The 57,671-nt window shown below is 66.2% G+C and carries 45 protein-coding genes, 3 tRNA genes and 1 pseudogene (2 of these 49 cut by a window edge); 28 read left to right on the forward strand and 21 right to left on the reverse strand.

Annotation, left to right across the window (positions count from 1 at the left end):
• The 8 genes from AC59JP_RS10910 to AC59JP_RS10945 form a co-directional block, all read left to right on the forward strand.
• Window positions 1-24, forward strand: the end of a protein-coding gene (locus tag AC59JP_RS10910) for an NUDIX hydrolase (protein WP_497325803.1). The gene continues 528 nt to the left of window position 1, outside the view; 24 of the gene's 552 nt are visible here — the last part of the coding sequence; its start codon lies off the left edge, out of view; the stop codon is at window positions 22-24.
• Window positions 21-2,339, forward strand: a complete 2,319-nt coding sequence (locus tag AC59JP_RS10915) for a DUF6049 family protein (protein ID WP_497325804.1) — start codon at window positions 21-23, stop codon at window positions 2,337-2,339. Before AC59JP_RS10910 ends, AC59JP_RS10915 begins: the two co-directional genes overlap by 4 nt.
• An 11-nt stretch (window positions 2,340-2,350) precedes the next feature.
• The gene (locus AC59JP_RS10920; protein WP_497325805.1) at window positions 2,351-6,436 is read left to right on the forward strand and encodes a murein biosynthesis integral membrane protein MurJ; all 4,086 of its coding nucleotides are present in this window, start codon (window positions 2,351-2,353) and stop codon (window positions 6,434-6,436) included.
• Window positions 6,437-6,515: 79 nt separating this feature from the next.
• On the forward strand, window positions 6,516-7,094 hold the full coding sequence (gene sigM / locus AC59JP_RS10925) for an RNA polymerase sigma factor SigM (protein ID WP_497325806.1): 579 nt from the start codon (window positions 6,516-6,518) through the stop codon (window positions 7,092-7,094).
• A 72-nt stretch (window positions 7,095-7,166) separates the two neighbouring features.
• Window positions 7,167-7,847, forward strand: a complete 681-nt coding sequence (locus tag AC59JP_RS10930; protein ID WP_497325807.1) for an RsmA family anti-sigma factor — start codon at window positions 7,167-7,169, stop codon at window positions 7,845-7,847.
• Window positions 7,848-7,964: 117 nt separating this feature from the next.
• Window positions 7,965-8,954, forward strand: coding sequence for a thioredoxin-disulfide reductase (gene trxB, locus AC59JP_RS10935; RefSeq protein WP_497325808.1), 990 nt, complete (start codon window positions 7,965-7,967; stop codon window positions 8,952-8,954).
• Window positions 8,955-8,980: 26 nt separating this feature from the next.
• A complete protein-coding gene (gene trxA, locus AC59JP_RS10940; protein WP_497325809.1) occupies window positions 8,981-9,316 on the forward strand; it encodes a thioredoxin in 336 nt (111 codons plus the stop codon).
• Window positions 9,317-9,436: 120 nt separating this feature from the next.
• Entirely contained in the window at window positions 9,437-10,624 is a 1,188-nt protein-coding gene (locus AC59JP_RS10945; protein ID WP_497325810.1) for an N-acetylmuramoyl-L-alanine amidase, read from the forward strand.
• 45 nt (window positions 10,625-10,669) lie between these two features.
• On the opposite strand, the gene AC59JP_RS10950 is transcribed toward AC59JP_RS10945, so the two are convergent.
• The 9 genes from AC59JP_RS10950 to rpmH all read right to left on the reverse strand — a co-directional run bounded on the left by AC59JP_RS10950 (window position 10,670) and on the right by rpmH (window position 17,120).
• Window positions 10,670-11,362 (reverse strand): GNAT family N-acetyltransferase, encoded by a 693-nt coding sequence (locus AC59JP_RS10950; protein ID WP_497325811.1) that lies wholly within the window; start codon window positions 11,360-11,362, stop codon window positions 10,670-10,672.
• Window positions 11,363-11,606: 244 nt separating this feature from the next.
• Window positions 11,607-12,587 carry a ParB/RepB/Spo0J family partition protein gene (locus AC59JP_RS10955; RefSeq protein WP_497325812.1) on the reverse strand — a complete coding sequence of 327 codons (981 nt, stop codon included), beginning with the start codon at window positions 12,585-12,587 and terminating at the stop codon, window positions 11,607-11,609.
• 7 nt (window positions 12,588-12,594) lie between these two features.
• Window positions 12,595-13,578: a ParA family protein gene (locus tag AC59JP_RS10960; protein WP_497325813.1), complete on the reverse strand. Its 984-nt coding sequence runs from the start codon at window positions 13,576-13,578 to the stop codon at window positions 12,595-12,597.
• Window positions 13,579-13,618: 40 nt separating this feature from the next.
• Window positions 13,619-14,332, reverse strand: a complete 714-nt coding sequence (gene rsmG, locus AC59JP_RS10965; RefSeq protein ID WP_497325814.1) for a 16S rRNA (guanine(527)-N(7))-methyltransferase RsmG — start codon at window positions 14,330-14,332, stop codon at window positions 13,619-13,621.
• A 129-nt stretch (window positions 14,333-14,461) separates the two neighbouring features.
• Window positions 14,462-14,977, reverse strand: a complete 516-nt coding sequence (locus tag AC59JP_RS10970; RefSeq protein WP_497326471.1) for a Jag family protein — start codon at window positions 14,975-14,977, stop codon at window positions 14,462-14,464.
• Window positions 14,978-15,066: 89 nt separating this feature from the next.
• On the reverse strand, window positions 15,067-16,242 hold the full coding sequence (gene yidC / locus AC59JP_RS10975) for a membrane protein insertase YidC (RefSeq protein WP_497325815.1): 1,176 nt from the start codon (window positions 16,240-16,242) through the stop codon (window positions 15,067-15,069).
• 4 nt (window positions 16,243-16,246) lie between these two features.
• Entirely contained in the window at window positions 16,247-16,567 is a 321-nt protein-coding gene (gene yidD / locus AC59JP_RS10980; RefSeq protein WP_497325816.1) for a membrane protein insertion efficiency factor YidD, read from the reverse strand.
• The gene (gene rnpA / locus AC59JP_RS10985) at window positions 16,564-16,953 is read right to left on the reverse strand and encodes a ribonuclease P protein component (protein WP_497325817.1); all 390 of its coding nucleotides are present in this window, start codon (window positions 16,951-16,953) and stop codon (window positions 16,564-16,566) included. The genes yidD and rnpA overlap by 4 nt, the downstream gene beginning before the upstream one ends.
• A 23-nt stretch (window positions 16,954-16,976) precedes the next feature.
• Complete coding sequence (gene rpmH, locus AC59JP_RS10990) at window positions 16,977-17,120, reverse strand: 50S ribosomal protein L34 (RefSeq protein ID WP_188542816.1); 144 nt, start codon at window positions 17,118-17,120, stop codon at window positions 16,977-16,979.
• 675 nt (window positions 17,121-17,795) lie between these two features.
• Between rpmH and dnaA the strand changes: the two genes are divergently transcribed.
• From dnaA to AC59JP_RS11060, 14 genes are all read left to right on the forward strand, one after another.
• Window positions 17,796-19,385: a chromosomal replication initiator protein DnaA gene (gene dnaA, locus AC59JP_RS10995; protein ID WP_497325818.1), complete on the forward strand. Its 1,590-nt coding sequence runs from the start codon at window positions 17,796-17,798 to the stop codon at window positions 19,383-19,385.
• Window positions 19,386-19,904: 519 nt separating this feature from the next.
• Window positions 19,905-21,089 (forward strand): DNA polymerase III subunit beta, encoded by a 1,185-nt coding sequence (gene dnaN, locus AC59JP_RS11000; RefSeq protein WP_497325819.1) that lies wholly within the window; start codon window positions 19,905-19,907, stop codon window positions 21,087-21,089.
• Window positions 21,090-21,128: 39 nt separating this feature from the next.
• Window positions 21,129-22,034: a phosphogluconate dehydrogenase (NAD(+)-dependent, decarboxylating) gene (gnd, locus tag AC59JP_RS11005; protein WP_497325820.1), complete on the forward strand. Its 906-nt coding sequence runs from the start codon at window positions 21,129-21,131 to the stop codon at window positions 22,032-22,034.
• Window positions 22,035-23,252, forward strand: coding sequence for a DNA replication/repair protein RecF (gene recF / locus AC59JP_RS11010; protein ID WP_497325821.1), 1,218 nt, complete (start codon window positions 22,035-22,037; stop codon window positions 23,250-23,252). It begins immediately after the preceding gene.
• The gene (locus AC59JP_RS11015) at window positions 23,249-23,812 is read left to right on the forward strand and encodes a DUF721 family protein (RefSeq protein ID WP_497325822.1); all 564 of its coding nucleotides are present in this window, start codon (window positions 23,249-23,251) and stop codon (window positions 23,810-23,812) included. The genes recF and AC59JP_RS11015 overlap by 4 nt, the downstream gene beginning before the upstream one ends.
• A 206-nt stretch (window positions 23,813-24,018) precedes the next feature.
• Window positions 24,019-24,963: a metal-dependent hydrolase gene (locus AC59JP_RS11020; RefSeq protein WP_497325823.1), complete on the forward strand. Its 945-nt coding sequence runs from the start codon at window positions 24,019-24,021 to the stop codon at window positions 24,961-24,963.
• Window positions 24,963-26,078 (forward strand): PDR/VanB family oxidoreductase, encoded by a 1,116-nt coding sequence (locus tag AC59JP_RS11025; RefSeq protein WP_497325824.1) that lies wholly within the window; start codon window positions 24,963-24,965, stop codon window positions 26,076-26,078. The genes AC59JP_RS11020 and AC59JP_RS11025 overlap by 1 nt, the downstream gene beginning before the upstream one ends.
• 259 nt (window positions 26,079-26,337) lie before the next feature.
• Window positions 26,338-28,389 carry a DNA topoisomerase (ATP-hydrolyzing) subunit B gene (gene gyrB / locus AC59JP_RS11030; RefSeq protein WP_497325825.1) on the forward strand — a complete coding sequence of 684 codons (2,052 nt, stop codon included), beginning with the start codon at window positions 26,338-26,340 and terminating at the stop codon, window positions 28,387-28,389.
• Window positions 28,390-28,473: 84 nt separating this feature from the next.
• Window positions 28,474-30,975 carry a DNA gyrase subunit A gene (gene gyrA, locus AC59JP_RS11035; RefSeq protein ID WP_497325826.1) on the forward strand — a complete coding sequence of 834 codons (2,502 nt, stop codon included), beginning with the start codon at window positions 28,474-28,476 and terminating at the stop codon, window positions 30,973-30,975.
• A complete protein-coding gene (locus tag AC59JP_RS11040) occupies window positions 30,976-32,016 on the forward strand; it encodes a DUF3566 domain-containing protein (protein WP_497325827.1) in 1,041 nt (346 codons plus the stop codon).
• Window positions 32,017-32,091: 75 nt separating this feature from the next.
• Window positions 32,092-32,165 (forward strand) — tRNA-Ile (locus AC59JP_RS11045).
• 148 nt (window positions 32,166-32,313) lie between these two features.
• Window positions 32,314-32,386: transfer RNA gene (locus AC59JP_RS11050), tRNA-Ala, on the forward strand.
• A 90-nt stretch (window positions 32,387-32,476) separates the two neighbouring features.
• A complete protein-coding gene (locus AC59JP_RS11055) occupies window positions 32,477-33,427 on the forward strand; it encodes a GGDEF domain-containing protein (RefSeq protein ID WP_497325828.1) in 951 nt (316 codons plus the stop codon).
• 78 nt (window positions 33,428-33,505) lie between these two features.
• Entirely contained in the window at window positions 33,506-34,792 is a 1,287-nt protein-coding gene (locus AC59JP_RS11060) for an alpha/beta hydrolase (protein WP_497325829.1), read from the forward strand.
• Here the strand turns inward: AC59JP_RS11060 and AC59JP_RS11065 are convergent.
• A complete protein-coding gene (locus AC59JP_RS11065) occupies window positions 34,789-35,157 on the reverse strand; it encodes a hypothetical protein (protein ID WP_497325830.1) in 369 nt (122 codons plus the stop codon). The genes AC59JP_RS11060 and AC59JP_RS11065 overlap by 4 nt on opposite strands.
• A 66-nt stretch (window positions 35,158-35,223) precedes the next feature.
• On the opposite strand from AC59JP_RS11065, the gene AC59JP_RS11070 reads away from it, so the two are divergent.
• Together AC59JP_RS11070 and AC59JP_RS11075 are read left to right on the forward strand one after the other, a co-directional pair.
• Window positions 35,224-35,760, forward strand: a complete 537-nt coding sequence (locus AC59JP_RS11070; protein ID WP_497325831.1) for a peptidylprolyl isomerase — start codon at window positions 35,224-35,226, stop codon at window positions 35,758-35,760.
• A gap of 29 nt (window positions 35,761-35,789) precedes the next feature.
• Window positions 35,790-36,677, forward strand: a complete 888-nt coding sequence (locus tag AC59JP_RS11075; RefSeq protein ID WP_497325832.1) for a rhomboid family intramembrane serine protease — start codon at window positions 35,790-35,792, stop codon at window positions 36,675-36,677.
• Window positions 36,678-36,716: 39 nt separating this feature from the next.
• Here the strand turns inward: AC59JP_RS11075 and AC59JP_RS11080 are convergent, their stop codons facing one another.
• Together AC59JP_RS11080 and crgA are read right to left on the reverse strand one after the other, a co-directional pair.
• The gene (locus AC59JP_RS11080) at window positions 36,717-37,154 is read right to left on the reverse strand and encodes a PH domain-containing protein (RefSeq protein WP_497325833.1); all 438 of its coding nucleotides are present in this window, start codon (window positions 37,152-37,154) and stop codon (window positions 36,717-36,719) included.
• 42 nt (window positions 37,155-37,196) lie between these two features.
• Window positions 37,197-37,460: a cell division protein CrgA gene (gene crgA / locus AC59JP_RS11085; protein ID WP_497325834.1), complete on the reverse strand. Its 264-nt coding sequence runs from the start codon at window positions 37,458-37,460 to the stop codon at window positions 37,197-37,199.
• Between the two features lie 42 nt (window positions 37,461-37,502).
• Between crgA and AC59JP_RS11090 the strand changes: the two genes are divergently transcribed.
• Window positions 37,503-38,138 carry an aminodeoxychorismate/anthranilate synthase component II gene (locus tag AC59JP_RS11090; protein ID WP_497325835.1) on the forward strand — a complete coding sequence of 212 codons (636 nt, stop codon included), beginning with the start codon at window positions 37,503-37,505 and terminating at the stop codon, window positions 38,136-38,138.
• A 29-nt stretch (window positions 38,139-38,167) separates the two neighbouring features.
• Here AC59JP_RS11090 and pknB read toward each other — a convergent pair whose 3' ends face one another.
• From pknB to AC59JP_RS11130, 8 genes and pseudogenes are all read right to left on the reverse strand, one after another.
• On the reverse strand, window positions 38,168-40,093 hold the full coding sequence (gene pknB / locus AC59JP_RS11095) for a Stk1 family PASTA domain-containing Ser/Thr kinase (RefSeq protein WP_497325837.1): 1,926 nt from the start codon (window positions 40,091-40,093) through the stop codon (window positions 38,168-38,170).
• The gene (locus tag AC59JP_RS11100) at window positions 40,090-41,448 is read right to left on the reverse strand and encodes a serine/threonine-protein kinase (RefSeq protein WP_497325838.1); all 1,359 of its coding nucleotides are present in this window, start codon (window positions 41,446-41,448) and stop codon (window positions 40,090-40,092) included. Before AC59JP_RS11100 ends, pknB begins: the two co-directional genes overlap by 4 nt.
• Before the next feature lie 4 nt (window positions 41,449-41,452).
• Window positions 41,453-42,940, reverse strand: coding sequence for a peptidoglycan D,D-transpeptidase FtsI family protein (locus AC59JP_RS11105; RefSeq protein ID WP_497325839.1), 1,488 nt, complete (start codon window positions 42,938-42,940; stop codon window positions 41,453-41,455).
• On the reverse strand, window positions 42,937-44,415 hold the full coding sequence (locus AC59JP_RS11110; protein ID WP_497325840.1) for an FtsW/RodA/SpoVE family cell cycle protein: 1,479 nt from the start codon (window positions 44,413-44,415) through the stop codon (window positions 42,937-42,939). The genes AC59JP_RS11105 and AC59JP_RS11110 overlap by 4 nt, the downstream gene beginning before the upstream one ends.
• Window positions 44,415-45,887 (reverse strand): PP2C family protein-serine/threonine phosphatase, encoded by a 1,473-nt coding sequence (locus tag AC59JP_RS11115; RefSeq protein WP_497325841.1) that lies wholly within the window; start codon window positions 45,885-45,887, stop codon window positions 44,415-44,417. The genes AC59JP_RS11110 and AC59JP_RS11115 overlap by 1 nt, the downstream gene beginning before the upstream one ends.
• Window positions 45,884-46,351: an FHA domain-containing protein FhaB/FipA gene (locus AC59JP_RS11120; protein WP_497325842.1), complete on the reverse strand. Its 468-nt coding sequence runs from the start codon at window positions 46,349-46,351 to the stop codon at window positions 45,884-45,886. The genes AC59JP_RS11115 and AC59JP_RS11120 overlap by 4 nt, the downstream gene beginning before the upstream one ends.
• Before the next feature lie 104 nt (window positions 46,352-46,455).
• Window positions 46,456-47,664 (reverse strand): FHA domain-containing protein, encoded by a 1,209-nt coding sequence (locus AC59JP_RS11125; protein ID WP_497326472.1) that lies wholly within the window; start codon window positions 47,662-47,664, stop codon window positions 46,456-46,458.
• A 591-nt stretch (window positions 47,665-48,255) separates the two neighbouring features.
• Window positions 48,256-48,591 (reverse strand): annotated as a pseudogene (locus AC59JP_RS11130) (DUF3662 domain-containing protein); the annotation flags it as partial.
• Between the two features lie 158 nt (window positions 48,592-48,749).
• On the opposite strand from AC59JP_RS11130, the gene AC59JP_RS11135 reads away from it, so the two are divergent.
• The 3 genes from AC59JP_RS11135 (at window position 48,750) to AC59JP_RS11145 (ending at window position 55,213) form a co-directional block, all read left to right on the forward strand.
• Window positions 48,750-48,832: transfer RNA gene (locus AC59JP_RS11135), tRNA-Leu, on the forward strand.
• 323 nt (window positions 48,833-49,155) lie between these two features.
• A complete protein-coding gene (gltB, locus tag AC59JP_RS11140; RefSeq protein ID WP_497325843.1) occupies window positions 49,156-53,754 on the forward strand; it encodes a glutamate synthase large subunit in 4,599 nt (1,532 codons plus the stop codon).
• Window positions 53,747-55,213 carry a glutamate synthase subunit beta gene (locus AC59JP_RS11145; protein WP_497325844.1) on the forward strand — a complete coding sequence of 489 codons (1,467 nt, stop codon included), beginning with the start codon at window positions 53,747-53,749 and terminating at the stop codon, window positions 55,211-55,213. Before gltB ends, AC59JP_RS11145 begins: the two co-directional genes overlap by 8 nt.
• A 55-nt stretch (window positions 55,214-55,268) precedes the next feature.
• Here AC59JP_RS11145 and opgC read toward each other — a convergent pair whose 3' ends face one another.
• A protein-coding gene (gene opgC / locus AC59JP_RS11150) for an OpgC domain-containing protein (RefSeq protein ID WP_497325845.1) crosses the window boundary here: on the reverse strand, window positions 55,269-57,671 show its 3' portion. Its footprint extends 39 nt past the window's final position; 2,403 of the gene's 2,442 nt are visible here — the last part of the coding sequence; its start codon lies beyond the right edge, outside the window — the gene reads right to left on this strand; its stop codon occupies window positions 55,269-55,271.

Raw genomic sequence — 57,671 nt, forward strand, 5'->3', positions numbered from 1 at the left:
CCAGACCGTCCCACGGCCGAATGAGTCCGGGGTTCTCCTGCCGCAGAACGCTGTCGGCCGTCGTCGTCGCGCTCGTGTTCGTTCTCTTCGCCGCCGCACCCGCCGACGCGCAGCCGGCTTCCGCCGAATCGGAGAACGCGCAATTCCTCGCGCTGTCGATCGACACGGTCGGCCCGACCACCGTCACCACCAGCAGCCCGTCGACCGTCACGGTCGCGGGCACCGTTCGCAACGTCGGTGACCGAGCGGTGGACGAGGTGGCGGTTCGCCTGCAACGCGCCGCACCCGTGTCCTCCGCCGAACAACTGCGCACGTCCCTGACCTTCGAGCAGAACGTGTTCGACACCGTCGGCGACTTCGAGACCCTCACCGACAAGCTCGACGTCGGGCAATCGGTGCCCTTCACGCTGTCCATGCCGCTGCGCGGACCGTCCGGGCCGTCCCTCGACATCAACGCGCCCGGTGTCTACCCCATGCTGGTGAACGTCAACGGCGCCCCGGACTACGGACAGCAGGCCCGACTCGACGACGCCCGCTTCCTTCTGCCCGTGGTCGGTGTCCCGCGTGATCCCCTCGCTCCTGATCCGGCCGCGCCGACGGCCACACCCGTTGCCCCGGACATCGCGAACCCCCTCGCCGTGTCGGTCATGTGGCCGCTCGCAGATCGTCCTCGCCTCGCCGCGGGCAACCCCGGATCGCTCGACGAAAAGGTGCGGCTGGTCGACGACGACCTCGCCACGTCTCTCGCGTCGGGGGGTCGGCTCGACGGGTTGGTCTCGGCTCTCGAATTCGCGACGGGCAGCGCCGTCGATCCCGGCGGCGCGCTGGCGAACAGCGTCTGCCTCGCCGTCGACCCGGATCTGCTCGTCACCGTCTCCAACATGACGCGCGGCTACCTCGTCGTCGACAACCCGGCCGACCCGACCGGTCCGTCGCACGACGGCACCGGCGCCGACGCCGCATCCGCGTGGCTCGAGCGCGTTCGCGCACTGGCGTCGAAGCTGTGCGTGACGGCGGTTCCGTTCGCCGGTACCGACCTGTCCGCCGTCGCGGAGATCGGCGACAGCCTGCTCTCCACCAGCGCCGTGACGACACCGTCGGACGTCGTGGACACGATTCTCGGGGTGACCTCGCGCCGAGGCCTCACCTGGCCGGATGCCGGCGCGGTCGACACCGCCACCGCGTCGCTGCTGGCCGGGCAGGGTCAGAACACTGCACTCGTCGCAGCCAACACCGTCGCCGGGGACCAGCCACAGGATCTCGTGGACGTCGCCGTGCCCGGCTCGTCGACCGGGTCGATACGGGCAGCCTTGTTCGATCCGGCGTCGGCCACCGCGCTCGCGGCGATCGGTGACCAGCCGCAGACACCGTCGTTCACACCCGTCAACCAAGTGTACGACCTCGCGAAGGATTCGCGCACCGCCCGTCTGCAGGATGCGCTGGGTGCCTTGACCTGGGAATCCCTGACCCCCACACCGGGTCGTGAACGCACCCTGACGGTGGTTCCGCCGCAGGGCTGGACCGCGGACGGCGACGAAGCAGCCGCCGTGCTGGGAACCGTGTCGGCGATGCTGCGGTCCGGGCTGGGGTCCCCACGACCCTGGTCGGTGTTCCTGAGCCGGACGGTCACCACGCCTGCGACGACGCCGTCCTACCCGGCCGCCGCATCGGCGGACGGCACACCGGAGTCGATACGAGGTGGCGCGGCCGGGCAGGTGGGGCGCATCGACTCGATGATGGCCGCACTGGTCGACGACCCGCAGAACGCCCTGACTCCGGCGCGGTTCACCAACCCGATGCGCGAGGATCTGCTCCGAGCCATGACCACCACCGACCGACGCGGCGCCCTGCGTACCGACGCCGAGACCGAGGCCGCGATCCGGGTGGCCAACGTCCGCACCGAAGTCGACGATCTGCTGGCGTCCGTGTCCATCATCGCTCCGGGCGGCGTGTTCACCCTTGCGTCGGAACAGAGCCCGCTTCTGCTGGTGGCGCGCAACGACCTACCCATCGGCATCACCGTCCGACTCGCCGTCGACGCGCCGCCCGCGATGGAGGTCGACGACATCGGACCCACCCTGCTGCCGCCGCGCGGAAGCCGCTCGCTGCAGGTGCCCGCGCGCGTCAGCGACTCGGAGAAGATGGTGGTCCAGATCGGACTGACGACGGCCGACGGCACGGTGCTGGGCGAACCGGCCACCGTGAACGTTCGTTCCAATGCGTACGGTCGAGCTTTGGCCATAATTACAGCGGGGGCCGGGGTTCTCCTGCTGCTCCTCGCGGGTCGGCGCCTCTGGCACCGATTCCGGGGACAGCCGGATCCAGCCGACGAAGGGTAAGAGGTAAGTCCATGACGGGGAGCACACCACGCGGAGACCGCGCGAGTTCTGCTCCGCAGGCACCGTGGGAACGCCCGGTGCTACCACCGGTCGAGAACCCGTCCGAGCGCGTCGCCCGCACCGACGGGCCGACCAGGCGTGCCATGCCGCAGCGAATCAGCCCGGACGACCCGTACTACTCGGACGCGCCTCCCATCCAGGTCGCGACAGGGCTGGAGAAGCAGCTTCCGCCTCGGACGGGACGGCCCGGACCTCCGCTCGACAGGCCGATCGAACCGCCGCGTCCGCCGCTGCGCCAGCCTCCCCGCCCGCCGCCCGCTCCTGTGCCGGTTCCTCCGCCGGTGCAGAGCACCCAGTCGACCTCGAAACTCCTCGCGGCAACCGGGTCCATCGCCATCGCCACCCTGCTGAGCCGCATCACCGGCTTCTTCAAGCAAGCCATGTTCCTCACGGTCCTGGGCCCGCTGGTCGCCAGCTCGTACACCGTGGCGAGCGTCATTCCGAACATGATCTCCGAGTTCGTCCTCGGCGCGGTGCTCACGGCCATCGTCGTTCCGGTACTCGTGCGAGCCGAACGCGAGGACGAGGACCAGGGCGCGGCCTTCGTCCGGCGACTCTTCACCGCCGCGCTGACGATGCTGGTTCTCGCCGCAGCCCTCGCCACGGCCGCCGCACCGGTGTTGACCAGCCTGTTTCTCGCCTCCGACGGCAAGGGCAACATCGGTCTGACGACGGCACTGCTGTACCTGTTGCTGCCCGCGATCATGTTCTACGGCCTGTCTGCCCTCTTCACCGCCATCCTCAATACGCGGCAGAACTTCAAGCCCGGTGCGTGGGCACCGGTACTCAACAACGTCGTCGTCCTGATCGTGCTGGTGGTCTACCTGCTCGTTCCCGGCGAGATCTCGCTGGACCCCACTCGACTGAGCGATCCGAAACTGCTGGTCCTGGGGCTCGGTGTGACTGCCGGCGTGGTGGTGCAGGTCCTGACGCTCGTTCCGGCGCTGCGTCGCAACCGCATCGACCTACGCCCGCTGTGGGGGCTCGACGCTCGTCTCAAGCAGTTCGGCGGGATGGCCGTGGCCATCATCCTGTACGTGATGATCAGCCAGGTCGGCATGATCTTCGCGACCCGAGTCTCGTCCACCGCCGACGTCGCCGGACCGGCCATCTACAACAACGCCTGGCTACTTCTGCAGCTGCCGTACGGCGTCCTCGGAGTGACACTGCTGACGGCGATCATGCCGCGGCTCAGTCGAAACGCCGCCGCCAAGGACACTCCTGCGGTGGTGGACGACCTGTCCGTCGCCACCCGCCTGACGATGCTGGCGCTCATCCCCGTCATCGGTTTCCTCACCGTGGCCGGACCGCAGGTGGGCCAGGCGCTCTACGGCTACGGCAACTTCGGGACCGACGCCGGCCGCCTCGGCGAAGCGGTCAGCTACTCGGCGTTCACCCTCATCCCGTACTCGTTGGTCCTGATCCACCTGCGCGTCTTCTACGCCCGCGAGCAGGCCTGGACCCCGACCTACATCGTCATCGGAATCACCTCGGTGAAGATCGCGCTGTCCGCTCTCGCACCCGTGCTCGCGACGTCGGACAGCCAGGTCGTTCTCCTCCTCGGTGTGGCCAACGGTCTCGGATACACCGCCGGCGCCGTCATCGGGTGGATGCTGCTTCGCCGCAGCCTTGCCGACCTCAAGCTCGCGGGCGTGCAGCGGACCGTCGGCGTGGTGCTCGGAGCCACGGTCCTCGCGGGTGCCGTCATGTACGGCGCCGACCGGCTGTTGGGCTTGAACAACCTGACGTCGGGTGCGGCGTCGCTCGTGCGCGTCGCGTTCGACGGAACGCTGATGATGTTGATCGTCTTCGCGATCCTCTACTTCGCTCGCATTCCGGAGATCGTGGCCGTGGTCGCGACCGTCAACCGCAAGCTCGGCCGAGGCACACCGCTCCCCGACGAGGTGGTCACCACCACGATGCGGACACCCGATCCGATGTTCGCCGAAACCGACCTTTTGCCTGTTCTACGCATGGATGGCGCCGGCTCCACTCCGGGTAGCTCGGGCCGTTCCGCAGGCTCCACTCCGGTCACCCCGGGGGCGGCACTCCCGTACCCTGGTCCCCGAAGCGGACCGGCGGACGATTCCGAAACGACGGTCCTTCCTGCGTTCGTCGACACGGACGCACGAATCACAGGTGAAGGAGCTGCTTTGACCGACGACGAGGCTGCGGGGGGGCGCGTTCCCTCCGAGACCGGAGCCGACACGGCTCCCGGCGGGGTGTCCACCGACACCGACGAACGTCAGGTCCACGCGGCAGCGAACACCCGCGCAGCAGCCGCAGACGAGGCAGCGAAGACAGACGAGACAGCGAAGTCAGACGAGGCACAGTCGGAAGCGGCGACCTCGCCCGACGACGACCAGGCCGCCGACCGCACGGAAGAATCCGCGGAGCTGGCCCGCGAGACGTCCGTCGACACCGGCATGATTCCGACCGGCGCACCCGCGATGCCGCCGATGGGTGGTCCCGACCACCCGCGGCCGACATTGCGCGGCCCGCAGCTGATTCCCGGTGCCTCCGTCGCCGGTGGCCGCTACCGTCTGCTCGCTCCGCACGGCGGTGCACGCGGCCTCAAGTTCTGGCAAGCCCACGACGTCAAGCTCGACCGCGAGGTGGCGCTGACATTCGTCGACGCCGATCAGCGTGCCGCCGGAGAACCGGCCGGAGACAACGACGGCCCCCAGGCCGTGCTGTCGCGCACGCTGCGGCTCGGCCGTATCACCTCGCCGGGCCTCGCCCGCGTTCTGGATGTCGTGCGCGGGAGTTCGGGCGGAATCGTCGTCGCCGAATGGACGCGTGGTCGATCGCTGCGCGAGATGGCGGAGACGGTGCCGTCGCCCATCGGCGCAGCGAACGCCATCAAGTCCCTCGCCGCGGCAGCCGAAGCGGCTCACCGCGGTGGCGGCGCCCTGTCGATCGATCATCCCGACCGCGTGCGTATCAGCACCAAAGGCGATGCGGTACTTGCGTTTCCGGCCACGCTCGGTGACGCCGATCCCGGCGCCGACGTACGTGGTCTCGGCGCGATGCTCTATGCGCTGATCACCGCCCGCTGGCCCCTCGGCGAGCCGGCGAGCGCCGACGGAACTCCGGGCAAGGGAGCACGCACCGTCGGCGGTATGGCCCTGGCCGATCGCACCAGTGTCGGAGCTCCCGTCGAGCCGCGCGCCATCCGTCCGGACGTGCCGTTCGAAATCTCGGCCGTCGCGGTTCGAGCCCTCGAGCAGAACACCGGGATCCGTACTGCGGCAACCGTTCAGCACATCCTCGGACAAGCCGCGGTGGTGAACGAACAGACCGAGATGATCCCCGCGTTGCGTCTCGGCCAACGCGCACCCGGCGCATCCGGTCATGCACTTGCCGACCCGGAAGATGCTGCGGCAGAACAGAAGAAGTCCAATCTGATGATCGCGGCGATGGTCGGCCTCGGCGCCGTCGTGGTCATCATCCTCGGGTTGCTCGGGTGGTGGATCGCGAACTTCTTCGCCGGTGGCAGCTCGGACGCTCCGCTCACGCAGCAGAACTTCGGATTGACCACCACCGTCGCCGCTCCGGCGGCGCCCGGTGACACGGCCGCGCCCGCGGCGCCCGCGGCGACACCGATCCCGATCGCGTCCGTCGAGGTGTTCTCGCCGCAGGGCAGTGCGGACAACCCGGGAACGGTCGACAACGTGCTGGACAACAATCCGTCGACCGTGTGGGACACGGATTCGTACTTCCAGCCGTTCCCCTCGCTCAAGAACGGTGTGGGGCTGCTGACCACTCTGGACCGGCCGAGCAACATCTCCAGCGTCTACATCAACTCGCCGTCGCCGGGAACGGTCGTCGAGATCCGGTCGGCCACCTCGTCGTCGCCGACGCTCGATCAGACGCAGGTCATCGGGTCGGCGACGTTGACGAACGGACTCAACGACATCTCCGTCAGGCCCGACGGCCCGGTCGATCACGTCCTGTTCTGGATCACCGACCTGAGCACCGCCGGCGGCAACAATCGCTCCACGATCGCCGACATCGGAGTGACCGGTACCAACTGATCGGCCGGTGTTCGGTCGCAACCGACCGGATGCCCTGTTCAGCGGACGAAACAGACCGATCGTCGGTTAACATCCGCGGGTGCGATTCAATCGGGGGGTCGCCGGGGACGACGCCACGGACGGTGAACTCCTGGCGGCGCACATTGCGGGGGACGACGCGGCGTTCGGCGTGCTCGTCCGGCGTCACTACGACCATCTGTGGCTGACTGCGCGGCGGTCCAGTTACTCACCCGAAGACGCCGCCGACGCCCTGCAGGAAGCGCTCCTGTCCGCTCATCGCACCGCCGGATCGTTTCGAGCCGACGCTGCCGTCCGCAGCTGGTTGCATCGCATCGTCGTCAACGCCTGCCTGGACCGGATACGGCGCAACCGGGTCCGACCCACCATTCCCCTCGCCGAGGACGGCCACGAACCTCCCGAACCGAGGAACCGGACCGCGGACGTGGAAATGCAGATCGTGGTCGAGAAGGCCCTGTTCGCGCTGCCGGACGAACAACGTGCCGCGATCGTCGCCGTGGACATGGAGGGTCTCAGCGTGGCCGAGGCAGCCCAGCGGCTCGGTGTTCCGGTGGGGACCGTCAAGAGCCGCTGCGCTCGTGGGCGGCAGAAATTGGCTATCGAGCTGAAGTCGTTGAAAGATCACGGGAACCGTACGTAGCCGCGAGACGTCCAAGTCTGTGAGTGGCTTCCGTTCGTGACGAAGGTTCAGTGGTGAAGGTGAGGTGGGTCGATGGTCGATCGGGAGATCGCAGCCGATCCCGAGCCTCCGTTCTCCGACGAGCTGCTTGCCGATCTGCACGCCGACAACCTCGACCCCGAGCTGGCCGCACGGCTGTGGCCGGTGGTGCAGGCCGACCCCGCGTCGCGGGACGTGATCGCCTCGCTCGACAGCGTGGTGTCCCTGCTCGGCGCCCGTGGTCGCGACCTCGACACAGAAGCCGAGATGCCCGACGACGTCCGCGCCCGGTTGGATTCGACACTTGCCGAGGCGAGCACGCCGAAGCGGTGGTTCACCACGAAGGCAGCCGCAGTGTCCTTCGCCGCCGCCGCGGCAGTGGTGATCGTCGCCGGTGCAGCAGGCGTGTACGCGTCGACCTCAAGTTCCGAGGCTCCGCCCGTCCTGGCCGACGGATCCTCGAGCGGAATCGACGGCGCCCTGGTGTCCGCCTCGATCGGACGTTTCGACGAGGGTAGGTTGGCCGACCCGGAGGTTTTGCGAGACTGCTTGCAGGCCAACGGAATCAACCCGGCAATGCCGTTACTCGGTAGTTCGCCGATCACTATCGACGGCCGAGCAGCCACGCTTCTGATCGTTCCCGGCTCGGTTCCTCCGACCCTGACCGCGCTCGCCGTCGGCGACAACTGCGGCGCCGGATCGCCCGACACCGTGTCCCGCCGGGACGTGGGCTGAGCCTCATCCGGACGGTCCGCCGAGGACCGTCGGAACATTGCAACGTCCTCTACTGTTGAAGCCCTGTACAGGCGTGTCATTGCACGGCCATTCTCGGCAAGTTTTGGAAAGGTGGAGATGACTTCTCCAGACGTTCACGAAGTGATCATCGTCGGATCCGGTCCGGCCGGCTACACCGCAGCGGTGTACGCCGCACGTGCGGAACTTTCTCCGTTGGTCTTCGAGGGAACCCAGTTCGGTGGAGCGTTGATGACCACCACCGAGGTCGAGAACTTTCCGGGCTTCCGCGACGGCATCATGGGCCCCGACCTCATGGAGCAGATGCGCGAGCAGGCCAAGCGCTTCGGCGCCGACATCCGCACCGAGGACGTCGACGAAGTGTCTCTGACCGGCGACATCAAGACGGTGACCGTCGGCGGCGAGACCTTCGCCGCCCGCGCCGTCATTCTCGCGATGGGTGCCGCAGCGCGGTACCTCGGCGTCCCCGGTGAAGAGACTTTGCTGGGACGCGGCGTCAGCGCGTGCGCCACGTGCGACGGCTTCTTCTTCCGTGACCAGGACATCGCCGTGATCGGCGGTGGCGACTCCGCGATGGAGGAAGCCACCTTCCTGACCCGCTTCGCCCGCAGCGTCACGATCGTTCACCGCCGCGACGAGTTCCGCGCATCGCGCATCATGCTCGAGCGCGCCAAGGCCAACGAGAAGATCACGTTCATCACCAACGCCGAGGTTCTCGAGGTGCAAGGTGAGACCAGCGTGACCGGGTTGTCCGTCAAGGATTCGCGTACCGGGGAGACCCGCGTTCTGCCCGTCACCGGCGTCTTCGTCGCCATCGGACACGATCCGCGCAGCGAACTCGTTCGCGGACAGGTCGAGTTGGACGACGCCGGCTACGTGAAGGTCGCGTCGCCGTCCTCCGCCACCTCCGTCGAGGGTGTGTTCGCCGCCGGCGACCTGGTCGATCACGTGTACCAACAGGCCATCACGGCAGCCGGTACCGGATGTACGGCCTCGATCGACGCCGAGCGGTGGCTCGCCGAGCAGGGCGACATCACCGACAACACCCTGTCCAACGCCGACAAGCCCGTCGACGCAGTCAGCGTCTGACCCCCCACTCGATAGAAGGAGCACTCATGTCCGACGAGAAGAACACCGTCACCATCAGCGATGCGTCGTTCGACCAGGACGTCCTGTCCAGCGACAAGCCAGTCCTGGTCGACTTCTGGGCCGAATGGTGCGGCCCGTGCAAGATGGTCGCCCCCGTGCTCGAGGAGATCGCCGCGGAGCACTCCGACAAACTGACCATCGCCAAGCTCGACATCGATGCGAATCCGCAGGCCACGCGTGACTTCAAAGTCATGTCGATCCCGACGATGATCTTGTTCCAGGACGGGAAGCCCGTGAAGCAGATCGTCGGGGCCAAGGGCAAGGCCGCACTGCTGAAGGATTTGGACGGCGTCCTTTCTTGAGTCACTGTCGGTCCTGACTCGCCGCCGATCGCCGTGGAATTGTCATATGGAGGGCCAATTCTGCGACAATCGTCGAATGCGCCCGAGTGGGGGCGTCGGTAGAGGAAAGGTTTGACGAGTATGCATTCACTCCGTCGCGGCGATCGAGGACCTGCCGTCGCGGAACTGCGGGACATACTCGTCGGACTTGGTTACCTCACGGTGCCCACCACGGACGACGGAGCCGAATCGCCCTGGACCGAGCCGGGTCCGGTGTACGACGTGCGTATGGATCAGGCGGTGCGCGCGTTTCAGCAGCATCGGGGTCTTCTTGTCGACGGTGTCGTGGACCAGGCAACGTACCGATCGATTCGTGAGGCGTCCTATCGTCTCGGCGCTCGCACCCTGATCTACCAGCTGTCCGCGCCGCTCTACGGAGACGACGTCGCGACGCTGCAGACGCGACTGCAGGACCTCGGCTTCTACAACGGACGGGTCGACGGCTTCTTCGGTCCGCAGACCCACGACGGTCTGTCGTCCTTCCAGCGCGAGATCGGCCTCTCGCCCGACGGGATCTGCGGGCCGGCCACATTGCGATCGCTCGAACTGCTCGGCGCGCGGGTCACCGGTGGATCACCGCACGCCATCAGCGAGGAAGAGCTGGTTCGCCGCTCCGGTCCGCAGCTGACCGGCAAGCGCATCGTCATCGATCCAGGTCTCGGCGGGCAGGACACCGGTGCGGTGGTCTCGACGCCCGACGGCGACGTCACCGAGGAATCGATCCTGTGGGATCTCGCGAGTCGCCTCGAGGGCCGGATGGCGGCCACCGGCATGGAGACGTACCTCTCCCGTAGCCGCTCGAACAATCCCAGCGACGCAGAGCGGGCCGACACCGCCAACAGCATCGGCGCCGATCTGTTGATCTCGCTGCGGGCCAGTACCCACAGCAGTCCCGAGGCGCGGGGTGTGGCCAGCTTCCATTTCGGAAACTCGCACGGCTCCACCTCGCTCATCGGGCAGGTGCTCACCGGCTACGTCCAGCGTGAGATCGTGGCCCGAACTCCGTTGCAGGACTGCAGAAGTCACGGCCGAACCTGGGACTTGCTGCGCATGACGAACATGCCGACCATTCAGATCGACGTGGGGTACCTGTCCAACGAATCCGACGCACAGGTGCTCACGGACGCACGATCGCGCGACGTCATCGCCGAGGCCATCCTCGTCGCGGTGAAGCGGCTGTATCTGCTGGGCCAGGACGATCAGCCCACCGGCACGTTCACGTTCGCCGAGCTGCTGGCGTACGAGCTCGCGGCGACGCCGCAGTCCTGAGACAAGCGCAGTCTTGACCACACAAGTCCTGACTGCCTCGTAGCCCTAGCGCGCGCCTACCGGTACTCGGGGGTCCGCCTCGGTCACGGTCAGTTCCGCGGCGGCCAGGAGCCGCTCGAGTGCCGCCTCCACGTCTTCCTTCCACCCGTGGTCTCTGTCCAGTTCGAGACGCAGCCGGGGGAAGCGGTGGTGCGGAGCAACGACCTCGAAGCCGAACTTCTCCAGGAAGTCGGATTCGACCATGCAGGTTCCGTCCGAGCACGGTGCGTCACGCGGAGAGGTCGGAGCGGCGAATCGCGCGTCGGTCTCTTCTTCGGTCAGGCGGACGCCGAACGCCTCGAGCGCACGGACGCCGCGATTGACCAGGTCTCGAACCACCGCCTGAAGCAGTGACGTCCGCAGCCCGTCGGAGTCGTCGGCGACCGCGCGCACAGACGTCAGCAGTACGGCGTCGTGACTGACCGGCCCGGTCGGGAACGATGCGACACGAGGGACGACGTCGGGCGGGGCGTACAACGCGCAGCCGACGGGGAGTCCGTCGCGCACCGCGACCTGTCCGCACGGTCCCCACTCGAGCATGACCATCGACAGCCATGCTTCCTTCTCGAACTCGGGATCGGCGAACCCTTTGGACGACTCCACGGCCGCGGGGTCCATGGTCCAGAAGACGCACTGACGATCGTGCGCGGGAAGGGTGTCGAAGTTGTCGAGCGTGAGGGTGGAGACGAGCGTCGACACAGCGTTTCCAGCCTCCAAGCCCTACTCGACACAGACCGGCCTACGGCCGTCCCGACGCCGCGGAGGGATTCGAGCCCCTCCGCAACTGCTGTTCCGTTACACAATAGGTGATCCGCGTGTCGCACGTGCGATGCGCAGCGCTCGTTCCGAGAAACTCTGTGCTGCAACGGAATTGGAGCTTTGCGATGCACCTTTGTCACAGTGACGAAACACCCGCGGGTGTCCGTACGTTGCTACGCAGCGGTCACACCGACTTCTGGCGCTCCATCATCTCCACGATCCGCTGGAGGTCGTCCACCGACCCGAATTCGACCACGATCTTGCCTTTGCGCTTGCCCAAGCTCACCGTGACCCGGGTGTCGAAGGACTCGGAGAGCCGTTCGGCGACGTCCTGGAGGCCGGGCATCTGAATGGGTTTCCGCCGAGGGGCCGGAGCGGGGGACCCGTCCTCGCCGCGGTCCGCGAGCAGTACGGCTTCTTCGGTCGCCCGCACCGACAACCCTTCCGCGACGATGCGAGCGGCGAGCGCCTCTTGCGCTTCGGCACCGGATTTCAGGGAGAGCAGTGCGCGAGCGTGCCCTGCGGACAGGACACCGGCAGCCACCCGCCGCTGCACCGGAATGGGTAGACGCAGAAGCCGAATCATGTTCGTGATCACCGGGCGGGAGCGACCGAGTCGGGTGGCTAGTTCCTCGTGCGTGACGCCGAATTCTTCGAGCAGCTGCTGATACGCCGCCGCCTCTTCGAGCGGGTTCAGTTGCACACGGTGAATGTTCTCGAGCAGCGCATCGCGCAGCAACGTGTCGTCCGCCGTCTCGCGGACGATGGCGGGAATGGCCTCGAGGCCGGCCTCCTGGCTCGCGCGCCAGCGGCGCTCGCCCATGACGAGCTGGTACTTGTCCGGTGCGATCTCCCGGACGACGATCGGCTGCATGAGGCCGAATTCGCGTATCGAGTGCACGAGTTCCGCCAGCGCTTCGTCGTCGAAGACGTGGCGTGGCTGTTTGGGATTGGGCTCGATCTTGCCGGGTGCGATCTCCCGGTACACCGCGCCGGTCTCGCTCAGTTCCTCCACCGGCTGCGGGGGAATGGGTGCCGGCGCACCGCTGTCGCGGCCGATGACGACGTCCGCCGCCGCCGATCCCAAACCGGATCCGGGGGCGGGCGACGTCGGAATCAACGCCGCCAGGCCGCGCCCGAGGCCACCCTTCTTGGACTGACTCATGGTGTCACTACTTCCGCGTTGTCGTGTCGGCGAGCCCGGAGCGTGCTGCCAGTTCCCGACCGGCGTCGAGATAACTCATCGCTCCACGTGAACCCGGGTCGTATTCCAGCACGGTCTGACCGTATCCCGGTGCCTCCGAGACCTTGACGCTTCGAGGGATGACGGCGCGAAGAACGGCGTCACCGAAGTGGCGGCGGACTTCCTCGGCAACCTGGTCGGCGAGCTTCGTGCGGCCGTCGTACATGGTGAGAATGACGGTCGAGACATGCAGCGCCGGGTTCAGATGCGCCTGGACGAGATCGATGTTGCGCAGCAGCTGACCCACACCTTCGAGCGCGTAGTACTCGCACTGGATCGGGATGAACACCTCGGTGGCGGCGACCATCGCGTTGACGGTCAGCAGACCCAGGGAGGGCGGGCAGTCGATCAGGACGAAGTCGATGTCGAGTCCCTCGAGCGCTTCTTCGGACAGCGCAGTCTTGAGGCGCCCCTCGCGCGCGACCATCGAGACCAACTCGATCTCGGCGCCGGCGAGGTCGATCGTGGCCGGAATGCACATGAGGCGCTCGTTCTGGGCACTGCGCTGGATCGCGTCCTTCGCCTGTACCTCACCGAGCAGCAACTCGTAACTCGACGGTGTGCCGGACTGGTGGTCGGCCCCGAGCGCCGTACTGGCGTTCCCCTGCGGGTCGAGATCGACGACGAGGACGGTGAGTCCCTGGATGGCCAACGCCGCTGCAATGTTGACCGCAGTGGTCGTCTTGCCGACGCCACCCTTCTGGTTCGCGATCGTCAGAATCCGACGTTCCTTCAGCTTCGGCAACGCGGTTCCCTGAGGATGGAGAACCTGGCTTGCTCGCTGCGCTGCGGCTCCGATGGGGGTGTCGTCCACCGACATGGGGGAGTAGGGCGCGAACGGAGCGGACTTCGTTTCGGCTCCTGACGACTCGGGTGTTTCACGTGAAACAAGCCCCTCGGATTCACCCGACATCACATTCTCCTTCGATTACCCATCGACCGAACCACGCGGCTCACCGGGAACGCAGAACTTTGGAAGCACGCTTACCGCGTGGACGACGCTCTGCACGGACCACGATAGTCGGTGAACCGACAACTCCCTCACCGCAGCGCACGACGCTGATATTTCTCGCTCCGAGACGCTCCAGCGCCGCGGCGTCGCGAGCGATTTCTTCCTCCGCGGTGGATCCCTTCATCGCCAGCATCACGCCGCCGTCGTGAATCAGCGGCAACGACCAACCCGCCAGCTTCTCCAAAGGCGCGACCGCTCGCGATGTCACGATGTCGGCCCCGCCGGCTTCCTTGATGACTCCTGGTTGTTCCGCGCGACCGCGAACCACGTGCACATCGAGTCCGGCGCTCTCGACGACCTCTGCGAGATAGACGGTCCGGCGCAGCAACGGCTCTACGAGAGACACCTTGAGATCCGGCCGCGCGATGGCGAGAGGGATACCGGGCAGTCCGGCACCGCTACCGATATCGACGACCGACGCGCCGTGCGGAATCAGCTCGGCCACGACCGCGCAATTCAACAGATGGCGCTCCCAGAGACGCGGTACCTCGCGCGGCCCGATCAGCCCTCGCTCTACACCATCGGTGGCCAAGGAGGCGTGATAGGCGCGGGCAAGTGACTCGCGGTCGCCGAACACCGCCGTGATTCGCTCTGTGACTTCGGGAGTTTCTTCGGACCTGTCGAACTCGGGCTGCGCGTGTTCCACGTGAAACATCCTTCGGAAGTTCGGATAGGGCTGATGATTTCTTCTACGGAATCACACCGACGTAATTCGTGCCCGCCACACAGGAGAGGCCCCCGACGATTGCGCCGGGGGCCTCTCCTGTCTACGTGCTGGAGGGTGTCACTCCTTGACGACAACCACTCGACGATTCGGCTCGACACCTTCGCTCTCGCTCGTCACGCCGCTGACCTTCGACACGGCATCGTGAACGATCTTGCGCTCGAACGGAGTCATCGGAGCCAACTCCTCGCGACCGCCCGCTGCAGAGATTCGCTCCGCTGCCGCGGTACCGAGATCGGTGAGTTCGGTCCGACGGGCCGCACGCCAACCGGCCACGTCGAGCATCAGCTTGCTGCGCTCGCCGGTCGACTGCTGAACCGCCAGCCGAGTCAGTTCCTGCAACGCGTCCAGAACCTCACCCTTGCGTCCGACCAGCTTGGCCAAGTCGGTCCCACCGTCGATGCTCACCACCGCTCGGTCACCTTCGACGTCCAAATCGATGTCGCCGTCGAAATCGAGTACGTCGAGAAGCTGCTCCAGATAGTCGCCGGCGATCTCACCTTCCTCGACCAGGTAGTCGTCACCGTCCTCGTCGTCGGGCTCCACGACATCGGCACTCACGGCGTCGGGGGAGATCTTGTCGGTCTCGGTCTTCTCAGCGTCGACGCTCACGATGTCGTCGGCTCCTTTCTCGATGGGCACTTCGGTGATGATGGCAGGGTCACTCACGGGTTACGCCGGCGGGCGCGCGGTTTCGACGAACCCGGCGACGCCTTCGTCGGCCGGGGCTTGCCGTTCGATCCGTTCGCCTTGGTGACGGACGATCGCGGGACCTGCTTGCGGCGCGCCGGCTTCTTCGGTGCCTCACTGTCGGTGCCCGTGTTCGCGTTGTCCACACCCGTGGACTCGTCGGACGGTGCGGTCTTCTCGAGCGACGGCTTCGGGGGAGTGACGGGCTTGGCTCCGGGTGCCGGCTTCTTCTTCCGAGCCTCGGGGCGCGCGCCCGGCTTCGGGGCGTTCTCGACGCGGCGTTCGAGAGCGAGCTCCTTCTTGGCCGCCTCTTCCTTGTCGATCTTTCCGAACACCAGGTGCTGCTGACCGTAGGTCCAGATGTTGTTGCTCACCCAGTACAAGAGGATGGCGATCGGCAGGAACGGACCACCGACGAGTACACCGAGCGGGAAGACGTAGAGCGCCAGCTTGTTCATGATCGCGGACTGCGGGTTGGCCAGTGCAGCCTCGCTCTGACGTGCCACCGATGCACGCGAGTTCAGGTGCGTGGCGATACTCGCGATGATCATGAGCGGAACAGACACGGCGACGATGGCCCAGATGGACGGGATGCCCAGCATCTTCTCGACGTTGGCGTAGGCATCGAGCTGCGCACGCGGCATCGTGATGTTCGCGGAGATAGGAGCACCGAACAGACGCGCGTCGAGGAACGAGTTCACGTCGGCCACGTCGAACGCGTAGTTCGGAATCGTGCGGTTCACGGCCGGGTCGAGACCGAGCTGGCCGACACCGGTACCGGTGCGGTTGAACGAACGCAGCACGTGGAACAGACCGATGAACACCGGCGCCTGAGCCAGCACCGGAAGGCAACCCATGATCGGGTTGAATCCGTGCTCCTTCTGGAGCTTCTGCATCTCGGTCGCCAGCTTCTGGCGGTCCTTGCCGTACTTCTTCTGCAGCGCCTTGATCTGCGGCTGCAACTCCTGCATCTGGCGGGTGGTGCGCACCTGCTTGACGAAGGGCTTGTACAGAATCAGGCGCAGCGTGAAGACCAGGAACACCACGGACAGCGCCCACGCGAACCCGTTGTCCGCGCCCAGCACGAAGCCGAAGGCCTTGTGCCAGAACCACAGAATCCAGGAGACCGGGTAATAGATGATGTCGAGCACGGCTCTATGTACTCCTCTGTTCGTTCGCCATCGCCGAAGCGTGGTCCTGCTGTGAAGCTCGGTCGTCCGCGGTGCGAAGTCGATCCCGTTTGCGTTGCGGAACGGGATCCCACCCACCAGGGTGCCAGGGTGCGCACTTCAGCAGCCGTACGGCTGCCAAAAAGGACCCGACGATCAGCCCCCGCTCGCGCAGGGCATCCACCGCGTACTCGCTGCACGTCGGAGTGAACCGACATGTGGGTAACCGCAGGGGAGAGACATAGGTGCGATAGAGCTCGATCAGAAAGATGAGCGTTCGTGCGGGGAGCGTGCGGAGGGCCGTCATGGCCGCTCACTGTCGCTCGACCCGGACGCGCTGAAACCACCGAGCTTGCGAAGCCCCGACGTGACCTGCCGTTCGAGTTCGGCGGAGGTTGCGGTGGCGGAGCCGGGTAGGGCACGCAGCACGACATCCACATCCGAGGAGACCGACGGGATCAACGCACTGCAGACATGACGAAGCCGGCGCGCGACTCGATGTCGAATCACCGCCGGCCCGACAGCTTTGTTGATGACCAGTCCGAAACGTGCACCGCGCGGGCTCACCAGAGTGTTCGCGTCGTCCCTGGTGCGTACGTGCACCACGACGTCGCGTCGTCCTGTGCGCCGGCCGTGCCGCACCGTGTCCGAGAATTCGGACGAGCGATGCAGGCGGCTCGGCTCGGGCAACACCCGAGCCTCCGCGTCGCGAGTCGTCAGGCCGTGAGGGAAGCGCGGCCCTTTTGACGGCGCGACGACACGATGGCACGGCCCGCACGCGTACGCATACGCAGACGGAAACCGTGCACACGTGCACGGCGCCGGTTGTTCGGCTGGAACGTCCGCTTGCCCTTGGCCACGGTGATACTCCTCGAAAGTTCGATGTCGCGAGACATCGGGATGTGCAGGTAATCGCGAATCCGGGAGGATTCGAGTCGGCGGTCACCGGTGGCGACGACGTTGGGCCCGTGCAGTGTGATTCACAACCGATGTCCGATTCGAGAACGACACCACCGCAGCACGACAACATCACCTCGCCTTCGGGTGACCGTTCGAGGGTACTTACGGCGACTGACGAGGTCAAACTCGACCACCGCGGACTCGAATTCACCCGATGCCCACTGGACTGTCACCAAAGTCTTGTCGATTCTTTGGTGAGTTGTTACCTTCTACCGCGGGGTCGATCGGACGTTGTCGAGCAGGTGCAGTTGTGCACAGGCTTCTGGTACACGCGTACCAGAATGCGGTCGATATCGTCGAATCGGTCCCCACGCCATTCCGACGACCTCCGTCCGCGAGCCCGCAGTTGTCTGCGAGACGATCGATATACGCAGGTCAGAGGCGATAACGACCCGAGGCGCCGGCGGTGAGCTACACCGGTGTTCTTTGTCCACAGCTGTGGATAATTATGTGGAAACACTGGTCGGGTGGCATATTCGAGCTTCGACCGTCGCTACAGAGCGTCCACCGAACGCCTACGCTCTCCACACAGTAGGAGCAGCTGTCTTCCGGCGGCGAGTCGACTTGGAGGCACCGTGGACGACGACCCCGATCGCTTGGCAGAAGTCTGGCCCCGCGTCGTCGCCGAGCTGACCTCCGACACCCTCTCGGACGACGCGCTGTCGAAATCCCAGAAGGCATGGCTCGCCCTCGTCAAACCGTTGACACTGGCTCAGGGTTTCGCGCTGTTGTCCGTCCCCTCTCCGTTCGTGCAGGAAGCGGTCGAACGAGGACTGCGAGAACCCATCCTCACCGCTCTCGGCCGTCACCTCGGCCAGAGCGTCGAGGGATTGGGAGTGCGGCTCGCCAGCCGTGAGGACATGGTCGTCGACGACATCGAACGGGTCGACCTCGAGACCCTGACCGACACCGGCCTGCACACCTCGCCCATGCCGGAGACGCCGAGCGGACCGGTCTATCGTCGACGACTGCTCACCGAGGCATCGGAAACGGGCGAGCCGTCGGACTCGGAAAGCAGTGACTACGGCGACTACGAAGAAGTCGACGACGATCGCGACGCACTCACGAGCGTGCAGAACTCGTGGCCGACGTCGTACACGGCCCCGCCGCGGACCGCCACGACCCCGTCGGGAAGTACCAGCCTCAATTCCAAGTACACGTTCGACACCTTCGTCATCGGTGCGTCGAACCGCTTCGCCCACGCGGCCGCAGTCGCCATCGCCGAGGCTCCGGCCCGCGCGTACAACCCCCTGTTCGTCTGGGGCGCTTCGGGTTTGGGAAAAACGCATCTACTGCACGCCGCCGGTCACTACGCACAACGGCTCTTTCCCGGCATGCGCGTCAAATACGTCTCCACCGAGGAATTCACGAACGACTTCATCAACAGCCTTCGTGACGACCGCAAGGTGGCCTTCAAACGGCGTTACCGCGAAACCGATGTCCTTCTCGTCGACGACATCCAGTTCATCGAGGGCAAGGAGGGTATTCAGGAGGAGTTCTTCCACACCTTCAACACCCTCCACAACGCGAACAAGCAGATCGTCGTCTCGTCCGACCGCCCTCCGAAGCAGCTCGCCACCCTCGAGGAACGACTGCGGACGCGCTTCGAGTGGGGCCTCATCACCGACGTTCAGCCTCCCGAGCTCGAGACTCGCATCGCGATCCTGAGCAAGAAGGCCAAGATGGACCGGCTCGACGTCCCGCACGACGTCCTCGAACTGATCGCGAGCCGGATCGAGCGCAACATCCGGGAACTCGAGGGTGCGCTCATCCGAGTGACGGCCTTCGCGTCGCTCAACGGCCAATCGCTCGATCGCGCGCTCGCCGAAGTGGTGTTGCGCGATCTGATCCCCGATTCGGCGTCGCTCGAGATCAACGCGGCCACGATCATGGCCGTCACCGCGGAGTACTTCGACACCACGATCGAGGAGTTGTGCGGGCCGGGCAAGGCGCGTGCGCTGGCCCAGGCCCGGCAGATCGCCATGTATCTGTGCCGCGAGCTCACCGATCTGTCGCTGCCGAAGATCGGTCAGACCTTCGGCCGGGACCACACGACGGTCATGTACGCCGACAAGAAGATCCGTAAAGAGATGGCCGAACGCCACAAGGTCTACAACCAGGTGCAGGAGCTGACGGCGCGGGTGAAGCAGCGCTCCAAGCGCTGACACCGCTCGACTTCACGCGTCCACGGACCTACCCGTCGGCCTTCGTCGGCTCCGGAGGCGACCGGTTGCGCGCATTTTCTACGCGAAACCATCCTCCGAACGAATGATTCACACCTGTGGATAACACTGTGAACAACGTGCGTTACCCGGGGATGAAATCTGAAGTTCCCAACACGGTCGCGATCTGTGCACAGGCCGGCCCCGCACACGGTGTGGTTCGTCCACTGTTCATCCAGAGGACACCACGCGCGGCAACCTGCGACGACGATCGTTCGTCCACAGATTCCACAGGACCTATTACTACTGTTTGTTTTCATCTAGAGAAGACTCTTGAAAAGCAGCACCCGGGGAAGGATCCGTTCACAGTCCCCGATCGGTGATCCGAGGACCGTGCAAGCGCCGCCCGTTCGGCTTTCCACTACGCTCACGAAGGCATACGGTGTGCTGGGCTCAGGCGTTGTGCTGGGTGCCTGTGGGTCCACAGGCCGAACATGTTCGATCGAGAGGATCAACCGGGCGATGGAGCTTGGCAGTGTGAAGTTTCGAGTTGCTCGGGAAGATTTTTCGGATTCGGTGGCGTGGGTCGCCCGCTCCCTTCCGTCCCGTCCCGCAGTCCCCGTTCTCGGTGGGGTGTTGCTGACGGTCGACGATCAGGGACTCACCGTGTCGGGTTTCGACTACGAGGTCTCCGCTCAGGTGCGCGTTCCCGCGGAGGTCGCCGGCTCCGGACAGGTCCTGGTTTCGGGAAAACTGTTGGCGGACATCACCCGATCGCTGCCGAACAAGCCCGTCGACGTCGGCACCGACGGCACCAAGGTGATCATCACCTGCGGTAGCGCCAAGTTCTCGCTGCCGACCATGCCGGTCGAGGACTATCCTCAGCTCCCGGAACTGCCGCAGCAGACCGGCACCGTCCCCGTGGATCTGTTCGCCGAAGCGATCGGGCAGGTCGCCGTCGCCGCCGGCCGCGACGACACGCTGCCGATGCTCACCGGCATCCGGATGGAGATCGACGGGTCGTCCGTCGTGTTGGCTGCGACCGACCGCTTCCGCCTCGCCGTGCGTGAACTCGACTGGTCACCCGCCGCGACCGGTACGTCCGCCGCCGTGCTGATTCCGGCGAAGACGCTCTCCGAGTCGGCGAAATCCATTGGCGGAGGGGCAGAGTCCGCCGTCGAGCTGGCACTCGGATCCGGATCACACGTCGGAAACGACGGTCTGCTGGGCATCGTCAGCGACGGACGGCGCACCACGACGCGTCTGCTGGACGCCGAGTTCCCCAAGTTTCGTCAGCTTCTTCCGGCGGAGCACACCGCGGTGGCCACCGTGCCGATCGCCCCGCTGCTCGAGGCCATCAAGCGCGTCGCGCTCCTCGCCGAGCGTGGAGCGCAGGTCCGGCTCGAGTTCTCCGAGGGCGGGGTCATGTTGTCCGCCGGTGGGGACGACGCGGGCCGCGCGGAGGAGGCCATCGAAGCGCAGTTCCAAGGTGAGCCGCTCGTGATCGCGTTCAACCCCGGTTACCTCATCGACGGCTTGAACTCGCTGCACTCCGACAACGTCTCGTTCGGCTTCACGACCCCGAGCCGGCCCGCGGTGTTGCGACCGGCCGGCGAGGAACCGCTCGAGCCGGACGCGTCGGGCACGTTCACCGCTCCCAAGAGCGAGTACACGTATCTCCTGATGCCGGTACGGCTTCCGGGCTGATTCATCTTCTGACGACCCACGATCGAAGGATCCACGACCATGCAACTCGGACTCATCGGCCTCGGCAAAATGGGTTTCAACATGCGCGAGCGGCTGCGTCGTCACGACATCGAGGTGGTCGGTTACGACCCGCGGCCCGAGGTGACGGATGTGCCGTCGCTCGAGGCGCTCGCGGAGGCACTTCCCGCTCCGCGCATCGTGTGGGTCATGGTGCCGTCCGGCCCGATCACCCGTCAGACCATCGAGAATCTGGCCGGTGTGCTCTCGCCCGGTGACTTGGTGATCGACGGCGGAAACTCGCGATTCACCGACGACGGTCCGAACGCAGAACTGTTGGACGCCAAGGGAATCGGCTACATCGACGCGGGCGTCTCCGGTGGTGTCTGGGGTCTGGAGAACGGCTACGGGCTCATGGTCGGCGGCAACGACGCCGACGTCGAGCGCGCCCTTCCCATCTTCGACGCGCTGCGGCCCGAAGGTGACCGAGCGGACGGGTTCGTGCACGCCGGTCCCGTCGGCGCCGGGCATTACGCCAAGATGGTGCACAACGGCATCGAGTACGGCCTCATGCACGCGTACGCCGAGGGGTACGAGCTGCTCGCCGCCGAGGAGCTGATCACCGACGTCACCGGTGTGGTGCGTGCCTGGACCAAGGGAACCGTGGTGCGCTCCTGGCTGCTGGACCTTCTCGTCAAGGCACTGCAGGAGGATCCGAACTTCAAGGACATCTCCGGGTTCACGCAGGACTCCGGAGAAGGTCGCTGGACCGTCGAGGAAGCCATCCGTCATTCGGTTCCCGCACCTGTCATCTCGGCTGCGCTGTTCGCGCGGTTCGCGTCCCGTCAGGCGGATTCGCCTGCCATGAAAGCAGTTTCGGCTCTGCGCAACCAGTTCGGTGGTCACGCTGTTCAGCGTGCGCCGAACACCGAGGGCACCGGCGCGTAAGTGTTCGTTCGCTCGGCGTCTCTGCTCGACTTCCGGTCGTGGACGCAGTTGTCCGTCGATCTCGAACCGGGTGTGACGGTGTTCGTCGGGCCCAACGGGCACGGTAAGACCAATGTTCTCGAGGCCCTCGGGTACGTCTCGACGCTCTCCTCTCATCGAGTCTCGACGGACGCACCGCTCGTGCGCACCGGAGCCGAACGTGCCGTGGTGCGTGCCGCGGTGGTCAATCAGGGACGCGAACTCACGGTCGATGTCGAGATCAACAACGGTAAGGCCAATCGCGCGAAGATCAACGGCTCGCCCACGAGGCGGCCGCGCGAGATCCTCGGAATTCTCAACACCGTCCTCTTCGCGCCGGAGGACCTGGCGCTGGTGCGCGGAGACCCCGGAGAACGACGTCGATTCCTCGACGAACTGCTGACTGCGCGGTTGCCGAGGATGGCCGCCGTGCGCGCCGACTACGAGCGAGTGCTGCGTCAGCGATCAGCTCTGCTCAAGACCGCCGGCGGCGCGCTCCGGCGAGGACGGTCGTCGTCGGACGGAGCGAATGCGCTTGCGACACTGGATGTCTGGGACGCACAGCTCGCCGCGTTCGGCGCACAACTGCTCGAGCAGAGACTGCGCGCCGTACACGACGTGGCGCCGTTCGTCGCACGGTCTTACACGTCGATCGCACCCGCGTCGAGACCCGCTCACGTGGCGTACCGGTGCAGTCTGGGCGACGCTCTGCCGCCGGAGTTCTCCGACCCGGACAGAGAGCCGGCCGACGACGACGTCGAGGTCCTGGAAGCGAGTTTCCTGCTGCAGCTGTCCTCTGTGCGTCAGCGCGAGATCGAGCGTGGAGTCTGTCTGGTCGGTCCGCATCGGGACGATCTCGAGTTGGTCCTCGGGTCCGACCCCGCCAAAGGGTTCGCCAGTCACGGTGAATCGTGGTCCTTCGCTCTGTCCCTGCGGCTCGGGGCTTTCGAGTTGTTGCGCTCGGACGGGAGCGATCCCGTGTTGCTGCTCGACGACGTCTTCGCCGAACTCGACAGGACGCGACGCGAAGCACTCGCCTCGGTGGCGCGGACGGCGGAACAGGTGCTGGTGACTGCCGCGGTACAGGAGGACATCCCTGGCGGACTCGATGCCCGGCACCTCTGCGTCCGTGCTCGAGACATCGATGGCGGCCGGGTCTCCGAGATTACAATCGACCCGGACCAACGGGAGGACGCATGAGCGACGGCGCGGAACCAGGCACTGCCGGATCCGAGGGGGAACCCGAGCCGGAGCTCAAGGGTATCGACCTTGCGCGTCGAGCTCTCGAGGACGCACGTGCCGCGGCCAAAGCGAGCGGAAAATCTGTCGGACAGGGCAGATCGTCCCCGTTGCGGACGGGAGGTCGATCGAGAGGGCGCACGTGGTCGGGACCGCGCGCCGACGATCGCGACCCGCAGGCACTCGGCGCTTTGGCCTCGTCGATCGCGAAGAACCGCGGCTGGTCGGAGAAGGTCAGCGAGGGAACGGTTTTCGGACGCTGGGCGCACGTGGTCGGTGAAGACATCGCATCGCACGCAGAGCCGACGACACTGCGTGACGGCATCCTCGGCGTGTCGGCCGAATCCACCGCGTGGGCGACTCAGCTGCGCATGATGCAGTCGCAGATTCTGGCGAAGATCGCCGACGCGGTCGGACACGGTGTGGTGAAGCAGTTGAGGATCACCGGGCCCACCCCTCCGAGCTGGCGCAAGGGTGACCGGCACGTGTCCGGGCGCGGACCTCGGGACACCTACGGATGACGAGTCTTTTTCGATCAATCAAAACAAACTCAACAACTGTTTAGTACAGTGTTGATTCGACATACACTCGGGTACAGCGAACGAGCGGGGGAGCGACGCGCTGAAACAGATCGGCCGGTCGCTGCGGGAAGAGCGGTGTCGCCGCATTCCGAGGCCCGACGCGACGGTGTCGTGAACGACACGTCATCCGAAAGGACGATTGGCGAATGGCAATCAAATCTCAGCCACTGATCCGGCAGGCGATCGGCAAGAAGACCGGTGCTGCGAGTGTCGACGCCACCTCCTCGTCGGCGACGGATCCAGGTGAGGTGGATCTGCACGCGCGCAACGTCGCTTTCGACTGGTCGGCCATGCGGATGCACTACTTCGACGACGACGTGGTCGCCACTCACCTGATCAACGTCATGCACCTGTTTCTCCCCGAGGGCGAGGAATGGTTCGTGCGGGTGTTCAAGGAAGCGCTGCCCCTGATCAACGACGAGAAGCTGCGGCGCGACGTCGTGGGCTTCATTGGGCAGGAAGCCATGCACGCGCAGGCCCACTCCGGTGTACACACGTTCCTCACCGAGAAGGGTCTGGACCCGACGAAGTACGTCGAGCAGATGGAATACATCTTCCGTACGGCGCTGGGCAAACGGCACACCGACACCAAGAACAGCCTCGTCGAGCGCCTGTCGTACATCGCGGCGATCGAACACCTGACCGCGTTCCTCGGGCACTGGGTGCTCACCGAGAAGCGTCTGGACTCCGCAAACATCGACCCGACAATGCTGGACCTGATTCGCTGGCACGGCGCCGAAGAAGTGGAGCACCGGTCCGTCGCATTCGAGGTGCTGCAGTACTTCGACACCCGCCGTGCACGACGCATACGGACGTACCTGCAGGTGCTGCCGATGGTCGTGATCATGTGGCGGCGCGGCGTGAAATTCCTCCTCGCCAACGACCCCACTCTCACCGACTCGCAGCGCACGTTCGACGCCAAGAAGTTCCGCTCGGTCACCGCGCGTGGGCTGTTTCCGTCGATGCGCGACGTGCTGAAGGTGTCCACGCACTACTTCTCGAAGTCGTATCACCCGTCGCAGGAAGGTTCGACGGACGTCGCAGTGGCGTATCTGGCGTCGTCGCCGGCTGCACGCGCCGCATCGGCCTGATGGCGACGTTCCGCGGAGTCCAGAAACTCGTCGAAGGATTCCGGGTCGGCCGCGAGATCCCGAACGATCTGCACGGGCGCAGCAAGATGGACGCGATGCTCGCGCAGATGACGGACGGTCTCGATCGTGTCTTCGCAGCGCTGGACACCTCGGAGTACAAAGCGGTGCCCGCCCCCGATCGTGTGCACACTCAAACGATGGTGCTCACCGAACGAAATGTGGTGTGCCACAACGAAGAAGTGGTCCGCCTGACGTTCCGCCTTCCCGAGGGAGGTGCGCTGGCGTCGTGGACGCCGGGAAGCCACCTCGACCTGCTGTTGCCGTCGGGTCGTCGTCGTCAGTACTCCCTGTGCGGTGATCCACGTGAGACCGATGCCTACACGATCGCGGTGCGCGAGGTACCGAACGGAGGCGGCGGATCCGTCGAGATGCACCGGCTGAGGATCGGTGATCGGGTCCTGGTAACCGGGCCGCGCAACGCTTTTCCTTTCGTCGCCCATGGGTCCGCGCTCTTCGTTGCGGGCGGCATCGGCATGACCGCCGTCATTCCGATGGTGCGGCGAGCGCGCGAGCTCGGAATGGATTGGCGGGTCGTCTATTCGGGCCGCACCCGCGCGAGCTTGCCGTTCCTCGACGAGGTCGAACTGTGGGAGCCGGACCGAGTGACCGTCCGCTTCGACGACGAACACGGACTCCCCGACGCGGACGAGTTGCTCGCCGATGCCCCGGACGGTGGAGCCGTCTACTGCTGCGGCCCGCCGCCGATGATCGACAAGGTTCGCGCCGCCATCGCGTCCACCAAAGCCACTCATCTGCACTACGAGAGGTTCTCCGCGCCGCCCGTCGTCGCGGGCACCGCGTTCGAGGTGGAGCTGGCGCGCACGGGAGCCGTGGTCGAGGTGGCGGAGGATCGTTCGATGCTCGACGCCATCGCCGAAGTGTTGCCGTCGGTTCCCTATTCGTGCCGGCAGGGTTTCTGCGGCACGTGCCGGGTGCGGGTTCTCGCTGGAAGTCCCGAGCACCGAGACACACGTCTGACGGACGACGAACGCGCCGATCACATGCTGGCCTGCGTCTCGCGTTCGGACGGCCGACGGCTCGTCGTCGACCTGTAGGGATCGGACAGGGATTAGACGCAGCTGCCCTTCTCCCGGTTCCACCCACATCTCGAGACGGTGAACCCGAAAAAAATCCGTCTGTGAGGCAATGAGACACCCTTTCGGGGTGTCATCGTGCAACCCTCGCGTACACGTACGGGTAGTATGGAGCGGTACTGGAACCGCCGACGCGGATCGGGTCGAAATCTTCACTGTCGCCACCGCCGCTGCGCGTGTGCGCGCGAGTGGACGAGGCGAGAAGGAGAACCGGCTAACAGTGGCTGCCCAGGATTCAGGCAAGAGCGCGAAGAAGAACGAATACGACGCGTCGTCGATCACGGTCCTCGAAGGACTCGAAGCGGTACGCAAGCGTCCCGGCATGTACATCGGTTCCACCGGTGAACGAGGCCTGCACCACCTGATCTGGGAGGTCGTCGACAACTCCGTCGACGAGGCGATGGCGGGGTACGCCACCACGGTGGAAGTCACCCTTCTCGCAGACGGCGGAGTGCGCGTCGTCGACGACGGCCGAGGAATTCCGGTCGGCATGCACGCCTCCGGAATCCCGACCATCGAGGTGGTCATGACGCAGCTGCACGCCGGCGGCAAATTCGACTCCGACTCCTACGCGGTGTCCGGTGGTCTGCACGGCGTCGGCATCTCCGTTGTCAACGCTCTCTCGACCAAAGTCCTGGCCGAAGTGGACAACGATGGCTACCACTGGGAACAGACGTACGACATGTCCGTTCCCGGGCCCCTGATCAAGGGTGAGGCGACCAAGCGCACCGGCACGTCGATCACCTTCTGGGCCGATCCCGACATCTTCGAGACGACAATCTTCAGCTTCGACACGGTCGCGCGCCGGTTGCAGGAGATGGCGTTCCTGAACAAGGGCCTCACCATCGTTCTCACCGACGAGCGCGCCAGCGACGTCGAAGTGGTTGCCGACCAGGTCGCCGACAGCGACGTCGCCGAGGCGCCGAAGAGCGCGAGCGAAGAGGCCGCGGAATCCAGCGCACCCCACAAGGCCAAGACCAAGACCTACCACTACCCCGGTGGCCTCGAGGATTACGTCAAGCACATCAACCGGTCGTCGTCCAAGTCGCCCATCCACAGCTCGGTGGTCTCGTTCACCGCCAAGGGAACCGGGCACGAGCTCGAAGTCGCGATGCAGTGGAACTCGAGTTTTTCCGAGTCGGTACACACCTTCGCGAACACGATCAACACGCACGAAGGCGGCACGCACGAAGAGGGTTTTCGCGCAGCGCTGACCAACGTGGTGAAGAAGTACGCCAAAGAGAAGAAGCTCATCAAGGAGAAGGACACCGAGCTCACCGGTGACGACATCCGTGAGGGTCTCGCCGCAATCATCAGCGTCAAGGTCGGTGAGCCGCAGTTCGAAGGCCAGACCAAGACCAAGCTCGGCAACACCGAGGTCAAGTCCTTCGTCCAGAAAGCAGCCGGCGAACACCTTTCGCACTGGTTCGAATCCAATCCTGCCGACGCGAAGGCCATCATCAACAAGGCCGTGTCCTCCGCGCAGGCGCGGACCGCTGCTCGCCGAGCGCGAGACCTGGTGCGGCGCAAGAGCGCAACGGAAATCGGCGGCCTGCCGGGCAAGCTCGCCGACTGCCGCTCGAACGATCCGAGCAAGTGCGAGATCTACATCGTGGAGGGCGACTCCGCCGGCGGCTCGGCCAAATCGGGCCGCGATTCGATGTACCAGGCGATCCTGCCGCTGCGCGGAAAGATCATCAACGTCGAGAAGGCGCGCATCGACCGCGTGCTGAAGAACACCGAAGTCCAGTCGATCATCACCGCGTTCGGCACGGGCATCCACGACGAGTTCGACATCACCAAGGTCCGGTACCACAAGATCGTGCTGATGGCCGACGCCGACGTGGACGGTCAGCACATTTCGACTCTGCTGCTGACCTTGCTGTTCCGCTTCATGCGCCCGCTCATCGAGCACGGGTACGTCTACCTCGCCATGCCGCCGCTGTACAAGCTGAAGTGGCAGCGCGGTTCGGATCCGGAATTCGCGTACTCCGACCGCGAGCGCGACGGCCTTCTCGAAGCCGGCCTGGCCGCGGGCAAGAAGATCAACAAGGACGACGGCATCCAGCGCTACAAAGGCCTCGGTGAGATGAACGCCAAGGAATTGTGGGAAACGACAATGGATCCCAGTGTTCGCGTGCTCCGTCAGGTCACCCTGGACGACGCCGCTGCCGCCGACGAACTGTTCTCCATCCTCATGGGAGAAGACGTCGAGGCACGCCGCAGCTTCATCACCCGTAATGCCAAGGACGTTCGTTTCCTCGACGTATAGGCGCTCGGCCCCTGTGCGTGAATCAGTGCCCTCCAGGGGCGGAATTCACGCACAGGGGTGGAGCCGCACCAAGGAGTTGTTTCCATGACCGACACCACGTTGCCGCCCTCCGGCGGAGACGGACCCACTTCGGACCGCATCGAACCTGTCGACATTCAGCAGGAGATGCAGAGCAGCTACATCGACTACGCCATGAGCGTGATCGTCGGTCGTGCGCTCCCGGAGGTTCGCGACGGCCTCAAGCCCGTGCACCGCCGTGTGCTCTATGCCATGTACGACAACGGATATCGGCCCGATCGCGGATATGTGAAGTCGGCCCGACCGGTCGCCGAGACCATGGGCAACTACCACCCCCACGGTGACAGCTCGATCTACGACACCCTCGTGCGCATGGCGCAGCCGTGGTCGCTGCGGTACCCGCTCGTCGACGGGCAGGGCAACTTCGGCTCGCGCGGCAACGACGGCGCGGCCGCGATGCGCTACACCGAGTGCCGACTCACCCCGCTCGCGATGGAGATGCTCGCCGACATCGGCGAGGAGACAGTCGATTTCACGCCGAACTACGACGGCCGCACCCTCGAGCCGACCGTGCTCCCGAGCCGTTTCCCGAACCTTCTCGCCAACGGCTCCGGCGGTATCGCCGTCGGTATGGCGACAAACGTTCCGCCGCACAACCTTCGGGAACTTGCGGATGCCGTCTACTGGGCGCTCGACAACTTCGAAGCCAGTGAAGAAGAGACGCTCGAAGCGTGCATGGAACGCGTCAAGGGCCCCGACTTCCCCACGCACGGACTGATCGTCGGCAGCCAGGGCATCGACGACGCGTACCGCACGGGCCGCGGATCGGTGCGAATGCGCGGTGTCGTCGACATCGAAGAGGACAGCCGCGGCACCACGACGATCGTGATCACCGAGCTGCCGTTCCAGGTGAACCCGGACAACATGATCGCCTCGATCGCCGAGCAGCTCAAGGACGGCAAGATCGCCGGCATCTCCGACATCGAGGACCAGTCGTCGGACCGCGTCGGTATGCGCATCGTCGTCAAGCTCCGCCGTGACGCCGTCGCGAAGGTGGTGCTGAACAACCTCTACAAGCACAGCCAGCTGCAGACGAGCTTCGGCGTGAACATGCTCTCGATCGTCGACGGGGTGCCGCGCACGCTGCGCCTCGACCAGATGATTCGTCTGTATGTCTCGCACCAACTCGACGTGATCGTCCGGCGCACCCGCTACCGGCTGCGCAAGGCCGAGGAGCGCGCGCACATCTTGCGCGGACTGGTGAAGGCTCTGGACGCGCTCGACGAAGTGATCGCGTTGATCCGTCGTTCACCGGACGTCGAAGGCGCGAAGGCCGGGTTGATCGAGCTCCTCGAGGTCGACGAGATCCAGGCCGACGCCATCCTCGCGATGCAGCTGCGCCGCCTCGCTGCGCTGGAACGTCAGAAGATCATCGACGAGTTGGCCGAGATCGAGCTCGAGATCGCCGACCTCGAGGACATCCTCGCGAAGCCGGAACGTCAGCGCGCGATCGTGCGCGACGAGCTCGAGGCCATCGTCGACAAGTTCGGCGACGATCGCCGTACCCGCATCATCGCCTCCGACGGTGACGTCACCGACGAGGACCTGATCGCGCGCGAATCGGTCGTCGTGACGATCACGGAGACCGGCTACGCCAAGCGGACCAGAACCGATCTGTACCGCTCGCAGAAGCGCGGCGGCAAGGGCGTGCAGGGTGCTGGTCTGAAGCAGGACGACATCGTCAGCAAGTTCTTCGTCTGCTCGACGCACGACTGGATTCTGTTCTTCACCACCAAGGGTCGCGTCTACCGCGCGAAGGCCTACGAGCTGCCCGAGGCCAGCCGCACGGCCCGCGGCCAGCACGTCGCGAACCTGTTGGCGTTCCAGCCGGACGAGCGCATCGCCCAGGTGATCCAGATCAAGACCTACCAGGACTCGCCCTACCTGGTGCTCGCCACCAAGGGCGGTCTGGTCAAGAAGTCCAAGCTCGAGGACTTCGACTCCAACCGCTCCGGCGGCATCGTCGCGGTCAACCTGCGCGGCGAGGACGAGCTGGTCGGCGCCGTGCTGTGCAGTTCGGACGACGACCTGCTGCTGGTGTCCGCGCTCGGTCAGTCGATTCGCTTCTCCGCGACCGACGAGGTGTTGCGCCCGATGGGTCGCGCCACGTCCGGCGTGCAGGGAATGCGTTTCAACGGTGACGATCGACTGCTGTCGCTGAACGTCGTCAAGGAGGGCATGTTCCTTCTCGTGGCGACGTCGGGCGGCTACTCCAAGCGGACCTCGATGGAGGACTACCCCCAGCAGGGACGTGGCGGAAAGGGAGTGCTGACGATTCAGTACGACCCCCGCCGTGGCACTCTTGTAGGCGCGCTCATCGTCGACGACGATGACGAGCTCTACGCGATCACGTCGAGCGGTGGTGTCATCCGCACCGCCGCGAAGCAGGTTCGAAAGGCAGGGCGCCAGACCAAGGGCGTCCGGTTGATGAACCTGGGTGAAGGCGACACCCTTCTTGCGATCGCACGTAATGCCGATGAAGAAGTCGACGAAGTCGAGGGGTCGTAGGTGAGTTCCAACCAGCCGAGCAGCACTCCCAGCCAGCCGAGCAACGGACGGTCGGGCAGCGAGCCGCAGCCCGAGCAGCCCGCACGCGAGAGCGATCAGGCAGCGGCGCCGGCTCCGTCGCTGCCGGCCCACCAGGGTCCGCCGCCGGGACAGCGACCGGCGAGTCGGCCGCGTCCGCCGCAGGGTGCGCCCGAGGTTCGCCGAGATCAGGGCTCTCCCCAGCAGGGTGCTCCTCAGCAGGGCCCTGCGTCCCAGGGTGCGGCTCCACAGGGTCCTCCGCAGCAGCGTCCCCAGCCGCAGCAGAACCCGTCGACGTCCAGTGGTGCGGCGCCGTGGCAGCGCGGCCCGCAGCAGGGTGGACCAGCACAGGGCGCACCGAACCAGGCACCCCAGAACCAGGCACCGCCCACTCAGCAGCAGCCGCAGACGAACCTGCAGCAGCGGACGACGTCTGCTCCCGGTCAGGCGCCCTACGCCGCCGCGGGTGGTGCCGACGAGCGGACGCGCGACCGCAGCCGCGAGGAAGCCAGGACCAAGGCGGCGGTCATCGACGGGCCCACCCGCAACATCGCCCGCAACGATCTTCCGACGGACATGCCGGACCTCTCCTCGGTTCGCCACCCGTCGCCGGAACCGAAAGCGGCCCGCCCTGCGGCGGCCACGGTCGCGCCGGACGTGGCGGGCGACCCGCTGCGTGCGACCGTCCAGATCCGCAAGCTGGATCCGTGGTCGATGCTCAAGCTGTCGCTGGTGATCTCGGTGTCGTTGTTCTTCGTGTGGATGGTGGCCGTCGGGCTGCTGTACGCAGTGCTCGACGGCATGGGCGTGTGGGATCGACTCAACAATGCGTTCACCGACATCGTCGCCAACTCCGGTGACTCCGGCCTGGTGTCCGCCGGCCAGATCTTCGGCTACGCGGCCGTGATCGGTCTGATCAACGTGGTGCTGTTCACAGCCCTCACGACGATCGGATCGTTCATCTACAACCTGTCGTCCGACCTGGTCGGTGGTTTGGAAGTGACGCTCGCCGACCGGGACTGAGGCGTTTTGGTCTTCGCGCCACCCGTGCGGTAATCTCGTCCCTCGGTTCGAGATACGTCACGATCCATGCATTACGGGCCTATAGCTCAGGCGGTTAGAGCGCTTCCCTGATAAGGAAGAGGTCGGAGGTTCAAGTCCTCCTAGGCCCACCCGGCGGTTCGTCGCCGAGAAAGGATCGTCCTCCATGAAGGTCCTTTTCTCGGTATCGGCCGTGGTGTCAGTAGCGATCACCGTAGCTGCCGTCCGACTCGTTCGAGCGGAATCAGCTGTGTGGCATCGTCTTTCGGACGCCGACCCGGGGCCTTAGCTCAGTTGGTAGAGCGCTGCCTTTGCAAGGCAGATGTCAGGAGTTCGAATCTCCTAGGCTCCACTCGCACGAAGAATGGTCTCCCACAACAATGGGGCCATTTTTGTTTCACCGTTGGCGTCGCAAACGCAGATTTTCCCCGATAATGATGCCGTGATACCGAGCCGGCTGGGCGACGCCGCAACCGCCATGATCGGCTACCTCCTCGTCACGTCCGTCCTGTTCTTCGCTCTGGGGGCATCCTTCTTCGGATCGGGCCTGATGGCGAACGGGTGGAGACTCGTGCTGTCCGGTTCTCTCGGTACGGTCGCGGCCACCGCGGTCTGGTTCGGGTCCACAACCCGCCGCGGGCAGGTGTTGGGTGCCGCGACCGTGGTCGCGATCGTCGCGCTCTGCATCGCGTTCTCGGCCGCGGAGGACTACGTGGCCACCACGACGTGCATCCTTGCCGCAATGTTCCTGGGCATGCACGTCGGTGCGTACTGGCCCGAGCGGTCCGGGTGGGCGTGGACGTCGGTGCTGACCGCTGCGGTGCTCGTGTCGGCGGCGTACTCGTCGTTCGACACCCCGTGGGTGATGTACCCGCTGATCGCGTTGGCGGTCGTCGGATCGGCCGAGACGTTCGGCGCCTTCTCACGACAGATGCGCCACTCCGCCTCGCACGATCCACTGACGGGTCTGCTGAACCGCCAGGGACTCGAACGCGAGGTGGAGAGAACGCTCCCCATGTACGCCTCGCGGGGTCTCCCGGTCAGCATGGCCGTGCTCGACCTGGACAACTTCAAGACGATCAACGACGAGTACGGGCACATCGCGGGCGACGTTCTGCTCAACCGCGTCGCGAGCGCGTGGCGGACCAAGCTGCGCCGCGGGCACGTGCTGGGCCGCCTCGGCGGCGACGAGTTCGTGTTGTTCATGCCCGGCTCGCGCGACGACGAGGCACGGGAGCTTCTGCACGCTCTGCGCGAATCGCATCCGGCGGAATGGAGCTTCGGGCTGGTGTGCATGCCCACGGTCCGCCGCTGGTCGGAGATCTATCGCGCCGCGGACGCGGAGCTGTACAAAGCGAAGCGGGCTCGTCCCGGAAAGTCCGACGTGCGGTGACATAAGGACGTCGCGGTGACACACGACCCTGTGGACAAGAGTCGGCGGGACTCGTGACAGCCGTCGTCTACTCGGATCATGACCGAGAACATTCTTGATTCGCGCCGGTGGGCGCCTCAGACCATTCGTGGTGCATCGGCGACAGTCGACGACGGTCGCCGCAGGTTGGTGACTCTCACGGATCGACTCTCCGACGTCGGGCGCCTCGCCGGGTGGGAGGGTGCTGCCGCGGATGCGGCGCGTGCGGCTGTGACCGAGGTGGTGGGCGAACTGTGGGAGTCGGTTCACGACGCGCACTCGTTGTGCAGCGCCCTCGACGTCGCGGCCGACGACATCGAGGCCATCCTGTCGTTCGGGATCGCCGGGCGGGCCGTGGCCGCGCTCGCGCAACTGGTCGTCGTCGAGAATGCGCTCGTGGCCGCGCTGGCGGCCGTCGACCCGGACACGCCAACGGCGGCAGCGCGTGACGCGGAGAATCGGCAACACCTCGTGACCGAACGGGCCCGACTCCTCGCCGAGGCCCGACGACTACGTAACATCTTGGAGCACAACATGTTCGGTGGATGGCTCAGCAACGCCGATGCCGGGTTGGAGCAGACCGAGAAACGGCTTCAGGCTCTCGATGCCGTTCAAGCGGTGCTGGACAAGGGAAACCGACAACTACTGGTTCTGGACAACACCGGCGAGAAGGAGACGATTGCCGCGATCGGTATCGGCGACATCGACGCCGCAGCGAACGTCGCGGTCTTCGTACCCGGGCTCGGGTCGACGGTGCAGGACAGCATGGACAGGTACGACGCCGACCTCGACGGCATCGTGGGCCCGGGCGACGCTGGGGTGACGTGGCTCGGTTACGAAGCGCCGCAACTGGGTTGGGGTCTACTGGACCCGGACACGAGCGTGCTGTCGAACCGCTCGGCAGACGCCGCGGGCGACGCACTGGCGTCGTTCCTGAACGCGATACCGACCGACGCGCACACGACCGTCGTCGGGCACTCCTACGGCTCGGTGGTGGCCGCGGACGCACTGACGGCGGGAACCTCGGTGGACGACGTGGTGCTGATGGGATCTCCGGGTATCGGAGTCTCCGATGCCCGTGACCTCGGAGCCGAGCACGTGTACGTCCTCGAGTCCCCGACCGATGTCGTCGCGGACACCGGATGGTTCGGCCGCGATCCGAATCTGCTTCCGGGAGTGGAGGTGTTGGCGTCGTCCGGGGCGGACGGACACGGTCAGTACCTCGACCCCGGCACCACCAGTGCGGCCAACGTCGCCGCAGTCGTCGCGGGCGCTCCGACCGTGGCCGCGGCCGTGCCCGTCGATGCCGGCGACGTGGTGCGAGTGCTCCTGGGGCTGGCGTTCTAGTGCGACTGACCTTCGGAGGGCGTGGTCGGTGCCGCGGCCGTGCCGTTGGTCGACGGCGCTCCCAGACTCGGCGGCGCGTCGGCGACGGGCGGGAGTTCGCGTCCCCGCAGTCGTCCGAGCGCGGCCGCTCCGGCCGTCACGACGACCACGCCGCCGACGACGGCCAGCGCGCGCACCGGGGTGATCCGCCGTGAGGACTGCGTACGCGACGCCTTCTTGGCCTTGCGCCGGTCGCGCAGGGCGCCCGCGCCCTTCTTGGTGACGACGAAACCTGTCGCGGCGGGGCCCTTCGCCAGAGTCAGGGCCGCTTCCTGTGCGAATCCGAGTGCCGTCTTGACCGTCTTGGTATCCACAGTGGGCGTCATGGGACCACTGTTCCACACACCGCACGCGCCGCCCGGAAAGTCGGCATCGGATCGGGAAGTGGCACGATGGTGGGCGTGACTTCACCGAATCAGACCCAAACGGCAACGCTGCACACCAACAAGGGCGACATCGAGATCGCGCTCTTCGGCAACCACGCGCCCAAGACCGTCGAGAACTTCGTCGGCCTCGCGCAGGGAACCAAGGACTACTCGACCAAGAACGCGAAGGGAACGTCCGACGGGCCGTTCTACGACGGCGCGATCTTCCACCGAGTGATCAGCGGTTTCATGCTGCAGGGCGGTGACCCCACGGGCACCGGCACCGGCGGACCCGGGTACAAGTTCGGCGACGAGTTCCACCCCGAGCTGACCTTCGATCGTCCGTACCTGCTGGCCATGGCCAACGCCGGCCCGGGCACCAACGGATCGCAGTTCTTCATCACCGTCGGCCCGACGCCGCACCTCAACCGCAAGCACACCATCTTCGGAGAGGTCATCGACCCGGCCTCGCAGAAGGTCGTCGACGAGATCGGCAACGTCCCCACCGCCCGTGGCGACCGCCCGGTCGACGACGTCGTGATCGAGTCGATCACCGTCGCCTGACGAATTCGACCGACCGGAGAATTCGACTCATGACCCAACCCGGCTGGGGTGCGCCTCCGACGCCACCCCAGCCCGGGTGCGTCCGGCATCCGGACCGTCCCACGGCGCTGTCGTGTACGCGGTGCGAGCGGCCGGCGTGCCCGGAATGCCTACGCCCCGCCGCAGTGGGGCAGCACTGCGTCGACTGCGTGGCGGAGGGAAACAAGTCCGTCCGCACGGCGCGCACCGTCGCCGGTGGAAGCCTGAGGGCCGGGACACCGGTGGTCACGTACACCCTGATCGCGCTCAACGTATTGGTGTACGCCCTGACGGCCGTGCAGGCGGGCAACCCGATGCGCAATCAGGTCAGCTCGCTGTTCACCGCGTGGGCTCTGTACCCACCCGCCGTCGCGGACGGCGACTTCGTTCGCGTGATCGGCTCCGGATTCCTGCACTTCGGCCCGCTTCACCTGGCGCTCAACATGTACGCGCTCTACGTGATCGGTCGCGACTGCGAGCTGATCATGGGCCGGTCCCGCTACCTCGCCGTGTACGCCGTGTCGATCCTCGGTGGATCCGCGGCGGTCATGGTGTTCCAGGTGAACGCGGTGACGGCCGGAGCGTCGGGCGCGGTCTTCGGGCTCCTCGGCGCACAGGTCGCCATCCTTCTCCGCTTGAAGCGAAGCCCGACGCCCGTTCTGATCGTGATCGGCATCAACGTCGTCATCAGTTTCTCCATCCCCGGGATCTCGCTCTGGGGACACCTCGGCGGCTTGGCCGCCGGCACGCTGGCCACGGCCGGCGTGCTCTACACCACCGGATCCGACCCCCGGCACGGCCGCGCGCTGGGTTGGGTTGCGATCGGGGCCGTTGCGGCCGTCGCGGTCGCGGTGATTCTGCTGCGGGCGTTGACGTTGCGAGCCGAACTCGGCCTGTAGGTCGGGAGTTCTAGGTCGGCGGTTCTGTAGGTCGGAAGCTCAGCGCTCGGAGAACTCGTCCGGCACGAACCCTCGCGCGTCGAGTACGTCGAACACGCCGCGCGGATCCTCCCCGAGGTCCCACCGCCCGAAGATGATCAGCCGTTCTTCGGGCTTCTCGATGTCGATCTCCAGCATGGGAACGCGTCGACCCATGCGCGGGTAGGGAACGATGCGGACGCGGTCGATGTCGGAGCGGTGGTACGAGCGAACGCCGCGAAGCGACTTGACCACGAGCTCGTCGCCGTCGAGCAGCAGTCGCGGCCGCTGCAGCCCTGCCAGCAGGGCAAGTGCGGCCAGCGCCACCGCCGCGATGCCGATCATGAAGCGGCCCGCGGTGTCGGTTCCGGAGAAGAGGGCGGCGCCGACCATGGCGACCGCACCGACCGAGAGGAACACCACCGCCGGCAGCGGAGTCGCCCAAGACGGTTTATCCACAGGAGTTATCCACACTGTGGATGAATGACACGCGTGTAATTTCTAGCGCCAACGCATCGTCATGATCAGCCCGACGATCCAGAAGCCGAAGCCGATCAGCAGGTTGTACGCACCGAGGCTGCTCATCCAGCCGATGTCGTCCTGCGCGAGGTAGTAGACGATCAGGTAGATCAGCCCGAGAACCATCAGACCGAACATGACGGTGAGGTAGATCGGGCTCGACGGCGCGGCCTTGACCTTCACCGGCGTGCGCGACGCCGGGTTGATCGTGTAGTCGGTCTTCTTGCGGACCTTGGACTTGGGCATGCGTACACGCTACCGAATCAGCGGACCCACTACGCTGGCCGTATGCGAATTCTCGTCGTCGACAACTACGACAGCTTCGTCTACAACCTGGTGCAGTACCTCGGGCAACTTGGAACAACCGTCACGGTACTGCGGAACGACGATCCTGCCGTTCTGGACGTCGAGAGCGTCGCGAAGGAGTACGACGGAGTTCTGCTCAGCCCCGGACCGGGAACACCGGACCGAGCGGGCGTCACCATGGATCTCGTCGGTGCCTGCGCCGCGGCGCGTACCCCGCTGCTCGGGGTGTGCCTCGGCCACCAGGCCATCGGGGCGGCCTTCGGCGGAACCGTCGAACGGGCCCCGGAGCTGCTGCACGGCAAGACGAGCATCGTCCACCACAGCGGCGGCGGGGTCCTCGCCGGTCTGCCGGACCCGTTCCGCGCGACGCGCTACCACTCTTTGACCGTCCGGGAAGACACCATTCCGGACGAGCTCGAGGTGACCGCACGCACGGACAGCGGCATCGTCATGGCCATGCGCCACCGCGAACTCCCCATCCACGGCGTGCAGTTCCACCCCGAGTCGGTGATGACCGAGGGCGGACACCGCATGCTCGCCAACTGGCTGGCCGTGTGCGGTGAGTCGCCGTCCGAGCAGCTCGTGCGCACGCTCGAAGCGTTGGTTCCCGCTACCTAGCCGCCGGGTCTTCTACAGCTCCGGGTCTTCTACAGACCCAGGCGGCCGATCGTCAGCGTTACCCGCGAGTTCTTGGCGATCGCGGCGTTCTGCGGGACGCTCTGGTCCTGCACCTTGCCCACCTGGTAGGTGTCGAGTGTCCCGACCAAGTTCTGGTCGATGTCCGCCGCGGTTCCCGTCCACCCGGCGCCCTGCATCGCCTCCACCGCCTGAGCGAGCGTCAGACCGACCACCGAGGGCATGGAGAACTGGCTTCCGTTGGAGACGTTGACGGTGATCTCGTCACCGTCGGTTGCCGTCGATCCGCCGGCCGGGTTGGTGGAGACGACGTCGCCGCTCAGTCGAGGCGAGTCCACCTGCACGACCTTGACCCGGAATCCGGCGCCCTCGAGGTTCGGCTGCGCGACGGTGATCGCCTGCCCGGTGACGTCGGGGACACGAATCTGCTCGGGCCCCGAGCCGAGCGTGATGCGGACCGACGACCCGGCGGCCATCGTGGAACCGGTCGACGGTTCTTGCCGGATCACCTTGTCGACGTCCGTGCGGGCCGACGGTGCGCGCGCCACGGTGCCGTCGAGAACGAGCCCCGCATCCGAGAGTGCTTGCGCCGCAGCCTGTTGCGACAACCCGGCCAGCTGGGGAACCTGAATCTGCTCCGGGCCGGTCGATATCTCGAGGACGACCGAACTGCCCTCCTCGACGGACGCACCGGCGACGGGACGGGTGTCGATAGCGGATCCGGACGGAACGGTCGAGTCCGATTTCTGCTCGATCTGAGGTCGGACGCCGGCCGCGTTGAGCGTCGACTGCGCTTGTTCCGACGACTGATTCGACACGTCGGGCAGTGTGATCTGCTTCGCGCCGGCACCCGGGCCGAGCGACCAGAGGAATGCACCCACGATCGCCACGACGACGATGGCCGCCAACGCGTAGAGCGCGACCCTCAGTCCGCTGCGCTTGCCGGGTTCGTCATCGTCGTCGTCCCGGCCGTGCCGTGCCACGACGCGGGGTGCCGCATCGGCATCGACTGCCGAGTGGCGCGAGCGCGGAGCGTCGACGGACCCGAGGATGGTGGTGCGGTCCTCGTCGTTCATCACCATCGGTGCGTTGGGTCGTCCACCGCTGAGCACCTTGACGATGTCGCTGCGCATGTCCGCGGCGCTCTGGTAGCGGTTGGCCGGGTTCTTGCTCATCGCCTTGAGGATGATCGAATCCAGCTCGCGCGGAACGCCGGAGTTGACCGACGACGGCAGCGGCGGATCCTCGCGGACGTGCTGATAGGCGACGGCGACGGGTGAGTCGCCCGTGAACGGCGGTTCCCCGGTCAGAATTTCGAACAGGACGCAGCCGAGCGAGTACACGTCCGAGCGCGCGTCGACCTGCTCGCCTCGGGCCTGCTCGGGCGAGAGGTACTGAGCGGTGCCGATGACCGCTGCCGTCTGCGTCATCGGACTGGAACTGTCGGCGATCGCTCGCGCGATGCCGAAGTCCATCACCTTGACCGCGCCCGCGCGGTTGATCATGACGTTTGCCGGCTTGACGTCGCGGTGCACGATGCCGTTGCGATGGCTGAAGTCCAGCGCCGCGCAGACGTCGGCGAAGACCTCCATGGCGCGCTTCGGCGGCATCGGACCCTCGTTGCGGACGATGTCGCGCAGGGTGTCGCCGTCGACGTATTCCATGACGATGTAGGGAAGGGGACCGGTGTCCGTCTCGGCTTCACCGGTGTCGTACACGGCGACGATCGCCGGATGGTTCAGCGCCGCGGCGTTCTGCGCTTCCCGGCGGAATCGCAGGTAGAACGTAGGGTCGCGCGCCAAATCCTGACGGAGCACCTTGATCGCGACGTCCCGGCTCAGCCGAATGTCGCGCGCGAGATGCACTTCGGACATTCCGCCGAACCCCAGGATTTCGCCGAGCTCGTAGCGCGAGGAGAGCTCGCGTGGAGTCGTCATCGGCCACCGCCGGGGTTGAACGGGTTGTTCAGCGTCGGCAACTGGAAGCCACCGCCGTTCGTGGTGGTCGTGGTGGTGGTCGGCTCCGTCGTGGTCGTCGTCGGCTCCGTGGTGGTCGTGGTGGTGGTCGTTGTCGTGGTGGTGGTCGGCTCGGTCGTCGTCGTTTCTTCGGTCGTGGTGGGCTGCGTGGTCGTCGTCCGCTGTGTGGTCGTGGGAGCGGGCACCGTGGTGGTGACCGGCGGAACGGACGGTGAGTCGTCACCGCTCGTCATCACGAACAGCACAGCTGCGACGATCGCGGCCAGTGCCAGAAGACCGCCCGCCGCCCAGGCGAGGGCCCTCTGACCCGGCGTCATGCCGACGCGTTCGGCGGCTGCGGCCGGAAGGGGCGCAGGTGCCTTGTACTCACCGGTGGGCGAGGACATCATGCGCGTGCTCGACACACCGGCGGTCGGTACGCCGGGCGGGATGACGCGAGCGGTACCGCTCGGCGCGGAACCGGGCGCCGGTGGGCGCCTGCCCGCGCGGACGGCCGCAACGGCGTCGGCGAACTCGCCGCCGTTCTCGTAGCGTGCTGCAGGGTCCTTGGTCATCGTGATCTCGATGAGTTCGCGGACCTGAGGGGGAAGGTCGGTCGGCAGGGGCGGCGGGACGTCGCGCACGTGCTTCATCGCCACGGTCAGCGCGCCGTCACCCACGAACGGGCGCGTTCCGGCGACGACCTCGTACCCGACCACGCCGAGCGAATAGACGTCCGACGCGGCGGTGGCGTCCTGCCCCAGAGCCTGCTCCGGCGCGATGTACTGCGCGGTGCCCATCACCATGCCGGTGCGGGTGACCGGCGACGCGTCGACGGCCTTCGCGATACCGAAGTCGGTGATCTTCACCTGTCCGGTCGGGGTGATCATGATGTTGCCGGGCTTGACGTCCCGGTGCACGATCCCCGCCGTGTGTGCGGCCTGCAGCGCACGGCCGGTCTGCTCGAGCATGTCGAGGGCGTGCACGAGCGGGAGCCGGCCCATACGTGAGAGCACCGCGTTGAGGGGCTCGCCGATCACCAGCTCCATCACCAGGTACGCCACGGACTGCCCGTTACGGTCGCGTACCTCGCCGTAGTCGTAGATGTTCGCGATACCGGGGTGGTTGAGGAGAGCCGTCGTGCGCGCCTCGGTGCGGAAGCGCTCGAGGAACTCGGGATCGTCCGAGAACTCCGGCTTGAGTACCTTCACGGCGACGCGACGGTCCAGCCGGGAGTCCATCGCCTCCCAGACCTGGCCCATGCCACCGGTCGCGATGAGCCGCTGGAGGCGGTAGCGCCCCGCGATCATGGCTCCGTTGCCGAGTCCACTGGTCATCGGTTCACCTCCCCTGCAATCCAGCTGCGATGACGGCACGCGCCACCGGTGCGGCAACCGAACCGCCGGTGGCGGCCAACGCGCGATCGCCGCCGTCCTCGACGATCACGGCAATCGCGATCTTCGGATCTTCCGCGGGCGCAAATGCGATGTACCAGGCGTGTGGCGGCGTGTTGCGCGGATCGCTGCCGTGCTCGGCCGTTCCGGTCTTGGACGCGATCTGCACACCTGCAATCTTGCCCACTCCGGTGGTCGCATTCTCGGACCCGACCATCAGCGACGTCAGTGTCGACGCCACCTCGGGCGAAATTGCCTGCCCCAGGGACTGCGGATCGGTGGTCGACAGGGTCGACAGATCCGGACCCTGAAGCGACGCGACGAGGTGGGGCGCCATGCGTACGCCGCCGTTGGCGACGGTCGCCGCGATCTCGGCGTTCTGCAGCGGCGTCAGGGCGACGTCGCGCTGACCGATGCTGCTCTGCCCGAGCGCGGCGTCGTCGGGGATCTCGCCGACCGTGCTGTCTGCCACGGGAATCGGCACACCGGCAGGGTCCTGCCCGATGCCGAACGCGGACGCGGTGGATTTGACGGCGTCGGCTCCGGTCTTGATGCCGAGTTCGACGAAGGCGGTGTTGCAGGAGCGTGCGAACGCCTCCCGCAGGGACGCCGTGGCCCCGCCGCCGCACGATTCGCCGCCGTAGTTCTCGAGCGTCGTGCTGGTGTCCGGCAAGGTGATGTTGGGCGCCGCGGTGAGCTGATCGTCCGGTGTCTCGCCGGCCGCGAGGGCCGCAGCGGTGACGACCACCTTGAACGTCGACCCCGGCGGATACGTCTGCGACACAGCACGATTGACCAACGGGTTGGCGGGGTCGGCCTGCAGTGCCTCCCACGCCTGCGTGCTCTGCGTTCCGTCGTGGCTCGAGAGCAGGTTCGGGTCGTAGCTGGGAGTGCTGACCATCGTCAGGATCTTGCCGGTGGACGGTTCGATGGCGACGACCGAGCCGGTGTACCCCTTGGACGTGAGCTGGTCGTACGCGACCTGCTGCATCACCGGATCGATTGTCGTGACGACGTTGCCGCCGCGTGGATCGCGGCCGGCGAGCAGATCGGTGAAACGCTTGCCGAACAAGCGGTTGTCGGAGCCGTTCAGCACCTCGTCCTCGGAGCGCTCGAGTCCGCTGCTGGCGTAGAGCATCGAGTAGAAGCCGGTGACGGGGGCGTTCGCGAACGGGCTCGACGGCGCCGCCGGATTGGCCGGGTAGGTGCGCAGGTACTTGTAGCGATCGTCGGTCGCGACCGACGCCGCCAGCACCTGCCCGCCGCTCGAGATCTGGCCGCGCTGACGCGAGTACTCGTCGAGCAGGACACGGGAGTTGCGGGGGTCCGTGCGGAGGCTGTCGGCCTTGATCACCTGGACGTAGGTGGCGTTGGCGAGCAGTGCCACCACGAGAACCATGACGGCGATCGCGACGCGGCGAAGTGGAGTGTTCACGGGCGCTTCACCATCTCGGTGGGTGCGTCGGCGATCGGTGCGGGACCCTTCTTCTGCGGCACGACGGGAGCTCGCGCGGCGTCGGAGATCTTGATGAGCAGCGCCACGAGAACGTAGTTCGCGAGGAGCGAGGATCCGCCGTACGACATGAACGGAGTGGTCAGACCGGTGAGCGGGATCAGCTTGGTGACGCCGCCGACCACGACGAACAGCTGCACCGCCACGGTGAAGGAGAGGCCGGCGGCCAGCAGCTTGCCGAAGCTGTCGCGGACGGCCAGCGCGGTGCGCAGACCGCGCAGGACGAACACCAGGTACAGCATGAGGACAGCGGCGAGCCCGACGAGGCCGAGCTCCTCGCCGATGGTGGCGACGATGAAGTCGGTCTTGGCGAACGGCACCTGGGACGGGCGGCCGCTGCCGAGTCCGGTGCCGAACAGCCCGCCGGTCGCGAGGCCGAAGAGCGACTGCGAGATCTGGTAGCCGGTGTTGTTGTAGTCGGCGAACGGGTCCAGCCAGGTGTCGGTGCGCACCCGTACGTGGGAGAAGAACTGGTACGCGAAGAAGAAGCCGACCAGGAGCAACGTCAGGCCGATGACCAGCCAGCTCACGCGCTCGGTCGCAATGTAGATCATGACCAGGACGGTGGTGAAGATCAGCAGCGACGTTCCGAGGTCCTTCTCGAAGACCAGGACGCCGATCGACACGACCCACGCCACCAGGATCGGACCGAGGTCTCGGGCACGCGGGAAGTCCATGCCGAGGACGTGCCTGCCCGCAGTGGTGAACAACTCCCGCTTGGCCACGAGCACCGAGGCGAAGAAGATGAGCAACAGGATCTTCGAGAACTCGCCGGGCTGAATGCTGAAGCCTGGCAACCGGATCCAGATCTTGGAGCCGTTCACCTCGGAGAACGACGCCGGGAGGACCGCCGGCATGGCCAGGAAGATGAGGCCCGCCAACCCGAGCGTGTATCCGTATCGGGCGAGAGTGCGGTAGTCGCGAACCAGGAGCAGAACGGCGACGAACCCGGCGATCGCCAGACCCGTCCACAGGACCTGCTGGTTCGCGTCGGGCGACGGGATGGGAAGTCCGTAGTACGTCGCCGTCTGCTGGTCGGCCAGGTCCAGACGGTGAATCAGCACCAGACCGAGGCCGTTGAGAATCGCGACGATGGGAAGCAGCAGTGGATCGGCGTGCCGGGCGAACCGGCGCACGGCCAGGTGGGCGATCGAGAACAACGCCAGGTAGGCGAGCGCGTACTTCGCGAGATCCCAGGTGATCGCCTGTTCCTGACTTGCCTCGACGAGGATCAGCGACAGGGTGACCACCAGCACGGCCCCGCCGAGCAGGGCCATCTCGACGCCGCGCTTGGTGGACTGCAACGGCGCCGGCGCGAAGCCACCGGCCGGGCTGGGGAACGATCCGGACGGGTTCGGGGCGGGCGTCGGTGAGGCGGGTGGGTTCGGAACCGACATCAGCGGCCTGCCCTACACGTCACTCCTGGCACGGGAGTTTGCGTCGGCACCGAGGTCGCGGCCGGTTCCGTCGTGGGCGCCGGTGCGGGGATGTCCCTGGGAACGGGTTCCGCCGTCGGCGGCACCGGGGGAGCTTCGGTGGTGGCAGGAGGTGCCGGAGTCGGCGTAGGTGTGGTGGTCGTGGTGAGTGAGTCGCAGGACGGCAGGAGGTCGCCCGACGCGAGACGCGACACCTGCTGCTTCGCGTCGTCGAGGGTGCCCGACGGGAGACCGGAGCGAACCTGCTCACGAGCGGAGGGCTGCAGATCGTCGATGCTCAGGACCGAGCAACCGCGGTTCGCGTCGGCCGGTGCGCGGAAGTCGATGGTCCGGGAGTCGACCGTGCCGGCGGTGGTCTCCTGGACGCACCCGACCAGGTCGACGTCGTGCAACGAGTACCCCAGGATCGAGCCGGGCACGCCGCGCATGACGGCCACGCGGCTCTCGTCCTCGCCCACGTAGTAGTTGCTGCGGAGAAGGTAGTACCCCACGGCGCCGGCGATCGCGACGACGACCACCAGTCCGAGACCGACCAGAGTCCAGCGCAGCTTGTGCGACTTCTTTTCCGGCTCGGGCGGGGGCGTGACGACGCGCTTCGGCTGGGTGCGGGGTGGCCGCATCGCCGCGGCGCGACCGGCCGCGGTGTTGGGCGGCGGTGCGTCCTCTTCGTCGTGGAACGATGCCGCTCCGCCGACGATGGGGTGCGACTGTCCGTAGTCGAGGTCGATCACGTCCGCCACCACGACGGTGACGTTGTCCGGGCCGCCGCTGCGCAGAGCCAGCTCGATGAGCCGGTCCGCACATTCGTCGTTCTCGCCCTCGCGCATCGTGTCCGCAATGGTTTCGCTGCTCACGACGTCGGACAGACCGTCCGAGCACAGCAGGTAGCGATCGCCCGCGCGAGCTTCGCGCACCGTGAGGGTGGGTTCGATCTCGTTGCCGGTCAGGGCTCGCATGATCAGTGATCGCTGTGGATGCGAATGCGCCTGCTCGGCGGTGATACGCCCCTCGTCGACGAGGGACTGCACGAAGGTGTCGTCGCGGGTGATCTGGGTGAGCTCGCCGTCACGCAGAAGGTAGGCGCGCGAGTCGCCGATGTGGACGAGCCCGATCTTCTTGCCGCCGAACAGAATTGCGGTGAGCGTGGTGCCCATCCCGTCGAGTTCGGGGTCTTCCTCGACCTGCTCGGCGATGGATGCGTTGCCCTCACGGGTGGCGTCCTCGAGTTTGCCGAGCAGATCCTCGCCCGGCTCGTCGTCGTCGAGGTGCGCCAGGGCGGCGATCATCAGCTGTGAGGCGACCTCGCCGGCCGCGTGGCCACCCATACCGTCGGCGAGGGCGAGAAGGCGAGCGCCGGCGTAGACGGAGTCCTCGTTGTTCGACCGAACGAGGCCGCGGTCGCTGCGGGCCGCATAGCGAAGAACCAGGGTCACGGGCGCAGCTCGATCACGGTCTTGCCCACCCGCACGGGCGTACCCAGGGGGACGCGCACGGCGGTGGTCACCTTCGCTCGATCCAGGTACGTGCCGTTGGTGGAGCCGAGGTCTTCGACGTACCAGTCACCGCCGCGCGGTGACAGGCGCGCGTGCCGAGTCGACGCGTAGTCGTCGGTGAGCACCAGCGTGGAGTCGTCGGCGCGACCCATCAGAACCGGTTGCGTCCCCAGCGTGATGCGGGTGCCCGCAAGGGATCCCTGCGTGACGACGAGGTACTTGGCGACCTTCTGCTTGCTGCGCAGCGCCCCCGGAACGGCGGACTTGCGCGAGCCCCGAGCGGGAACTCGCATGCCCGACGCCGCGTAGATGTCGGACCGCAACGTGCGGAGAACACTCCACACGAAGAGCCACAACACGAGAAGGAACCCCGCTCGTGTGAGTTGCAGAATCAACCCTTGCAACGCGGTTCACCTCCTCTTGTATCGCGGGCATCGATTACTCGCAGCATCATAGGGTGACGCCGAATGGGCGGGTCACCTCGAGGGGATTTACGGACTGCTGGGGTCTAGACGATTCTCACCAGGATTTCGGAGTGGCCGGCCCGGATGACGTCGCCGTCCGCGAGCTGCCAGTCCTGAACGGGTGCGCCGTTGACCGTCGTTCCGTTGGTGGAGCCGAGGTCCGAGAGCATCGCGACGCGGCCGTCCCACCGAATTTCGATGTGGCGACGCGAGACGCCTGTGTCGGGGAGGCGGAACTGCGCGTCCTGGCCGCGCCCGATCACGTTGCTGCCTTCACGCAGCTGGAAGTAGCGGCCGCTGCCGTCCTCGAGCTGGAGGGTGACCGACAGACCCTGCTGCGCCGAGTAGTCCTGATCGGCGTAGTCGTAGTCGTCCGCGCCGTACGCGGGTGCCTGGTAGCCGGCGGTGGGAGGACCGGCGGGGTCGTACGCCGGTGCGGGTGCGTAGGAGCGCTGGTCGTAGGCGGGCTGGTCGTAGGCGGGCTGGTCGTACGCGGGACGCGGGGCGCCGCGGTAGCCGCGGTCGTAGTCCTGCGCCGGGTAGCCACCGCGCGGAGCGCCACCGGGCGCGGGCGGGTAGTCCTGGTACGCCCGCTGGTCGTACTGCTGACCCTGACGGTCGTATCCACGCTGGTCGTAGCCGTGCTGGTCGTAGCCCTGCTGATCGAACCCGTGCTGGTCGAAACCCTGCTGGTCGTAACCGTGCTGATCGAAACCCTGCTGGTCGTAGCTCTGGGGGTCGTAATGCTGGTCACGGCCGCGCGGGTCGTAGCCCTGCGGGCCCTGCGGCCGTTGACCGTACGCACGGGGGTCGTAGCCACGGGGATCGTAGGCAGGCGGGTCGTAGGCGGGCTGGCCGTAGGACGGCTGCTCGCGGCCACCGTCGTATCCGCGACGCTCGTAACCCTGATCGTGGCCGCCCTGCTCCGGGTATCCGTCACCTCCGCGCGCGTCGGCGTACGGCTGGCCGGGAGGAGGTCCGTAGGGAGCGCCGCCGTAGTTGCTGCCGTTGCGGTAGCTGCCGTTCTGCGCAGCCGCGGCGGCAGCGGGATAACCCTCCGGGCGCTCGCCCCGGAACCGCTCGTCGTCGTCGCGGTCGGGGTCGTTGCTGGGGTTCTGAGGCATCGAGCGCGCTCCTGTGATCGACGGCGGGTTGATGGTCGGGGGTACTACGGCCGGTTGGGGTTCAACCGCCGCCTGTGGTGGAACGGCCGGCTCGGGTCGTGCGGCCGGTTCTGGCTCTGGTGACGACACCGTCTCTACTGACGGCACCGGTTCTTCTGACGACACTGGCTCCACTGCTGCCTCGGGTTCGACGGCGGGGTCGGGTGTGTCGGTCGCTTGGGCTTGCGCCTCGACCGCCGCTTCGGCCGCGGGGGCGTCCGAGACCTCTTCGGCCACGGGCGATTCTGATTTCTTTTCGGCCTCGGGTTCGGCTTTCGATTCGGCCCGAGACCGTGCCACGGCTGCGGCAGCAGCGGGTACGGCGGCTGCGGCCGGTACGACTGCAGCGGCGGGAGCGGCGGCCGGGGGGATCGTCGAGGGTGGGGGCATACGAGTGGCGGGCTGCGGCCTCAGCGGCGGCTGGGGTCCGGCGGTCGGCTGGGGGCGGTAGGCAGGCTGGGGGCGGTAGGCAGGCTGGGGGCGCGCCGTCGGCTGGGGACCTGCGGCGGGCTGGGGACCTGCGGCGGGTTGGGGACCTGCGGGATGGGGCCCTGCGGCGGGCTCGGGGCGAGCTGCGGGCTGAGGCCTGGCCGCGACGGGTGCGGCCGGAACGGGTCGGCTCGGGGCCGGCGGAACGGGCGGACGTCCCGCATCGGGGTCCACCGAACCTCGCGTGCGGAACTGTCCGGTGTGCAGCGTGGGGGAGGCCTCGAAGCGAACCGAGATGTCCCCGTACGTCTGCCACCCCTGGTCGCGGATGAACCCGTCGAGGTGGCGAGAGAAGGCCTTGGTGGTGAGCTCGCGGTCCTGCGACAGCTTCTCGTGGTCGGACTCGTTGATGGTGATGACGTAGGCGTTGGGGGCGAGGAGATGCCCTCCGTCGAGCTCCCGGACCTGATCGGTCGCTTCCTGCTGCAGAGCTGCTTCCACTTCCTGTGGCACTACTCCACCGCCGAAAACGCGGGCAAAGGCGTCGCCGACGGCTCCTTGGAGCTTCCGCTCGAACCTCTGGACCATTCCCACGACTGACCTCCCCGTCCCTCTCGATAGAAGCCGAGCGTGTCTCGAGCTCACTACTGCTCTCGCATGATATACGTAACGGCCCGCCCTCCCCTGCCGCTGGGCCGCGGATTTCGGGCCGCCGCAGGCCCCGTGCTAGCCTCGTGCGGTCGCTCGGGCGAGTGGCGGAATGGCAGACGCGCTGGCTTCAGGTGCCAGTGTCCTTCGGGACGTGGGGGTTCAAGTCCCCCTTCGCCCACAGTTCGAAAAGAGGCCGCGATCTCCGACGAGATCGCGGCCCTTTTTGTCGGAGCCGCAGCCCCGAGCACCGTTAGCGTGCCCTTATTTGTGGAAATCGCCTACTTCTGACTTATCGTTTCGCTGTACGGGGTGGACCCACCGGTTTCAGCCCTGCCCGAACCATGTCGGCACGGAAGCGGAAACCGATCGTCTGCCGCAACTGCCGAGTAGATCCGAATGCTGATTCAACGGCGAATCCCCATTCACTTCGATCCGCGTCGTCTCCGATCTCTTCGGTGCCGCCGCGGACCACCGTTCGACCAGTGACGAAGGCAAGGCACCATGCAATTTCCCGGCCACCGCTATCCAGCAGCTCGCGGCCTCTACGACCCCGCCAACGAGCACGACTCGTGCGGCGTCGCGTTCGTCGTCGACATGCACGGACGGCGTAGTAGAGACATCGTCGACAAGGCGATCACCGCTCTGATCAATCTGGAACACCGCGGCGCGGCCGGGGCCGAGCCGAACACCGGTGACGGAGCCGGCATCCTCATCCAGATCCCCGACGCGTTCTACCGCGCGGTCGTCGACTTCGAGCTGCCCGCGGAAGGGTCGTACGCCACCGGCATCGCGTTCCTGCCCCAGGCTCGCGCCGAGGTGGCCCTTGCCGTGAGCGGCGTGGAGAAGATTCTGGCCGAGGAAGGTCTCGCCGTGTACGGCTGGCGCGAGATCGCCACCGACGATTCGTCGCTGGGAGCTCTCGCCCGCGATGCGATGCCCACGTTCCGCCAGCTCTTCTTCGGCTCCGAGGACCGCTCCCTGTCGGGTATGGACCTCGAGCGTCGCGCGTTCGTCGTCCGCAAGCGCGTCGAGCACGAGCTCGGCCACGACGGTCCCGGCCGGGACGCACCGGGTCGCGAGTCCGTCTACTTCCCGTCGCTGTCGGCGAGCACCATCGTCTACAAGGGCATGCTGACGACTCCGCAGCTCAAGCAGTTCTACCTCGACCTGCAGGACGAGCGCATGGAAAGCGCTCTGGGACTTGTGCATTCGCGCTTCTCCACCAACACCTTCCCCTCGTGGCCGCTCGCGCACCCGTTCCGTCGGGTCGCCCACAACGGTGAGATCAACACCGTCACCGGCAACGAGAACTGGATGCGCGCGCGTGAGGCGCTGATCCAGGACGGCGTGTTCGGCGAGCACAGCCTCGAGAAGATCTTCCCCGTCTGCACCAACGGAGCGTCGGACACCGCGCGCTTCGACGAGGTGCTCGAGTTCCTCCACCTCGGTGGGCGCAGCCTTCCGCACGCCGTTCTGATGATGATCCCGGAGGCGTGGGAGCACAACGACGCCATGGACCCCGCTCGGCGGGCGTTCTACCAGTACCACTCCGCACTGATGGAGCCGTGGGACGGACCGGCGTCGGTCTGCTTCACCGACGGCACCGTCATCGGCGCCGTTCTGGACCGAAACGGGTTGCGCCCCAGCCGGTTGTGGGTCACCGACGACGGCCTGGTCATCATGGCGTCCGAGGTGGGCGTACTGGACATCGAGCCGTCGAAGATCGTCCGCAAGGTACGTCTGCAGCCGGGCCGGATGTTCCTCGTCGACACCGCTCAGGGCCGCATCGTGTCCGACTCGGAGATCAAGGACGAGCTGGCCGCCGAGCACCCGTACCAGCAGTGGCTCGACGACGGCCTGATCCACATCGACGATCTCCCGGAACGCCCGCACGTGCACATGACGCACGATCGGGTCCTGATCCGTCAGCAGATCTTCGGGTACACCACCGAAGAGCTGAACGTGCTCCTCGCGCCGATGGCGAAGTCGGGAGCCGAGGCGATCGGATCCATGGGTACCGACACCCCGGTGGCGATTCTCTCCACCCGGCCGCGGTTGATCTTCGACTACTTCTCGCAGCTGTTCGCGCAGGTGACGAACCCGCCGCTCGACGCGATCCGCGAGGAGGTCGTCACCAGCCTGGGCGGAACCATCGGCCCCGAGGGCGACGTCCTGGACCCCGGTCCCGACGCGTGCAAGCAGATCACGCTGTCCTCGCCGATCCTGCACAACGATCAGCTGTCCAAGCTCGTGCACATCAACGACGACAACAGTCAGCCCGAACTGCGCTCGGTCGTCGTTCGTGGTCTGTACCCGGTCGGCGACGGCGGCGAAGGTCTCGCCACGGCGCTGGAAACCATTCGGACACAGGTCTCGTCGGCCATCGCGGGCGGCGCGCGAATCGTGATCCTTTCGGACCGTGAGTCCAGCGAGAAGCTCGCGCCGATCCCGTCGCTGCTCCTCGTCTCCGCGGTTCACCACCATCTGGTCCGCGAGAAGACGCGTACCAAGGTGGGCCTGATCATCGAGGCCGGTGACGCCCGCGAGGTGCACCACATGGCCACGCTGGTGGGCTTCGGTGCCGCAGCGGTCAACCCGTACATGGCGTTCGAGTCGATCGAGGACATGATCGATCGCGGATCCATCACCGGTATCGAATACGACGCCGCGGTGAAGAACTACATCAAGGCCGCCGGCAAGGGCGTGCTGAAGGTGATGTCCAAGATGGGCATCTCCACGCTCGCGTCCTACACCGGAGCGCAGCTGTTCCAGGTGATCGGCCTGTCGCAGAACGTGGTCGACGAATACTTCCGTGGGCTGCGCTCGCAGCTCGGGGGTATCGGTCTCGACGAGATCGCAGCCGACGTCTCCGCACGTCACAACATCGCGTACCTCGACAATCGCCAGGAGCGCGCGCACCGCGAGCTCGAGACGGGCGGCGAGTACCAGTGGCGTCGCGACGGCGAGTACCACCTCTTCAACCCGGACACCGTGTTCAAGCTGCAGCACGCAACCCGCACCGGTCAGTACTCGGTGTTCAAGGAGTACACGAAGCTGGTCGACGATCAGTCCGAGCGTCTCGCATCGCTGCGTGGTCTGTTCAAGTTCAAGACCGCTGGGCGCGAAGCGATTTCGATCGACGAGGTGGAGCCCGCGTCGGAGATCGTCAAGCGTTTCTCGACGGGTGCGATGAGCTACGGTTCCATCTCGGCCGAGGCGCACGAGACCCTCGCGATCGCGATGAACCGCCTCGGCGGTCGGTCGAACTCGGGTGAGGGCGGCGAGGACGTCTCGCGCTTCACCCCGGACGAGAACGGTGACTGGCGACGCTCGGCCATCAAGCAGGTCGCCTCGGGACGCTTCGGCGTGACGTCGCACTACCTGACCAACTGCACCGACATCCAGATCAAGATGGCGCAGGGCGCGAAACCCGGTGAGGGTGGGCAGCTTCCGGCGCACAAGGTGTACCCGTGGATCGCGGAGGTTCGTCACTCCACACCCGGTGTCGGCCTCATCTCGCCGCCGCCGCACCACGACATCTACTCGATCGAGGATCTCGCACAGCTGATCCACGACCTGAAGAACGCGAACCCGTCGGCTCGCATTCATGTGAAGCTGGTGTCCGAGATGGGCGTCGGGACCGTCGCGGCGGGTGTGTCCAAGGCGCACGCCGACGTGGTGCTCATCTCCGGGCACGACGGTGGCACGGGCGCGACACCGCTCACGTCGGTCAAGCACGCCGGTGCGCCGTGGGAGCTCGGCCTGGCCGAGACGCAGCAGACTTTGCTGCTCAACGGACTTCGCGATCGCATCGTGGTGCAGGTGGACGGTCAGCTCAAGACCGGCCGCGACGTCATGGTCGCCGCGTTGCTCGGCGGTGAGGAATTCGGGTTCGCGACGGCGCCGCTCGTCGTGTCCGGATGCATCATGATGCGCGTGTGCCACCTCGACACGTGCCCGGTGGGCGTCGCCACGCAGAACCCGGTGCTGCGCAAGCGCTTTGCCGGTCAGCCCGAGTTCGTGGAGAACTTCTTCATGTACATCGCGGAGGAAGTGCGCGAGTTCCTCGCCGAGTTCGGGTTCCGCACCCTCAACGAGGCCATCGGTCAGACCGCTCTGCTCGACACGACCGCTGCGAAGGAGCACTGGAAGGCGTCGAAGCTCGATCTGTCGCCGATCCTGGACGAGGTCGAGTCCGCGTTCATGAACCAGAACCTCTACAACACCGGTACGCAGGATCATTCGCTCGACAAGGCGCTCGATCAGCAGCTGATCGCTCAGAGCCGCAACGCGCTCGACAAGGGCGAAGCGGTGTCGTTCGAAACCAAGATCACCAACGTCAACCGCACCGTCGGCACGATGCTCGGACACGAGCTCACCAAGGTCTACGGCGCGGAAGGGTTGGCGGACAACACGATCGACATCACCTTCACCGGCAGCGCAGGCAACAGCTTCGGGGCGTTCGTGCCGCGCGGCATGACGTTGCGACTGCACGGCGACGCCAACGACTTCGTCGGCAAGGGTCTCTCCGGTGGCCGTCTGATTCTGCGTCCGTCGCTGAACGCGCCCGAGGGGTTCGTCGCCGAGGAGAACATCATCGGCGGCAACGTGATCCTGTTCGGCGCCACCAGCGGTGAGGCACTCATCCGGGGCGTCGTGGGTGAGCGGTTCTGCGTCCGCAACTCCGGTGCGGTCGCCGTCGTCGAGGGCGTCGGTGATCACGGGTGTGAGTACATGACCGGCGGCAAGGTGGTCATCCTCGGAGACACGGGGCGCAACTTCGGTGCCGGCATGTCCGGCGGCGTCGCGTTCGTCTTCGATCCGAAGAAGACGTTCGAGGCCAACCTGAACACCGAACTCGTCGACCTCGAAGAGCTCGAGGGCGAAGAGTTCAACTGGCTCAAGGACGCGATCGGCCGTCATCACGCCGAGACCGGATCCACTGTGGCCGAGGCGATCCTCGGTGACTGGTCGCAGCAGGTCAATCACTTCGTCAAGGTGATGCCGCGCGACTACAAGAAGGTACTGCTCGCGATCTCCGAAGCCGAGAAGAACGGTGCGGACGTCGACGAGGCGATCATGGAGGCAGCTCGTGGGTGACCCGCAGGGATTTCTGAAGAACACCGCTCGGGAGCTGCCGTCGCGGCGACCGGTCGATCTGCGTCTGATGGACTGGAAAGAGGTCTACGAGGACTTCTCGAAGGACACTCTGCGGACGCAGGCCAGCCGGTGCATGGACTGCGGAATCCCGTTCTGCCACAACGGTTGCCCGCTCGGAAACCTGATTCCCGAGTGGAACGACCTGGTGTACAAGGACCGGTGGCGCGAAAGCATCGATCGGTTACACGCGACGAACAACTTCCCGGAGTTCACCGGCCGGTTGTGCCCCGCCCCGTGTGAGGCGTCGTGTGTGCTGGGCATCAACCAGGATCCCGTCACCATCAAGCAGGTCGAGGTCGAGATCATCGACCGCGCCTTCGACGAGGGCTGGGTCGCGCCGGTCTACCCGACGTTCCTCACCGGCAAGAAGGTCGCCGTGGTCGGGTCCGGCCCCGCGGGTCTCGCTGCGGCGCAACAGCTCACGCGTGCCGGTCACACCGTCACCGTGTTCGAGCGCGCCGATCGGATCGGTGGACTCCTGCGGTACGGCATCCCCGAGTTCAAGATGGAGAAGCGCCACATCGACCGTCGTCTCGCGCAGATGGAGGCCGAAGGCACCGTCTTCCGCGCGGGCGTGAACGTCGGCGTCGACATCACCGCGGACGAGTTGCGTGAGGAGTTCGACGCGGTGCTCCTCGCAGGCGGTGCCACCAAGGCGCGCGACCTGCCCATCGAGGGACGCGAGTACTGGGGCATCCATCAGGCGATGGAGTTCCTGCCCTGGGCCAATCGCGTGCAGCTCGGTGACGACGTCCTCGGCGAGAACGGCGAGCCGCCCATCTCGGCGAAGGGCAAGAAGGTCGTCATCATCGGCGGCGGCGACACCGGAGCCGACTGCCTCGGCACCTCGCACCGTCAGGGCGCACTCAGCGTGCATCAGTTCGAGATCATGCCCAAGCCGCCGGAGACCCGCGCGGACTCCACTCCGTGGCCGACGTACCCCCTGCAGTACCGGGTGTCGTCCGCACACGAAGAGGGAGGCGAGCGCGTCTTCTCGGTCAACACCGAGCGGTTCACGGGTAAGGACGGCCAGGTCACCGGCCTCGACGCGGTCGAGGTCGAGTTCAAGGGCGGCAAGTTCGAGAAGGTCGAAGGATCCGAGTTCCACCTCGAGGCCGATCTGGTGCTCCTCGCCATGGGCTTCACCGGGCCGGAGAAGCCGGGTCTGCTCACCGACCTGGGCGTCGACCTGAACGAGCGCGGCAACGTGACTCGGACGAACGAGTGGAACACCAACGTCGACGGCGTGTTCGTGGCCGGCGACATGGGCCGCGGACAGTCGCTGATCGTGTGGGCCATCGCCGAGGGCCGGTCCTGCGCCGCCGCCGTCGACACGTACCTCGAAGGCAAGACGGCGCTGCCGTCGCCGATCGTGCCGACGCAGGCGCCTCAGCGGTAAATCTCTCGAACAGCGGGGCCGGGCAGATCGTGTGCTCGGCCCCGCTGTCGTGTGCCTACGTCGGCACGAATCGGAACAGGAACTTCTTCTTCACCATCACCCAGAGCAGTCCGATCACAACGAGGTGGATGGCAGTTCCGATCCAGAAGTTGAACCTGTCCAGGCCCGGAATGTTGCCGACGGCAAAGACGAAGTACACGTGCATGATGAAGACGTACAGGCTGGCTTGACCCAGCGGAACGTAGAGCCAGCCGAGCGCTTTGTTCATCGGTTTCCAGAACGACGTCAAGAAGATGTGACCGACGACGATGACCAGTAGAAGGTCGAACAATCGACCGGGCTGCATGAACACTCGGGTGTACATCGAGTCGTACAGCCCGCCGTAGAAGCTCGGCGAGACCATCGGTATCGAGAATCCGTACCTGTTCGCGGCCCACAGCAGGGTAAGACCGCCGGCGTAGACACCGATTGCCACCGCAATCACCACCTTGCCGACGAGTGTCGATCCCCAGTCGATCAGTCGACGGCGGTAGTACCCGATCGCGATGCAGTACACGAAAATTATCTGCCACGTGAGCAGCGGGAACGAGTCCTCGAACTGCGACGGGAAAAGCGTCATCGGATGAATGGTGTCCACGACGTACACGGCGGTACTGAGCGCGAGCAACGGCAGCACCAACTTTCGGCGCAGCAGCCACAGCAAGATCGGGACCAGCAGCGACAGAACGACGAACAGGCCCATGATGTTGAAGACCCACGGCCCCATGCGGAGGGTCAACAGGTCGCGGACGGCGAACCACGGAGGCGGATAGCCGAACAGTAGATTCGCGTTCGGGTACAGGTCGTACACGGTGCCGGCCGCCCCTTCGCCGCCTTCGCCGGTTCCGCGGTCGGTGAAGGTGGTCAGGACCGATCCGTTCAGTCCGGGGACCTTCGAGAGAACGTACACCGAGACGACCACGAACAGGGCGGTGAAATAGAGCCGAACTGCCCGTCGCACAATGGTTTTGGAGACCGGGAGCCACCCGAGTTTGCGCATCGCCCCCGAATACACCATTCCCATCACCACCCCGGACAGGCCGACGAAGAGTTCGGCGCCGGTGATCGCTCCTACGAGGTTGCGCGAGATGAAGTTCAGTCCGCCCGCGAGTTCGATGTGCAGCACCACCACCGAGCACATGATCCAACCGCGTAACCAGTCGATGCGCAGGTCGCGAGGGTCCATTTCGTTCGGGTAGCGCCAGCTGGGAACAAGTTTTCCGACGACGAACGATGCCAGAGCGAGCAGCGCCGCGATCGCGACCGACAGCACGATCCACCCCATCTGGTCGTTGCTGCCCGGGTCTGCTTCGTATATCTGTTTCGACGCGGCGACACCTGCCTGCGGGTCGTTGACCCGAGTCACCGGTCCGGTTGCGACGCCGTCCGCGGCCAGATCCGCCCGCAACGCGGCAGCGATCGTAGGATCTGCCGTTGCCCGCCAGTCGACGACGGCACCGTCGACTTCGTCCTCCGCGCGTTGCACTTCGAGCCAGGTGACGAGTCCGATACCGGGATAGGCGGCGCGCGTTGCCGTTCCGAACACCTGGTCCCACCACGCCTGCTTGATGGCGAGTTGGTTCTCGTCTCCGGGCGCGCCCTGTTGATAGAACGCGGCGGTCTCGACCGCCATCGGTTTACCGCGGCCATCGACGTAGTCCCGGTAGAAGTTTCGCCCGTCGCCGGAGGCAGTCGGATAGCCGTAGGTGCCGTCCAGCTCGGCTGCGAACTTACCGGGTTCGGGCACGGCATTGGTCCCGAACGAGTCGAGGTTTCCCCAGTGGTAGAGCGTCAAACCGACCCAGTCGACGACGCCGTCGCCCGGGTAGTACGGGGCATAGGGGTCGTCGGTGGCGTCGATGGTGCCGTCACCGTCGGTGTCCAACAGTGCGCTGGTCCGCGGCCCGGAACCGTCCACTGCACCGCGCGCCTCGCTGAACGGATAGCCGGCGCCGTAGGCGGGTGCCCACAGCATCGACGCGGTGGGAACGGCCGAGTGCACCGCGTCGGCGACGAGGCGAAACGCCGAAACATACTCTGCCGGTTGTTGTCCCCAGGAATACCATGTGCCGTTCATCTCGGGCGCGAACCGAACGTAGAAATCTGTGCCAAGATTCTCGCGCAGATCGGCGAGCTGTCGTGCGAGCGCGTCGGCGTCGGACGAGGTCAGTTCGGCGAGCGGCTTCTGTGGTTCCAAGGTCAAGACGGCTTGGCTACCGAATTGCGCTGCCTGTTCGACGAATTGGCGAAGATACAGGGCGTCGTCTTCGTTCAGGGGATAACGCACGGACTGTGCGTATACCGAGGGTGTGACGCCCAGACGATTCGAGTATGCCTGCGCCCCGTCGTCGGTCCAGTCGAGCACCGGCCCGAATCGGGGCGACGCCGGTGGCTCGATTCCGCGGATCGACTGCGCCGC

It is taken from the genome of Rhodococcus sp. 320_ES (assembly GCF_059691855.1).

Coding starts and splice junctions, on each gene's coding strand:
- AC59JP_RS10915 (WP_497325804.1), top strand. CDS start 21: ATGAGTCCGGGGTTCTCCTGCCGCAGAACGCTGTCGGCCGTCGTCGTC.
- AC59JP_RS10920 (WP_497325805.1), top strand. CDS start 2,351: ATGACGGGGAGCACACCACGCGGAGACCGCGCGAGTTCTGCTCCGCAG.
- AC59JP_RS10930 (WP_497325807.1), top strand. CDS start 7,167: ATGGTCGATCGGGAGATCGCAGCCGATCCCGAGCCTCCGTTCTCCGAC.
- trxB (WP_497325808.1), top strand. CDS start 7,965: ATGACTTCTCCAGACGTTCACGAAGTGATCATCGTCGGATCCGGTCCG.
- trxA (WP_497325809.1), top strand. CDS start 8,981: ATGTCCGACGAGAAGAACACCGTCACCATCAGCGATGCGTCGTTCGAC.
- AC59JP_RS10945 (WP_497325810.1), top strand. CDS start 9,437: ATGCATTCACTCCGTCGCGGCGATCGAGGACCTGCCGTCGCGGAACTG.
- AC59JP_RS10955 (WP_497325812.1), bottom strand. CDS start 12,587: ATGAGTCAGTCCAAGAAGGGTGGCCTCGGGCGCGGCCTGGCGGCGTTG.
- AC59JP_RS10960 (WP_497325813.1), bottom strand. CDS start 13,578: ATGTCGGGTGAATCCGAGGGGCTTGTTTCACGTGAAACACCCGAGTCG.
- rsmG (WP_497325814.1), bottom strand. CDS start 14,332: ATGTTTCACGTGGAACACGCGCAGCCCGAGTTCGACAGGTCCGAAGAA.
- yidD (WP_497325816.1), bottom strand. CDS start 16,567: ATGACGGCCCTCCGCACGCTCCCCGCACGAACGCTCATCTTTCTGATC.
- dnaN (WP_497325819.1), top strand. CDS start 19,905: ATGGAGCTTGGCAGTGTGAAGTTTCGAGTTGCTCGGGAAGATTTTTCG.
- gnd (WP_497325820.1), top strand. CDS start 21,129: ATGCAACTCGGACTCATCGGCCTCGGCAAAATGGGTTTCAACATGCGC.
- AC59JP_RS11015 (WP_497325822.1), top strand. CDS start 23,249: ATGAGCGACGGCGCGGAACCAGGCACTGCCGGATCCGAGGGGGAACCC.
- AC59JP_RS11020 (WP_497325823.1), top strand. CDS start 24,019: ATGGCAATCAAATCTCAGCCACTGATCCGGCAGGCGATCGGCAAGAAG.
- AC59JP_RS11025 (WP_497325824.1), top strand. CDS start 24,963: ATGGCGACGTTCCGCGGAGTCCAGAAACTCGTCGAAGGATTCCGGGTC.
- gyrA (WP_497325826.1), top strand. CDS start 28,474: ATGACCGACACCACGTTGCCGCCCTCCGGCGGAGACGGACCCACTTCG.
- AC59JP_RS11060 (WP_497325829.1), top strand. CDS start 33,506: ATGACCGAGAACATTCTTGATTCGCGCCGGTGGGCGCCTCAGACCATT.
- AC59JP_RS11065 (WP_497325830.1), bottom strand. CDS start 35,157: ATGACGCCCACTGTGGATACCAAGACGGTCAAGACGGCACTCGGATTC.
- AC59JP_RS11070 (WP_497325831.1), top strand. CDS start 35,224: ATGGTGGGCGTGACTTCACCGAATCAGACCCAAACGGCAACGCTGCAC.
- AC59JP_RS11075 (WP_497325832.1), top strand. CDS start 35,790: ATGACCCAACCCGGCTGGGGTGCGCCTCCGACGCCACCCCAGCCCGGG.
- crgA (WP_497325834.1), bottom strand. CDS start 37,460: ATGCCCAAGTCCAAGGTCCGCAAGAAGACCGACTACACGATCAACCCG.
- AC59JP_RS11090 (WP_497325835.1), top strand. CDS start 37,503: ATGCGAATTCTCGTCGTCGACAACTACGACAGCTTCGTCTACAACCTG.
- pknB (WP_497325837.1), bottom strand. CDS start 40,093: ATGACGACTCCACGCGAGCTCTCCTCGCGCTACGAGCTCGGCGAAATC.
- AC59JP_RS11100 (WP_497325838.1), bottom strand. CDS start 41,448: ATGACCAGTGGACTCGGCAACGGAGCCATGATCGCGGGGCGCTACCGC.
- AC59JP_RS11110 (WP_497325840.1), bottom strand. CDS start 44,415: ATGTCGGTTCCGAACCCACCCGCCTCACCGACGCCCGCCCCGAACCCG.
- gltB (WP_497325843.1), top strand. CDS start 49,156: ATGCAATTTCCCGGCCACCGCTATCCAGCAGCTCGCGGCCTCTACGAC.